This is a genomic window from Bacteroidota bacterium (assembly GCA_040388375.1).
Classification (GTDB): Bacteria; Bacteroidota; Bacteroidia; order UKL13-3; family UKL13-3; genus JAAFJM01.
In genome coordinates, this window is record JAZKBU010000002.1 from 1 (window position 1) to 57373 (window position 57373).

The window sequence follows — 57373 nt, forward strand, 5'->3', positions numbered from 1 at the left end:
AACCCAGGACCCCTACATTAAAAGTGTAATGCTCTACCAGCTGAGCTACGGAATCGTTTTGTTTGCCTTAGAGAAACAAGTGTCGGTTTTACCTAACAATTATTCCTTTTTAGCGGGTGCAAATATAGGTTTATTCTTATTCGATGCAACATATTTCTAAAATATTTTTCTGTTATTTTTTCACACGTAGCCCGTTTTTTTTCTATTCACTTAATTCTAGCCATTTTAACTCTTTTTCATCTATGGCATTATTGACTTCTATCAGTTCTTTGCCCCACTGTGCAATTGAGTCCGATTGATTGCTTGGCGCACTCAGCTTCGTTTCCAACTCGGTTTTTAACTGGTGCAAGTTTTTCAAATCGGTATCTAATTGTTCAAACTCTTTTTGTTCCTTAAAGCTTAATTTGCGTTTGGCAGGTTCTGTTTTTTGTACAGGCACAGATACTGTTTCTTGTTTGCTATTGGCTCTATTAGCCTCTTGCTTAGCTTCATAAATAGCAGCTTGTTTTTCTTCCTGCTCATTTAAATACTCTTGGTAGTTACCATTAAACGACCTTATTTCTCCATCGCCTTCAAACACAAACAAGCTGTCAACAATGGTATCCATAAAATACCTGTCATGCGTTACCACCATTATACAGCCTCCGTACTCTTCCAAAAACTCTTCTAATACATTTAAGGTTTCTATATCTAAATCATTGGTAGGCTCATCCAACACCAAAAAGTTAGGCTTACTCATTAATATAGTCAATAAATATAACCTGCGTTTTTCACCTCCGCTTAAAGCACTTACATAATTATGTTGTTTTTTAGGGTCGAATAAAAAGCGTGTTAACAATGTTTTAGCCGTTAACTTCTCGCCTTTGGTCATTTCTACATACTCGGCTATATCGGTTATTACTTCAATTACACGCTTGTCTTCTTTTAACTGCATGCCTGACTGGCTGTAATAACCAACCTTAACGGTATCGCCTAAACTAATTTTACCACCATCGGGTTTCTCTGTACCCAATAACATATTTAAAAAAGTAGTTTTCCCAACTCCATTTTTACCAATAATACCAATACGTTCGCCCGGTTTAAAAATATAAGTAAAGTTTTTGCAAATACACAATGAACCAAAGCTTTTTTCGAGCTGCTGTACTTCTAATATTTTAGAGCCCAAACGCTCCATTTTCATTTTTATTTCTACCTTACTATCATCACGCTTAAACGAAGCTTTTTCCGCTATTTCGTGAAAAGCCTCTATCCTGCTTTTTGATTTAGTAGTTCTGGCTTTGGGTTGCTTACGCATCCACTCCAACTCCTTGCGCATGTGTTTTCTGGCTGCTGCAGCCTCCTTATCTTGGTACTCTTCTCTTTGCGCTTTCTTTTCTAAAAAGTAAGCATAGTTACCTCTGTGGGTATATAACTTACCTTCAGCTAATTCTATTATTTCATTACATACTTTATCCAAAAAGTACCTGTCATGGCTTACGAGTAATAAAGTAATGTCATTTACCGTTAAATGCGTTTCCAGCCATTCTATCATTTGTATATCCAAATGATTGGTAGGTTCATCCAAAATAATAAAATCGGGTTGCTGAACCAATACACGGGCTATAGCCAAACGTTTTTTCTGACCACCGCTTAAACTATTAATGGTACTGTGTAAGTTATTGTGTAAATTAAGTTGTTGTAAAATGGTTTTAATTTTGGTTTCAATATCCCAGGCATTTAAATTATCCATGGCCTCCATGGCATATTGCAATTCGTTTTGCAATTGCACATTGGCATGGTCCTTATCCAAGCGTTCCAACACATCATCGTAAGTAGCTACGCATTGCAATAATTCATTGTCCGATTTATAAATAGCCGTCCAAACATCGTCCGTATCATAAAACTGTGGCTCCTGCTCTATATAAGCCCAACGTATATTTTTATCAATAATTACTTGTCCTTCGTCAGCGCTATCGCGCCCACTTAATATATTGAGTAAACTGGTTTTACCTGAGCCATTTTTGGCAATTAATGCAACCCGTTGTCCTTTTGTTACTGTAAGTGTTAAGTTATTGAATAAATGTCTTTCCCCATAATGTTTAGCGAGGTTTTCGGCACGTAAATAATTCATGGCGCAAGTTTAAGCTAATTTGCTAAGCTTAAATAACAATAAGTTTAACATTTAAATCAGTAACCTAAACCTGTAAAATTATGACTTAGTTAACAAGCAGTACTTTATAGCTAACAATCAAACAATTAAAACAATATAGCTATTTAACATTATTTATTATTTACCATATAACCAACCATTTGCCATAATAATCGTTATAGCTACTAAGACAAACTGCTTATGAAAAAAACCTCTTTACTAATTAAACTAATTATTGTTTTATTGCTTTCATCTGTTACGGTAGATGTATTTACCAATGCCACTAATCCACCTGCCGGTACTACCGGAGGTCCTTCGGAAGGAAGTTGTTCCACTTGCCACGGTAGCGGTAATATTACCTTAGGAGCCAACTGGTCGGCCATTACTTTAACAGGTATTATTGGTCCGGGATACATTGCAGGGAGTACTTATATTATAACGGTGGCGGGCAATGCTGCGGCTACCACTAAAAACGGGTTTGAAGTAACTGTTTTAAACAACTTAAACAATACAGCAGGTACCTTGGCCTCTGGAACGGGTAGTGGATTAATAACCAGTGGAGGAAGAACTTATGTACGACAAACGTCAGCATCGCAAAGCTCATGGAGCTTTACATGGACAGCTCCAAACCCTGCAGTAGGTGCTGTTACTTTCTATTTAGCTTATAATGCCACCAACAACAACAGCAGTGCCGATATTGGCGATAATGTTTATATAAAAGCATTTACGTTTACCGAAGCCAGCTCAAATTTACCAACGGCTGTTATCACCCCCTCTGCTACCACCATTTGTTTAGGCGATACTTTATTTTTAAGTGGCAGCGGACAAAATAATCCAACTACTTATAACTGGCAGTTTTTAGGTAATACACCTAATGCAGCCACCGGTAAAAATGTTTTTGTGGTTTATACCAGTACAGGTATTAAAACAGTACGCCTTACTACCTCCAACAACGATGGAAGCTCCTCGCCTACCAACCAGAATATTACGGTGGTGGCAAAACCTACTTCAACTATAACTGCCAGTAATAATGCCATTGTTTGCGATAACGATTCCGTTACCTTAACAGGGCCAACGGGAAGTGGGTTAACTTATTTATGGACACCCGGCAATTTTACCACTCCAAGCATTAAAGCAGGTAACGCAGGTGTTTACACACTGAAAGTTACCAATACAAGCAACAATTGTTTTAGCACCTCCACCAAAACAACTACCAAGCAAGCCAAACCACAAAGCACTTTAATTAATAATAAAGATTCTGTTTGCACTGGCGATACCATTTTATTTGATTTAACAGGCAGTGGATTTTCAGCCATTTACCATATAAACAACATAGCTCAGCCAAATACGGGTAATGGCTATCTATTAGGAGGCAATGCAGGTATATATAATGTACAACCCATTATATCGCAAAATGGATGCTCCACCACCATTCCAACAAAAACAGTAAAAATAATAGATCCTTTAACTGCTGTACAAAATGTTATTTGCACAGCCACACCCAATAAAATTGAGTTTGAATGGCCGGCTATAAATGGAGCAACAGGCTATCAGGTGAGCCTTAACAACGGGCAAAGCTGGATAAATGCCAATAATGGTTTATCGCATATTATAGATAGTTTAAACCCTAATACAAGTATTGGTTTAAAAATAAGAGGTATAAACGATGGGCCTTGCGCTGCGGGTATGGAAATAACCAAAACCTGCGTTAATTCACCTTGCCCAACTATTAACTTTAAAGTTTCTTTTGCACATCAGGCTTGTAGAAACAGCAATCAATTGAACGATTCGTCTATGGTAATAATAAACAATGTTGACATTGCTAATTATTTATTAAAGTGTGTAAGCGGTGCTGATAGTATTGATTACAGAAAACAAAACAGTTGGAAATTTGCCACCAAACCAGGAAGCAATAAAATAACATTGTATGTAAAAGACTCGGTAAACCCTACTTGCCCGGCCACTGTATTTGACAGTACTTTAATGGTTCATGCTAATCCAAGTATACCGGTATTAAACAACAGTGTATTAACTGCCGATGTTTGCGAAACCAATACATTCAATATAAATGTAGGCAATACCAACGCCAATAAATTTGCTTATTACCAAGTGGGCAATAGCAGTCCATTGTTGTTTTCAAATACTAAATCATTCCCATACCAAGCCAAATCGCAAGCCGCGACCGAACACTTTTATGTATTGGCTTTCGATTCTGTAACTGGATGTGCTGTACAAACTGACACGTTACATGTAAACACGCTTTTATATCCAAAAGCTAACTTTACATTTACCATTAATAAAGGAGACGTTCAATTTACCAATCAATCAATAGCTATTCCACCCCCTACTTATTTGTGGCAATTTGATGATGCAAACCATTCAAGCAGCACCAGTTTGTCTCCATCATTTACTTATACCCAAAACAATACGTATAATGTTAAACTGATAGCCAATAATAACAACTGTATCGATTCCATAACCAAACAAGTAACTATTGCTGGTTTAAGTATTCATAACATTACCAAAAACAACATAAGCATATATCCTAATCCGGTAACCGATAACTTGTATATTGACTTAAAAGGTTTATTGATAGCTGATAAATTACAAATACATGATTTAGCGGGTAAACTGGTAAAAGAAATAGCCCCTGAACAAAAAGATTTACTGCTTATTCCAATGGATGATTTAGTAAAAGGTGTTTATATTATAAAATTCAATATAAACGAACAAGCTTACCAACTCAAGGTAATAAAAGGATAACGAAGTAAACAGCTTATTGAATACTATAATAAAAAGGCTTACAAATATTTTGTAAGCCTTTTTTATACATGAATAATATGCTCTTTAAAACAACTTTTGTGCTGACTTGTCTATTCCATTATGAAAGAATATGTTTTATACAAGACCACAGTAATAAACAAACCTTTAATAGAAGTTTTCGAGTTTTTTAGCAAAGCAGAAAACTTAAATAAAATAACTCCTAACGAAGTACATTTTAAAATACTCACCCCTTTACCCATACCCATGGCAAAAGGTACACTCATTGATTATCAAATTAAAGTAAACGGTATTCCGTTTGTATGGAGAACCGAAATAAGTGAATGGAATCCACCTTTTAAGTTTGCCGACCAACAATTAACAGGCCCTTATAGCAAATGGTACCACGAACACTTTTTTGAAGAGAAAGATGGACAAACCATTATGACTGATAAAGTTACTTACCTCTCCAAAGGGTGGATTATTGCCCCACTACTCCACCGGCTTTTTGTAAACAAAAAAGTAAAACAAATATTTGAACACCGCGAAATTCAATTACAACAAATTTTTAAGTAAATTAGTAACCAAATAACAGGTTATATTATTAATGGTTAATGATAAAATAACTAATCAAAAAAAATGTGAACATTGTTCCAACTGGACAGATGGCGACAAAGCCTTTTGTAGCTATTGTGGCGAAATTTTAGACTTAAACTACCGGAAACAAATTGATGAATTAGCAAAAAACGAATCTGTTTTAATGAACTATTACAAAATAAAAAACTCCGATTCTAATTTCTTGCTTTGGCTTATTGAAAAATTGATACAGGGAGGCCAGATTATTGTAATGGCTATTATTGCTTTGGTTACTTTTGTGCTTGTTTTACTACCAACCTAATGACAGACTACATTAAACATACTTTAGCACTTTTAGTGCTTTTTATTGCTCATATGCTGCTTATTTATGGCAATATACACATTGCCATCATTGACAACTATTTAGACGATATTATACTGCTGCCTATAGTATTGGGAACAGCTCTTTTTGTACAACGAAAATGGATAGCCAAGCATAATCAATTTGTTTTTAATAGAATCATTATTATAGCAACCTGGTTATACTTTTGCATCATGTTTGAAGCTGTTATTCCTCCATTTAATAAAGGTTTTACTGCCGATTGGCTGGATTGTATAGCTTATGGTTTAGGTGCCTGCTATTTTTATGTTTTTATGAATAAAACCAGTCCTGTTAAACAACAAGCAACACTTTAATTAATCTTTAAAAAAGTATACCAATTTTTTAGTTTCAAAAAATTCCCCTTCAAAATAAGTACTTAAATCAGTGGTTTGCACATGTAGTTTGCTACTCAATAACTTCAATGCTTTTATCTCTTCTTTTAAATCTCCACCTTTTAATAGTAAATACCCATTCAGTTTAGCATTAAAACAATCTTCAGCTATATATTCTCTGGTCCATTTATACAATTGTTCCATAGGTGCTACAGCCCTGCTTACTATAAAATGAAATTCTTCTTTTAAATTTTCAACCCGTCCTACCACAAAATCAGTATTGGTTAAACCAATGGCAGTGGCTATTTCTTCGCCTACTTTTATTTTTTTAGCAATAGAATCGCAAAGTGTAAAAGTAGCTTCGGGAAACAATATAGCCAATGGAATACCCGGAAAACCACCACCTGTACCTATATCCAACACCCTAGTATCTTTTTCAAACTGAATAAATTTAGCTATAGCCAAACTATGTAAAATATGTTTTTCATATAATGACTCAATGTCCTTACGGGAAATCACATTTATTTTACTGTTCCAATCAAAATATAAAGCCTGTAAAGCCTCAAACTGTGTTTTTTGTTGATCTGATAAATTGGGGAAATGTTGTAGTATTAATTCGAAACTCACTTTTTAAACTTTAAATATGTTTTTACTGAATACTGCAAAGTAAAACTATTATTTAGCAATCACAATTTTATTGTAGCTGTATAACGCTTACCATTTATTTTTCCTCTTAAATAAATTACTTGCTTATTGTAAAGTTTAAAGTTTTTATTTGAAGCCATAAAATAGTTTCTATGTTACTACAAATAGACAATCTGAATAAGTCTTACGCCAAACATCAGGCACTTAAAAATGTGTCGATGCAAGTACCCAAACAAAGTATATTTGGTTTGCTTGGACCCAATGGAGCCGGTAAAACAAGCTTAATTCGTATTTTAACCCAAATAACCCAAGCTGACAGTGGAACCATTTTGTTTGATGGAGAAGCATTAAAAGAAAAACATATTTATGAAATGGGGTATTTACCCGAAGAAAGAGGCCTTTATAAAAAAATGCAGATTGGGGAACAACTGCTATATTTTGCTGAACTAAAAGGCTTAAAAAGCAGTGAAGCCAAGCAACGTGTAAAATATTGGGTTGATAAATTTGAAATTAAAGACTGGCTTGGCAAAAAAGTAGAAGAGTTATCCAAAGGAATGCAGCAAAAAGTACAGTTTATAGCTACTGTACTACATCAGCCTAAGTTAATTATTTTAGATGAACCTTTTAGTGGTTTTGATCCTCAAAATGCACAATTGCTAGTAGATGAAATATTAAGATTAAGAGACGAAGGCAGCACTATTATTTTTTCAACTCACCGTATGGATACTGTTGAGAAACTATGCGATGATATTGTATTAATACACAAAAGTGAAGTTGTGCTGAGTGGAACCAAAAACGACATTCGCAAACAATTCAGCCATGACGAATATGCCATTCAATTCAACGGTCAATTACAAAATGGCCAATATTTTAATATTATAGAACAAGACCAAAACGAAGCTTTAATAAAACTAACCGGAAGCAAAAAGGAAGCCATTAATGAACTTATTTCAACTATTGATTTAAATTCATTCAGCCCTAAAATAGCCAGTATGGAAGATATTTTTATTAAAATGGTTAAAAACGACTAGTCTAAGGCTTGTCTACTTTCTCACAATGGTAAAACAGTTTCTCATTTTGGGCATTTTGGGTAAAAAATAAATAATCATCCCCACCCTCTTTCAATTTAAATTGCTTATAAATTTCGGCTACTGTGGTTGGAAAATTACGTCTACTGATATTTACTTTTGTTAACTGTTTTTGTTTTAAGTAATCTTTAAAAGTTGATTTGGCAAAAGGCATACTATTTACTACCCTGAAACTGCGCCCCATAAAGTCATTGGGAACATTATCTCCAACAAAAAAATGAGAGTTTTCTGCCAGCATTTTTAAACCGCAATAGTTTGCATACACATTGCTTAATCCTGCTTTTATGATGGCTAAATTAGGCTCAAAAAAGTATTCGGTATGGTTACTCGAATTCACATTATTAGTAACAGAATCGTCTTTATAAATAAAGCTTTCAATTGTTTGCTTATCTATTAAATTAACCGCAATGGTTGAAGTAACAACACTTTCTTGGAAAGAAATCAATACCAAAACTTCCTTTACTTCATTCTGAACCGCGATTACATAAATAGTTTCAATATTGGAAAATTTTGTTTTGATATAACTCAAATCAACCAAAGGCGATAGCTTGAGTAATAATTTTGAACTGTATTGTTTAATAACAGGAAGCAACGCTATAATATTGGGCGTACAATCTTCTATAATAAATTTCTTGGCATTAGAGTCCGGCCGCCTGTCTGCATCAGCATAAATCAGGTCAAAATGAGTAGTATTGGCTGCCAAATAATCCTCGGCCGGCAAGCCTAAACGTTTAATATTATCTAAGCCAATTTTTTTAAAATTATGATTTACTATTTGATTTAATTCTTCATTAATATCAAGCGAAACAACATGGGCAAAAGTACTGGCAAATGCAATATCATCAACGCCTAAGCCTCCACATAAGTCCAATACATTAGTACCCTTTACTATACCAGATTTGTAAAAAGCAGTCAATTCACTACTTGCCTGTTCATAACTTTTAGCCGGAAGCCAGCAATAATTCAATGCCAGTGTCGGAACTTTGTGGCACGCTTTTCGATAATTAACAATTGTTTCAAATAACAAATTATAATTAACTTCCGTTTGATGTTTAGTCTTAATTTTAAGAATCAATTTATCTAAATCAGCCTTTGTAAACTGATTTATGACTAAATTCTTAAAATCAAATTCTAGTTGTTCGGAAAAAAGGTTATACTTTTGCAAAAGGAAATTTCTAGTTAAAAATAGTTAAACGACAAATAATTAAACAATTATGAAAAAGTTAGCACCAATAGTACTTTTTGCTTTAGTAATCATTTTGATGGTTTCGTGCAAAGGTTCTTGCCCAAAATTCTAGGTTTAAACACTTTTGTTTATCCTACCAATAAATTGTTTATCTAATTAAACAAATTGAAAGTTTATGTCTTGAACTAAGTCAGGATGTAAACTTTTAGCTACTGGGCAGTTAAGTCCAATGATTATTATTTTTTCCTTGTCCTCATCCGTTAAATTTCCTTTAGGTATTTTTACATCAATACTAATTTTTGCAACTCTACGCGGATCGGAAGCCATGTGTTTTTTTACAGTCAATTTCGAATTAATTAAATCAAAGCCCATTAAACGAGTCTGAATTGCAATGGTAGTCATTATACAGCTCCCTAACGACATGGCCATCAAATCAGTAGGAGAAAAGGCCTCACCTTTACCAAAATTATCAGTTGGCGCATCTGTTATAATTTTTGAGCCTGATTGTAAATGAGTAGCTTCACATCTAAACTCACCTAAATAAATTACTTCTGCAGTATCCATTTTTTGTTATTTTTGACAGCAATATTAAAAAGTATAATCGCATTGCAAAAACGTATTTTCATTTTAGCATTTATTTTGTTTGGTTTTATTAACTATAGCCAAGCTCAAAATACGCCTATTACCGATGGGGAAATAATTTTGTATAAAGATTATAACATTGGCTTTAATTTAAACTCTTTAGGTGGAGGTGGCGCTTATTACCGCCATGGCTGGCATAAAACCGGTAGCATCAAAAATTTTGTTGAATCAGAATTAGCCTACGTTCGTCACCCAAAAGAAATATGGCGTTACGGATACCAGGACAATCCAAATACATATACCTATGGCCGATTAAACTATGTTTTCTTTTGGCGAAATAGTTTTGGGCAAAAAATTGAATTAACAGAACGAAGCTATAAAAATGCATTGGGCTTAAATTTTATTTACAATATTGGTATCACACTAGCTCTTTTAAAACCTGCTTATATTGATTATTTTGTTTCAAACCCTAATGGTAGTGCTACTTTGGTTACTGAACGATATGACCCCAATAAACATGTGGATGAATACCGTATTTATGGCAATGGCCCCATACTAAATGGTTTTGGAGAAATAAGTGCCAAAGCAGGTTTATTTGGTCGCGCAGGCCTTTCTATTGATTACGGACAATACCCTGATGAATACAAATCGTTGGAAGCAGGTGTGACTTTAGATGTATTTAACGAGCCACTTCCCATGGTAGCTAAAGCCGAAAACAAACAAATATTTCCAGGATTTTATATAGCTTTCAACTTCGGTTGGAAAAATTAATTTAACATATCAAACGCTGATATAACATACAATGATTGAATTACCGGTATTAAACGAAGCAAGAGTAAAAAAACCAAGTTGGTTAAAAGTAAAATTACCTACAGGCGAAAACTACAGAAAAGTACGCCAATTGGTTGATGAATATAAACTGCATACGATTTGTGAAAGTGGAAATTGTCCGAATATGGGTGAGTGTTGGGGAGCAGGCACGGCTACCTTCATGATTTTAGGAAACATTTGCACACGTAGCTGTTCTTTTTGTGCAGTAGCGACAGGCAGAGCCAAAACATATGATTTGGAAGAGCCTATGCGTGTAGCAGAAGCCATTAAATTAATGAATGTAAAACATGCTGTTTTAACTTCGGTAAACAGAGACGAATTACCTGATAAAGGAGCTAAAGTTTGGGCTGATACCATACGTTTGGTAAAAGAACTAAATCCAACCACTACTATTGAAACTTTAATTCCTGACTTTTTACGTAAATGGGATTTATTATACCAGGTAATTGATGAAAAACCGGAAGTAGTAAGCCATAACATGGAAACTGTTCCGAGATTATACCGCAAAGTACGCCCTCAGGCTAAATACGAACGCAGTTTGGAGCAAATAAAACTAACCAAAGAGCGCGGACGCAGAACCAAAAGTGGTGTGATGTTGGGATTAGGTGAAACAGAAAATGAGGTTTTTGAAATTATGGACGATTTAGTGGCTCATGGATGTGATGTTTTAACACTTGGCCAGTATTTACAACCAACCAAAATGCACTTAGCCGTTGAAGAGTTTATTACACCTGAACAATTTGATTATTACAAACAAGTAGGTTTAGCTAAAGGATTTAACTATGTAGAAAGTGGTGCTTTGGTTCGCTCAAGCTATCATGCTGAAAAACATATTTAATCATTTAACCACCCCTTTTTCATATTTACAAAATGCTACAAAACATAATAGAACAAGCATGGGAAAACCGTGACTTGATAAAAGAAACTAAAACCCAAAATGCCATTAGAGAAGTAATAGAATTACTTGATAAAGGAAAGTTAAGAACTGCCGAACCTACTGCTAACGGATGGCAGGTAAATGATTGGGTAAAAAAAGCGGTAATCATGTATTTCCCAATTCAAAAAATGGAAACCATTGAAGTAGGCCCATTTGAATTTCATGATAAAATGTTACTTAAACACAATTATGCTGATTTAGGCGTAAGAGTAGTGCCTCATGCAGTAGCTCGTTATGGTTCATTTTTAGCAAAAGGTGTTATACTCATGCCAAGCTATGTAAACATTGGCGCTTTTGTAGATGAAGGAACCATGGTTGATACCTGGGCTACTGTGGGCAGTTGCGCCCAAATAGGTAAAAATGTGCATTTAAGTGGTGGTGTTGGTATTGGTGGCGTTTTAGAACCTGTTCAGGCAGCTCCGGTTATTATTGAAGACAATTGCTTTATTGGTTCACGTTGTATAGTAGTAGAAGGTGTGAAAGTGGAAACTGAAGCCGTATTAGGTGCCGGTGTTACTATTACCATGAGTACAAAAATTATTGATGTAACAGGACCGGAACCTATTGAATATAAAGGTGTAGTTCCTGCCCGTTCGGTTGTTATTCCCGGTTCTTATACTAAAAAGTTTCCTGCAGGTGAGTTTCAGGTACCTTGTGCTATTATTATTGGTAAACGCAAAGAAAGTACCGATAAAAAAACCAGCTTAAACGATGCTTTACGCGATAATAATGTAGCTGTTTAATCGGCTTACAATTTAAGTAGTAATACATGAAAATTGGATTTGATGCTAAACGTGCTTTTAATAACTCAACAGGTTTGGGTAATTATGCACGTTTACTGATTAAATCGTTGGTTGCAAATTTCCCTGAAAACAAGTACTATCTTTTTACGCCTAAAATAGACGAAAAGTTTGCCAATGAATTTAGTGAATTCAGGCAAGTTGAAATTATAAAACCTGAAAATTTTATTGATAAACAGTTTTCAGCGGCTTGGCGAAGTTATAGTATTGGCGATATTGTAAATAATCTTGAACTGGATATTTTTCATGGCTTAAGCAATGAGTTACCAAAAGGCATTAACCAGTTAAAAACGAAGTGTGTAGTAACTATTCACGATTTAATTTTTCTGCGTTATCCCAATTACTACAACAATATTGATGCTTATATTTATAAAAAGAAATTCAGAAATGCGTGTAACTATGCTGACTTAATTTTAGCTACAAGTATTCAAACCCAAAACGATATTATTGATTTTTTTAAAACTGAAAAGGAAAAGATTCAAGTAACCTACCAGGCTTGTGATGATGCATTTTCGGTCGCATATACCAATGAAACAAAAGATTTAATTCGGGAAAAATACAATTTACCCAAACAGTTTATATTAAGTGTTGGTACCATTGAAAAGCGTAAAAATCAACTGACCATTTTACAAGCTTTAAATGAGTTGGATAATAACTGGGAATTGGTTTTAATTGGCAAAAAAACAAGCTATGCTGATGACATTATAAGCTATGCTAAACAGCACGACTTAACTAACCGCCTGCATATTTTCGAAAATATTCCATTCAGCGATTTGCCCGTTATATATCAATGTAGTGATTTGTTTGTTTACATTTCGGAGTTTGAAGGCTTTGGAATACCTGTTTTAGAGGCTATGCAAAGCAATATTCTCGCTGTTACCTCCAATGTATCATCGTTGCCTGAAGTAATAGGAAATGAGTTACTAACTATCAATCCTTTTGAAAGTTCAGCATTGGTGCACTTTATTAAAATCAATTTTAGCCAGCCCGATCTTATCAAAGACTATATAACTACCGCAAAACAAAGAGCTCAATTGTTTGATAAGGATTATTTAGCCAAAGCATTAATGGATAAATACCTTGCTCTTTTAGCATAAAAAAACACAACATAAACTTACGTTTATATTGTGTTCCGTTATTTAATTAAATACTGTTATTATTTTATTCGGTAAAAGCTCCCATTGCACTGAATTTTTCAATACGGGTTCTAATTAACTCATCCGATTTTTGCTTACCTAGTTCCGTCAGCATTTTATCGATTTCTGTTTTCATTATCTCATAAGTTTCTGTAGGATTTTCATGGGCACCTCCAAGCGGTTCCGCAATAATACCATCAATTAGTTTATTACCTAACATATCGTTAGCCGTTAGTTTTAATGCATCGGCTGCTTTTTCCTTATGTTCCCAACTACGCCATAAAATAGATGAACAACTTTCCGGAGAAATTACCGAATACCAAGTATTTTCCATCATCATTACTCTATCGCCCACTCCAATACCTAAAGCTCCACCGCTGGCTCCCTCTCCTATTATAATACAAATTACGGGTACTTTCAGTACGCTCATTTCTAATAAATTTTTAGCAATGGCCTCTCCTTGTCCTCTTTCTTCTGCTTCTAATCCTGGTGATGCACCGGGAGTATCAATAAAAGTAATAATAGGTTTATTTAGCTTCTCCGCCAGTTTCATTAATCGAAGTGCCTTGCGGTACCCTTCCGGGTTTGGCATACCGAAATTGCGGTATTGGCGTTGTTTGGTATTGCGTCCTTTTTGATGCCCAACAATCATTACCGTTTTACCATTAATGGAAGCAAAACCACCAATCATCGCTTTATCGTCTTTTACATTTCTATCGCCATGCATTTCTACAAAATTTTCAAAGCAATTTTCAATATAATCAAGTGTATAAGGTCTATCAGGGTGACGGCTAATTTGAACGCGTTGCCATCCGTTTAAGTTTTTGTATAATTCTCTTTTGGTGCTATCAATTTTTTGTTCAAGCTCCTTCATGGAAGCGCTAACATCAATCTTTCCTTTTTCAGAAACTTCTCTAACCTTTCTTAATTGGTCTTCTAAGTCTTGTATTGGTTTTTCAAAATCAAAATGTGCCATGCTGCAATAATACAAAGGCTTCTTTAAGTTTTAATAATAAAATTATATTTGGTTGGGTATAAGCTATGTTTTCATAAAATGTAAAATATTTTTAGCATAGTACTTGACAAAACAAATGATAAGCCTATATTTGCACTCCTTTTAAGAACGAAAATGCTTAAAAGTAAGTTCTAAAATTTTGGTGTGGTAGTTCAGTTGGTTAGAATACCTGCCTGTCACGCAGGGGGTCGCGGGTTCGAGTCCCGTCCGCACCGCATTAGAAATGGTTTCGTAGCTCAATTGAATAGAGCATCTCACTACGGATGAGAAGGTTCAAGGTTTGAATCCTTGCGAGACCACAAACCAGTATCTTAAGAACATTAGAAATAAAAAAAGCCTTGATTTTTCAAGGCTTTTTTTTTGCACTAAAAACACCTCCCCCCACCCACCAAGGGACTTTGGAGGGGACTTTTTTAATATACGAAAAGGGACTTTGTGGCATTATAGTTGTTAACAGGTTTTTCACAACCTAAAAACAATTTTACCATGGACTACCACCTCTATCTATCGAAAAAGCGCACTAATGCACAAAAATTAACCCCTATTTACATTAAAATAACTATTGATAACAATATATATGAACGTTCAACGGGCGTATTTATTGATATTGACCAATGGAATAAGATTTACAAACGAGTAAAGCCATCATATACAGGAGCTGAACAGTTAAACAAAAAACTTAATGATGTTGAAACCAAGCTGCAAGATTTAAAATCAAACAACGCCAATATTAGCGAGGTAGATAATAAGCTAAAGGAGAAAAAAACAAAGCCAAAGCAACCAGTAATTAAAATAGAAACTGTTATCAATGATTATTTAACAAGGCAATCGGAATTAATTGGCCTCAAAGCAGGTATTACAAAAAGCACTTACAGGGGCTATAAAGCTAAGGTTGATAACCTGCGAGAGTTTCTAAAAAACATTAAACGTGTTAATGCATTAATTACCGAACTTGATTATAAATTTGCCGACTTATACCGTACCTGGCTTTATTGCAAAGAGTTTAGTACCGGGCATGTAAACAAGTGCGTTAAATTTGTTAAAACGCTCGTGCGTTTCGCTCAATTTGAATACTCAATAAAAGCAACAAACATATTTTTATTAACACTTAAGGAAGATGCACCTAAACCAATAGTATATTTAACAGGAACAGAATTAAAAGCAATACAAAAACGTGTCTATCACAATCCGCTACATCAAAAAACAGTTGATTTATTTTTACTTCAATGCTTTACCGGGATGGGCTACAGCGATGTAATAAAACTTAACGTTGAAAAATTTATCAGTTTTGATGGTAGGTGGTTTATTGGTTACCAAAGAGTAAAAACAAGTGTAAAAGCTTTAATACCTGTGTTACCAAAAGTAATAAGCATTTTAAATTGTTATGGGGGCAAAGCTCCAGTGCTATCAAATGAAGTTTACAACCGTGTTTTAAAAGAGATTGCAGCCCTTAATAACATAAACAAACGCCTTACCAGCCACGTAGGAAGAAAAACATTTGCATGTATGCTTGTAAGCCGAGGCGCAAGCATGGAAACTACAACAAAAATGCTGGCCAAAACTAATGTAAGAGAAACAGAGAGAATTTATGCAGAAGTTCAATTTGAAAGGGTTTTAAAAGAATTTCCTAAAATTGGGTAAACAAAAAAGCACCGCCAAAATTGGCGGTGCTTCAGTATTAATCATTACCAAAAAGAAAAATTAACTCTTGTTTCACCTTTTCATTTTCAGGATAAATAAGCCGTTCATTTTCGTTAAAAGGCGGTAAGCCGGTTTTATCTTCTCCCATTTGAAAACTTTCATAGTTGAGCCAACTCATAATTACTTTACCGGTGTTTAATGAAATAGCCCTAAATGGTTGCCTTTCTCTATAATCAACCTTATGTAATCCCATCCAAATATCAAGCAATGTGCCTGACCACTTTTTATTTTGTGTTAAAGATTCATCAATCAAAAACGTTTGCCCAACTAGGTATATATAATGGCTTGGCATCCGTTCAAGCAATAACTCAACTCTTAACCTGGTTCCCATCCGGGTATGGCTATATTTCAACTCTAAATCTATCATAATGGCAATAATAAACAAAAAAGCACCGCCAAAATTGGCGATGCTTCAGTATTAGTAAAACTAAGCTTTTTATTGAACTTTATTTGCAGTAAAAATAAATACATTAACAACAGAATTAACAGTTGTTTGATAGCCAAAACTTAACTCTTTTACATCATTTAAATACAGCCCATTATATTTAATACCTCCTAAAGTAGCTGCATTATATCCTGTCATTGTAGAACCGCTTATAACTTGCTCCTGAACATCAAAAACAAAGCCGTTGTTTCCGGCAGCTAGCTTACTGCCAACAACAATAACATTTCCACCTTCTTTAGCAGTAAATGTATTGTTATCTGTTTTTGTAACTATAAAAGTACCTGAATAATCAGCCTTTCCTGATGGTGTTAGGTTGCCCTGGCCATCAGCAGTGTAATACTTAACTTTAAAATCAAATGTTCCAATTACCTGGTCCCGAATGTCGGTTACGGCTTTTGTTGTTTCGTCTTTGCTGCAACTTGTAACGCCAAAAACGGAAGTGCTGGCCAAGGCAATAATTAAATAAATTTTTTTCATGGGGGTGTTTTTTTAGGTTGTGCAATAATAAGAATGGTTTTACTTAAAAACCATGCCACGATTAAATAAAAAAACCGCAATATCACTACTGCGGTTTTTACCATGAACCAACCTAAGTCGGCCCCTGTTAGGGCTACCACACCTTAACAGGCTTCAAATATAGTCTATTTACCTAAATAACTAATCCTGGTATTATCAGTGCTATTTGTTTTTTGAAGCTGCAAAGCCTCCATAACCGTTAACCGTCTTTCAAAATCAAAATTAATTGTATTTTGCTTTTCTATATGGCTAGAAACGATTGTTTTTATTTCGATAAGGTTTTTATTTGCTTGCTCCATTTCTTGCCTTATAAGGGCTATATCTTTGCTGTTAACGGTATTTTGTTTTTCAACATAAGTTACAGCACTAACAATTAATACAATTACCGTAATAACCGTGTTAAATATGGATAAATAGTTTTTGTTTTGCATAGCTTTTAGTAATCAGCAGTTTCAATATTTTCAAAAAATGGATAAAGCAACCCCTCGAAATCATAAACATTTTGCAGGTTAATTTTCGCCATTTTAGCAAAGTCAATAGTATCAAAAGTAACACCCACCTCCATATTTAACAATTCATTATGTTCAATGGTAAAATCTTGTGGAGCTTTTGCCGAAATAGTTTTTTTATCTTTTCCCTTACCTGTTGTTTGCCAAAAACCCAACAAACGACCATTTACAGTAGCTCCGTGTTTTTTAAGCAATACAGCCTTATCTTCTGAATAATCCTCATAGTGCGCAAGTAGTTTTTTAGCTATTTTTTGTATGCGAAACATAGTTCCTGATGAAATATTTTCTTTTTCAAGACCATACAACTTACCACCTCCATTTACTACTACTTGTACGGTTTCCAGATCAAAGCCTTTAAACTGGCGATACACCTCAATTACTTCTGAATATTTTAATTTAACTTCCATTGTGTTTAATTATTTATTTGTTACCCGGCTTTATAAGCCAATATTTTAATTGCATTCCCGTCTTTATCTAATCCGGGCATGGTACAATTGCTAGTTAGTGCTTCCATCGTTACGTTATCCGCAAACTGTATTTTTGCCTGAACGGTACCAAAAGCATCATCAGCAGGTGTTCTAACTTGAACAATTGCGCTGTTAGCTTTCATCATAACCGTTGGTGCTGTTACAGAGCCTAGCAGTAAGTTTTTGGCAATATTTACATTTCCACTATTATCAACACGTAACCGGGAAGTAGCGTTTGTCGTTAAGTCAACACCGGAAGCGGTTAATACTATACCTGCACGTAAAGAACCTGCACCGCTTTGAATTAAGAAAGTATTGTTGGCTGCATTGGTAAATGAGGTATTACCGCCAATCAATGATAATATGGTTGCAGAACCGCCCTCTGTTATAGTTAATACTCTGCCATTAACATCAACAGAAACAAAGTTGCTTCCATCTAATTTTTCAGCCCGAAAAGCATCACCAGCAGCAGAAGCTCTCACATGCAACGCAGCCAATGCAGCTACGTTGGCATTAATAACCAATTTGTCCGTAAATTTATTTTGTCCGCTAAATGTATTAGCTCCTGTCATGGCATTATTACCAGCAAGCGTTGCATAGGCACTTAATAAGCTGGCATCTGCCTTTAAAGCTAATTGAGTATTTACATAGCTAGTTGTAGCCCTGGTTGCAATTTGACCATCAACATAAACAATACTTGCTTTGTCGGCCAAAGCACCATCAACATAGGTAGTACTTGCTTTTGTACCTACCAGATTGGTTAAATTGGTAACAATATTTTCATCATTATTTATTGCAGCTGCCAACTCTGCAATGCTATCTAATGCACCGGGAGGCGCACCGCCATATATTTCAGCTTTCAATGCTGCAAGTGCAGCTGTCATTTGCCCGGTGGTACTATAACTAAGCAATGCAGCTGATATTTGCGAGTTTGTATAAATTTGTGTAGCATAGCCGGTTAAGGCGTTGCTAATGGATGTATCAACATTATCAATTGTGCTGTATGGCTGCAATGCTAAACCAATGGTATCAACCATTGATGTGTTGGTAACATAATTAACGCTTAAGTCGTCAGCAATAAAATTATTTAGGTAGCTGGTAAATCCGGTTTCAATTAAATCATTAACATCGTTTAGGTCTAATCCGTCACCGGTTTGTGGGCCAACAACCCATTTAGAGCCATCCCAAACCATTACATCACCTACGTTGGCCGTTTTAGCCAGTAACCGTTTTTTATATTTACTTGGCAGTTCTTCGCACATTTTTAACTCCTTTCTTTTTAGAAACTTTTTTTGCAGTTTTATTTTTTGATCTAGCAACGCCACTTAAAGAGGTGTTTGCCGGTACTTTTTTTCGTTTAGATATATTGAATTTGGGGCCGATTGCTCCAAATCTGTTTTTGCTTGAATAAGCATAATTATTTACAAACGTATCATCAACTTTGGCAACGTGTAAGTTAACGTAACTATCAAACACAGGCTTATTACCTCCTCTTATCTCACCACTAGTGGTACGCTGAAACAAGCCTAAATATTTTTTTGTGGGATTTGATTTGAAAAGTTTTGTAAACTGAAACTGGTCATAGTCTTGTAGATTGGTGCAGCTGTCAATTAATGCAAAATCATAATCATTGGCTTCGTCACTTATTTTCTGCATTGTTGTTTCAGTGCTATCATCAATTGGAATCTTTTTTTGATTTTCCGGACTAATGTATTCAGTCTTTAGATACTCAATAAATGATGAAGTTTTAAGCATTTCCGTGCAATAAATCTTAACCCTAAAACCTTTATTTGCCATTGCGTTGGCAATAATCCAGGCTAATTGTGTTTTACCTCCGCCCTGGTCACCATCAAGCGTAATAGCACATTCGTGGTTTCCTAGGTCGCCAAGTAAATCACCGATGTCGCCATCCAAACGAAATGTACCACCACTTACGACCTGGTCAAGTGTTTGTACATTATCTGAAGCAACGCCTTTTTGAGTGTCGCTGGCCATGGTAGAAGCAGGTATTTTATCAATATATGTCTTAGCATTTGTAACTGCTAAATCAAATGTTGCAAACGGACTGCCTTTTATTGCCCCAAAGTATTTACCATCTTTATAAATAGACCAACCAAAGGTATTTCTTAGTGTATTATGATGTGCGGTTATCTCATAGCCTTTATATGAAACTTGCTTATTTGTTTTGCGTGCTAAAGGAGGCGTGTCCCTTAATTCAGTAACGCTATCATTGGCGTTGCTGCCAGGTTCTAAACCTGAAAGGTTAGTTTGTTTGTTTAAAATAAAGTCAGCTGCCTTTTGAGCATAATTGGCAGCTTTAAAAAAGTATGTTTTATCATTACCAATGAACTTAACCAATCCATTAGCCCAGCCTTTAGCATAAGCGGCTGAATGTTGAACGGTTTTGTGTAAGATACCGGCTTCACCACACAAATAACATGCTCCAAGCTCTGCAACCAATTCTTCCCAGCTGTATTGTTTATCGGCAAAACGCTGACTGTTTTTTCTAAAGCTATCAGTACCGCAACGTTTATCGTTTTTGGTACTATGTACAAGCTCATGAAAAAAGGTTGAATAATACCGGTCTTTAACCTTAAAGTTTTCTATTTTTGGCATTTTAACAATGTCCTGTGATGGAGAGTAAGAAGCTTCATTGCCACCAAATTTAATTTTTGGTTTTTGGGGCATGTTGTTTATTATGGCCTCTGCACTTTCAATACGGTCAACTGGTTTGGCTGGCTTGTTATCAGGTTTATTATATTCTATACCGTCCGTATCAGCCACATTGTAAACACCGTATAGTTTTAAAAAACTGATTAGTTTTTCTTCTGTTTCCGGCTCTTTAGATTCTTTACCTGGCTGAACATCGGTTGTTATGAATTTACCGTAATACGTAACATAATAAGGCTTTGCACCTTTTATTAAAGTACCGCCTTTTTCCGTTATTTGTTTGCTGGTTAAAAAATATGGGATGCTGTGGTTTCTTTCGTCCATTTCAGCTAATAAGCTCCAAAAATTAACACCTCTGTAAGCTCTTTTACTACCGAAATTTTGAGGCATTACGGCACTACCTTTGTCCATGCTCCAAGGTTGTTCCCAGGGAATAACACCTTTGTTAATTTGCTTTATAATGATTCGATTGATAACATCGTAAGGGTTCTTTGCTTTGCCCTCTATACCGGCTAAGTTATTACCCGTACTATCAATAATACCTAAAGATTTGGCTTCTGCTAAAGTGTATTGTTCAACACCACATAATAGGCCATCTAAGCTAGTTGGTTTATCTTTTTTTTTTACTGTTGGCTTACCTAATTTACCAAGTGTAACTGATTTAACCTTTGGCGCTTTTACAACAGCATTCAGTTTGTTGAATAACTCTTTGTTTATTTGAAAATTTTTAATTTGAATAGTGTTACTGCCATCAAGCTTGAATATACCCAAACTTAGCTTTGCCTCCATTTCTTTGAGCAACTGGAAGTGTTGGTTTTTATTACCACGTTTAACCAGGGCGGTTATTTTATTGAGGTAATAATTTAATTGGCTTGTTTTAACAAATTTACCTTGTAAAGAATGAAGTCCTTTTATCAACGTTAATTCAGGAGTAATAACCGTTTTAATTCTTCCGGCTTTTGACTTTCTGACAACTGTTTTAGTAACGGTTTTAACTACTTTTTTGATTTTAGTTTTAGGGCGTAATGCCTTTTTTATACCGGCTTCAAAAGCTTCATTGGCAGCTGCTCTTTCTTGTTCGCTATATTCTTCAGTATCGCTCATATTGGCGTTGTTTGGTTTTTCTTTGTATGCCTCGTTGTTAAAATCAGTAGCTTCATAATAGTATTCAGTTAATCCATTTGGGTAACCGCTTACCAAGAAATTAATATCGTCAATGATTTGGCTTTCGTCTTTGTTTTCATAGCCCTGTACATGGCCTTGCACTTCTAAGGCCAACTGGTCAACCTTTGTTCCGTTGGTTTTTATCCATCTTAAGTTAAAAGCTTGTGAACCTCTTTTGCGTAGGTTACTATCGAAAAACCTGTCAAAGCTTTCAGGGCTAAACTTCACACCATCTAAATACAAAGCCAAATGGTCCAGGTTTGTAACCGGTACAAAATTTTTGCGTATTTCTTTGGCTTCTTTTGTTGCAAAACCAATTGTTCCGCCCTTACCTAATGCTATATTATGTGGTGCTTTCCGTGTCATTATCCTAGTATTTCATATCGTCAAAAATGCCTTTGTTATCTTCCGCAACCGTTGCGGCCTTTTGACTATGCTCAACTATTTGCGCTTTCATTGCCTGCCATTGCTCCGGGCTATAAATGCGTTCCAGTTCAGCTTCTAATTTGTTTTTTAACTCGTTTAGAACGGTAATTTTTGGTGCTTGAATATTAACACCGCCTAAAACACCGCTATACAAGCCAACTAATTGGCTTAAATCTTCATCGTTATTGATGGTTACTTGTATGTTTATTTGTCCTTTCATGAGTATATAGTTGTTAGTTGTTGGAAACATGCATCGCTGCAAGCAATTTTATTTGTGTTAAGCTCTTTTTTGCGCATATGTACTTTTTCATTACACCAAGCACATTTTCCTTTTATTATAGGGTTGGTTTTTGCCTCTTGAATTTCGTAATGAATAGTTATAGCTAATTGGCTGGCTCTATTGTATAATTCATATATGAAAAATATAAATCTCATTACATGAACATATAAAAGAACCAAATATTGAACACTACTATGGCTATTATAATTGCCAGGCAGCGTTTCATATATGGCAATGTTACTTGTGCGTAAATAGCCTTTTCATTCTCGGTAAGGTGGTAATTTTCTTTAATGAATAAATAGTTGCTTCCAAGATTTGAAAGCCTCTTAAATGCCAAAAAAAACATTACCGCACTTACTACTAATTCTATTATAAAAATGGTTAGCATCTGTTTATTTTTTATCGTTTAAAGCTCCATCAATGGCAGATGCTATTACTACACCAACTAAAATGTTAGCCGCATCGTTTTTAGTGTCTAACATTTTACCGGCATAATAACCAAGTGTTGCACCTACCATAATGGTTAAAAATCTATCCATCACTTTATTTTAAAATATATGCTTCCTGATATGCTAGGCTGTGGTAACAGTAAATTGCTACTAATGCCTATAATGTATTTATTCTTCCGGTTGTACATAATGCCCGGTGCAAATGTTTGTGTACCTATAGCAGCACCTACAAAAAAGGCGTTGCCCGCAGGCTCTTTTAATACTGTAGTTTCTTTAATAATACTATCAGCTCTTAAAATCTTATACGTTATATGGCGCCCTTTAATTTGATTTTGCTCTATGGTATCAGCTATTAACAAAAACAATTCATTATTTAGTGTGCTACTGTCAATAGCTATATAACCGGTAAACCACTGTTTAATGATGGCTTGCGTATCAATATAAATTGGAATAATAACCGGGTAACTATCTACCCTGGTAACCGGGTAAGGTCTGTCAATGTATTTTGGCACTGAATCATATTGCAATTCAATAGATTTGGTGTGGCTAAGAGTATCGCTCGTATTGGCGTTACTACTATTGGCCAGTTTATACCCTGCCAAATAACCACCGGCAATACTAAAAAGTAAAAGCAATAAAATAAGTATGCCTGAATGTGTGTTTTTGTTATTTTCCGCCATTGTAGTAGTTATTATCATTATTTTTAGCATCAGCACTTTTAAGAAATCCAATAGCCGTTAAAACACCAACTATTAGCACTATGAATGCACCAGCCTGTTCAATATTTATTTTTCCTGTTAAAAACATTATCAATGCAGCTACTATGAACAGTAGTATTAAGTAGCCAATAATGTTAGTACGCCAGTTTCTTTTGCTTTTCATCATTGTTGGTATTGATTAAATATATTGTAAAAAAAAAAGCAGCAAGACCAACTACGCTTACACCGGTTTTAACTGCTACATCTTTAAAATCTAGTTTTTTTAACCTGGATAGCCAGCTTGTTAAAAATTGTGCTTGGTTTGCAACTGTAGCAGCTCTTTTTCTGTAATGAGCTTCCCTGGCTGCATTATACAAATCGAAAAACTTTTTCGGGTCAACACTATTAAGGTTGTTTAGTGTTACAAGGCCAAAGGTTCCGGTTATTGGCATCTTTGAACCAAACCCAAAATCATTGGCCAGTATCTTTTGAACAAGCTTGGTTGCATCATTAGTGTCAACACCTAAAGCATGGTCATAAATAGTAGTAGCCACGCTTTCATTTTTAATACTTTCGGCTTTAACCGGTACATAAAAATTGGCAAAGTAAAAGTCCTTTATTAATACTTCTAAAGCAGCACTTGGTACTTTTTCATTGTTTTTAAGTGGGCGGTTTACCTGTTTTTTATAGGCGTCAATGATTGCCCAGCCTTGCCATTTTGGCCACCAAACACGGGAAATACCCCTGTAGGTTTCACCGCCTGTATCTCCCGGAGTATTGGCGTAGTTACCCTCATTGCCTTTTGCAAAGGTGGTTATTCGTTCAAAACGTGCCGTGCTCATATTATGCTACTCTTACTGTAAATCGTGGCTCGTATTTGTCAACCTCCAGCGCTTTTAATGCCGGTATTGAAGATTTTAATATATCAGGTTCACGCACCCAGTATTCAGCTTTATTGCTTAAAAGGGCTATCTTAAATAGTTGAACGCTAAATGGCTTGCCTCCATTAATGTAGGTATGCAATACAGAATCTAAGAAAACAACCGGTGCCAGGTTAGCACCTTTTGAAAACCGAATATCATTTTTGCCGGTTCCATAATTAAGGCGGTCTTTAAGGCCAAAAACGTCATTATTGGCGTTGTTGATTTTTATTTGAGTTACACCTTTTACCAATCCTTTAGGTGCCGCTACTGGTTGCTGCACACTCGTTTTGTTGTTATTTTGTTGGCGGGCTTTAACATTCAGGTTAATTAAAAACTGTTCAAATTGGGATGGAAATAAAATGCCCCGTATATCTTCTTCCAAATTGTCGCCTTTATTCAGCAGTGAATAAGCATCAACCACTTTTTTCCAGTCGGTTACTGTTTTGGCTAGTTCCAATATTTTATCACGTTGAGGAAATCCAAACCACTTGTCACCTATAAGAGCCTTAAACTGGCTTGCAAGTCGTGTGTTATCATCACCCTGAATATTACCGGCTGCATCTTGGGCGCTTTTTTCTTGTTTATTTTTGGTATAAAAATAATAACTACCGCCTGCTACTGCTATAATAACCGCAAATAACAACGGGCTAAAGCCTCCGCTTTTGGTATTTGCTCCGGGTGTTTGCAATACAATTGTTTTTGTTTCCATAATTAAAACCCAATCATCTTTTTTAAACTGAAACCTTCGCCACCGAATGCACCCTCTATCAGGGCTTTGCTATCCATTACTTTGGCGTTAAAATCTTTTACCTTTTCGGGTGTATCTGCTTTGCTGGCTATGCCTGCAAACAGTTCTAAAACATTATCATCCATAACGTCTGATATTGTTTGTAATTTCTTTTGCTTTATTTCGGCTAAAACGCCTAAGCTTTTGCCTGTTTCTATTTCAACTTTCATATTATGCCGGTTGTGCTTGTTTGCGTTCTAAATGTTTTTTCATGATGTCAAGTGCAGCTGCTAATGAGCCAGGCACTTTTAAAATTAAAACCAACAATTCGTGTATGTTAACAAGTTCACTTTCTGGAAGTGCTGCAAACATTTGATACGCTTCATTTATTGATTGGTTATACTCCGGGTTGGCTAATAATGGGTGTGTGGCTATTGCTGGTGCGCCAGTGTTATTACCCGGAGCTGCACCACCTAAAAGAGGGCCTATCATTCCTTCAATAGGAACATCAAACTTTTTAGCCAGTGCAAGGCCAATAAGCATACCTATTTTATCGTTTTTCAGGGCCTTGTCTGCAATTTCTCCGGCTTTGTCAAAAAAGCCATTTAATCCACTTTTTTGAGTAAGAGAATGTTCTTTTGTCAACATTTCTTTCTCGTACATATGCTTTGTTTCAACGGTTTTATGGTCTATTTGCAATAACCCATAATCTTTGTTTAGTTTGACAAATTCCAAATCCAACGCATCATACTTTTTTTTGAGTTCGGCTTTATCTGCCTCTAAATCTGCAATTCTCTTATTTAAGTAGGTTAACTCATGTGAATTGGCCGTTTGTGGATAGCCCCATTGTGGCGTTGGTTGATCTCTATGGTTTGGAATTGTGCCAGGAAACAACGTTGGTTGTGGCGCTACTTCAGTTCCGATACCGGCCAATGATAATCCTTGCATTTCTGCATAAGCCTGGCATACATCATTAACAAACCTTTTGTTGATGTGCATGATAGAAGCAATTTCATTTTGTGACTTATAGCCTTTAAAATGAAGCTCTATAATTTTTTCCTTTTGTTCTTTAGTTAGTGCCATTGCAGTTACATTTACATTCCAAATAGTTGGGGTTTGGAACAATGAGTGTTTTAACAATTCTTAACATCATGGTAGTATCTGATGTCTGTTCATCAAATGTTACGGGTAAAAATTGGTCATCTAAAAAAGGCAAGTCGCAGCCTGATGAAATACAACAGTCTTCGTCAGAATCCTTTAGCTTATCAGTATCGCCAATAACAACAGGTGTAGGTGTAAGCAATACCGCATTAATTCGCAGTACATGCTTAAGCGGTATTTTATCATTTTTGGTAACGACCAAAGTTTCACGCCTTACGCCAATAAATTCACGGGTATTACTATTACAACCACACATGTTATTTTCTGTATTTAAAAACTACTTGAACTTTTATTGGGTTAGCAGCCACGGCTACGGTTGGTGTTAGGTACACTTTGCTTTTCTTTGTGCCTGGAACAACAAATTCAATAGGCAAAAACCTATTGTCTAATGGTGTTTGTTCTGTTGTTGCTAAAAATTTCTTGCTAACACTGTCAATAGTTGATGTGCCTAATTCGGCTTCCAGCTTAAAATTCCAATGCTTATCGTCTTGATTGGCTGTTTCTACCAAGCCCATAGCAAATACACGTAAGCCGTCTTCCGATTCGTGTTCAAAATCAAAAGAAATTGCTACTCCTGAAGGAGCATTAGCAGGGATTGTAAAATCCATTGCTTTCATTAATGGTAATGTTGCCATCTGTTAATTGATTAAAGGTTTAACAAAAAGGGCTGCACATAGCAGCCCTTTAAAGTTCTATGTTATTTGTTTACGGATTAATTAGTTATTAGTTATTCTCAATAACCAAAGTGTAACCGATGTAGGTAAACTCTGTAGCATAAGCCACAGCATTAGCACCGGCAGCGGTATTAGGAAGCGTAACGCCATTTGGCAAGTAAAGAATAGGTTTTAAAGCCTTTCCTTTTTTTACCAATATTAAGCCGTTAGGAACCGGTATTGAATCAGCTGCACTGGCTTCGATGCTGTCTTTACGGTTATTGGACTGGAAGTAGTTTTTATAACCAAAACTGAATTGACGGTTTTCGTTAATTTTTAACTCGTATTCAGCACTAGTAACTTCACTTGGTGTTACTAAAGTTTGGGCAGCTCCTGGAGCTTGTAACAAATTGGTATATTCTGCTACTTTTAATTTTGTAGTGCTACGTAAATCAGTTACACCTGGTGTAGTGTTTGGCATTGGGATTACTGCAACTCTTGAACGAGTGGCAACCATGACAAAATCATCCGCTAACTTCATACCTTTTTCAAGGTTGGTTACACCGTATTCTTTCTCTACGTTAACATCATACGCTCCGACACCAGTATCGGCACCTGTATTGGCCAAATATGCTCTATGATACTTTTCATCATATATAGCGTTTAATTGGCCTGATTTTGCCGCAGCTCTTTGTTCTGAAGTTAAAATTCCACTTCCACCGGCTGCTAAACTTTTGTTGTCGGCTGCTATAATTCTAGCTAATACTTCCGACCCTGATAAAATTGCTGTGTTCATTTTTATTTATTGATTAAATTTTTGACTTTTTGAATTGGGTTTTTATAAAGCTTCTACCAAAAAAAATTAAGCTACTTTTACATTATCGGAGTAACCGGCTACGGTTACACGCTCATTTTCCAGTTGTCCATAAGAACCATAATCACCTACTCCAACGGTTTCGTATGTTTGTTCGATTGCAGCGCCTAAATCAGCGTTATGGTCGTAAACATCCATACCGTTCATATTCCATGCTATTGGTTCAGGTTCGCCCATATCGCCCAGGTTAGGGAAAATGTTACGCAATACTTTTTGCGCTCCCTCTGGCAACTGAAATGCTGCCAAGCCACTGGTTCCAATTACAGGCACTTGTGAGAAAAGAGAATTGGCCAATTTGTTAATGCCATATACAGCGCTACCGATTGACAAATTTTTAACGTGTTCGTTTTGTACTTTCACAAAAGTGATGGCACTGATTAAAATAAGTGCAAGGCTGGCCATTGCTCCTTTTAACCCGGTTGTCCAATCTTTTGGAGCTACTCTTGTGAATACTTGATGTCCGGCTACAAAGCCGGTTGTTGCTTCTAAGGCTAAAAGCCCTACTTTTTTAAGGGAGGCAGCATTGATGCCGCTCATCATCCCTTTTGTGTTTGCTACTGCTGTTGTCATGATGTTTGATTTATTGATTTTTAAATTTCGAATTTTGCTATTGTTTTGCCTTTTGATGGCTTGTTTAGGCCCTGTAAATTGGCTGGCTTTTGCGGCTTATTGCCGGAGCTTGCAATTGCCAATCCACCTAAAACTAATACAGCTACAGCTGCAACCACTATCATTGTGGTGTTGTTCTCTTTGGAGTAGCTTACCGTTGGAACTGGCGTTGCTGGGTTATTATTTGGCGCTGGTGTAACTGTACCCGGTGGGTAAGTTGTTCCAGGGCCAACTTGTGGCGTGTTGTTAGATGGTGGTAAAAATGGTGCAGTTATTTTTTTTACATCATCAACTCCATCGCTTACCTTTTTAACCGTGTCGGTTACTTTAGTAATGGCATCGGTTACTTTTACAATTATTGGTGTAGCAGTGGCTAGTAATGTAGCAGCTGTAATAGCTTCACCCAAACTACCCATAGACATAACCGCTGATTTTGTAATACTTGGAATTGCCTGTTTTACTGTTGTTGGCCCAGCATTTACAGCCGGTTTCATTTGGGTTTGTTTTGTTCCGGTAGGTTCTTCGCCAACGATTTTTTTAACCGTTACTTTAGCACCTCCGGCAGGATTAACAACTGTCTTAACAATAACTTCTTTCATTACCCACGCTGGCATTAACTCCAGTTTTGGCGTTGGGTTGTGGTCTTTGTTATATTGGGTTGCATCTGCATTGTACTTGTTAACCCTTGCAGCTGCATTTTCTTGGCTTACCACTTTTAATAAAGCTTCTGTTGGTTTAACCGGTGGCGGTGGTGGTGCAGATATGGTTTCAACTGCTGGCGAAGCCGGTGCATCAGTGGTGGTTACTTTATTTCTGCCACTACCGGTGTTGATGGATGCAAGCAGGTCGCCCCAATCGCCACCAACAAAAGTACCTGTCCAAACATCTTTAATTTTATTGTCTTCGCCACGGTCACGCATTCCCTGCATGTCAGATGCCCAACCACGGAAATTAATGGCTACAAGGCCACGAAAAGCACTACGGGCTGCAATCATTATGGGGTTATACTTTTGCAGCATGCCTACTGTCCATACAGCTGCATTTTTCAAGCCTTCGCCAATAGCACGGCCAGCATCGCCAATTACGCTGATGCTTTTATCAACAGCATCAACGGTGAAACCGTAAGCATTTTTGGCTATATCACCAACGCTTTTAGCCAAATCACCAGCTGTATCACCTAACCAATCGGTAAAATCAGAACCAAACCAACCTAAACTTCCTAACCTAACACTGTTGTTAGTAGGCCAGCTTTGAGTAATATCAACGTAACCGGAAATGCCACTTAAAGCCGCATTTCTCGCACGTACATTCATAGCTTGTGTATTTTCAATTTTACCTTTGTACTTAGCTAAAACCGCTTTAAACGATACAGGATTATTCCAACCGGCAAGCAATTCTTTTATAAAGTTTTTATACGTTTCTACATTGTAAATGCTGGCAATAGTTTCAGGTTGCGTTTCTGCTACCTTTAAGTTTTCAACTAGCATTAAACGTATTGGCTCAATAACCACCCTGGTCATTGCGTTTAATTCAGCTGCGTTATACGGGCGTATTTGCTTTTTAGGCTTACCTCCGGTTTGTGGGCTTAATTTAACAGGTGGGCTGTCAACCTTGCGAACTGGTGGAGCGCAGTTTGTGCAAGGTTGGTTTATGACAGCCGATTTTGTTACTATGGGAGGAACAAATGTTGTGGATGGTTGGTTTGATACTGGTTGTGTATCAACTTTAGTTAAATAGTTTGAGGGAACAAATACGGTTCCTATAGGTTTTTTTACCAATATACCTGAAACTACTTTTCCCTTGTCAGTTGTGCTTTCAATACGGCCCGTTATAATTTCACCGTTCTTTACAACAGCTTTACCAGTGGTTTTATCGCCTAAATCAAGCCCGGTATATTTGTATGTTAACACAGGTTGAATTGTTGTAACCGGTTGGTTAACCGGTTTAGCTACTGGTGTAACCACTACAGCCGATTTTGTAACCGCTGGCATAACCACCGCTGTAGTTGTTTTAGCCGGTACTATCATTGGAAGTACAGGAGCTTGACCAACTAACTTTTTAGCAGCATTGGTAATAACATTATTTAACACCGTTTGAGCTGGCATTACTGGTTGGCCTTTTTGTATCTGTACACTAACATTGTTAACAGCTGCCAATACTTCGCCTAATAATCCATCAAGTGGAATATGCATACTATTGTTTGCGGTTAAAGGCTCAATGCCATTTAAATATATTGTATTTCCGGCCATGTTATGGAATTTGTTTAATTAATTGATTGGTTAGACTAAAAGGCTCTGTATTGTATTGGTGTAAACAGGCATCAATAACCAGGTAGCCTTTACGGTCTGATTTAGATGGTACGATTACGTAAATATGGCAAAGGGCTTTATCAGGGCGGTTACTTACCAGTTTGATAGCACAAGGAATGCCCATATTTTTAAGGATGGAAACGACAAACTTGCTAAAGCAATCGCAGTCTATACCCTCTTTTCTTTTGTCCCAGCTCGAAGCCGGAGAGTTCAATATTTCATCACGCAAAGCCAATGGCTTCATGTGGTCATCATAATTGTATTGTATATGGTCATGTAAGAACCTATACACATTGTAAACGCTTTGTTCAACTGTTGGAGCTTTCCAGCGTTCGGCAATTTTTTTTGTTTGATATAATTCGCCTGGTACCTGTGAAACTATTATATCAGCTGTTTTGGTTGGCTCTGTACCTATTGCTACCATTTGACTGGTACCTGATGGCTTTGGGAAATACTGGTCAAACTCTTTACCGTCTTTAATTTGGCGGTGGTGTGCAGAAAGGCTGTCAATACCTAAATCGCCAACCTTGCCCAAAATTGTCTGAAGCAACGCCTTTAATGGCGCAAACATGCTTTTTGCATTAATCAGGAACTCTTGTTGAGGTATTTCAATCCCGGCAGCTTCAAAACGTACTATAGCTTTTAAATTGCTATCAAGCGCACCGGTAAATAATTGGTAAACGGTATAGGCGGTTAAGTAACTTGCTGTTAACGGTACACTGTTTATATTGGTTATTGTGTTTTTTAAGATGGTTACACTGGTAACCGGCTTAACCATGTAAAACATATCATTCCAAACCGGACTTGTAACCGAAGCTGAATTGTATTGCAGTGTTACATAAATATTGCCAATTCTTATATCAAAGGTGCTTTGATTTATAATTTGAACAGGAAAGTTTACATTGATACCATTTTGTAAATTGAAGTCATTGGGAATACCTGGAACGACTTTGAATTTACCTAGTAAATTTTGTGCTTTGGAGGCTGTGGAAGCTAAAAGAAAGGCAGCTGTGGCAATGCCTCCTATAATTAAATAATTTCTTCCTGAATTTTGGCTCATTTGCTAAACTTTTAAACTGTAACCGCTGTGGTTACTTTCGTTTAGCAAAGTTTAATCAAGTGATAGATGGTTGGTACTGGTACCGATTAGAATGATATCAAATGATATAATTTGATATATAATGATATCATTTGATAAGGCTAATTTTTAGCATTTAGGGCAGAAATTGCATCATTTATACTTATACCGGTAGCTTTACAATAGGCCGATAATGATAAATATTGCCCTTTTTCTATCTTAAGTTGGGTTTTTAACCGGCTTAATTCACGTTGTGAGGCAGGGTAACTTTTGCCTGTTATTTTAGCTATATCCTTTATGTAAACAACTGCTTTGGTACTCATTTTTTTGCAAGTTTTGTTGTATAATCGTTCAATATAACCACCTGGTTATTTTCAATTTTTAAGTGAATCCAAAATTTAATCATAGTAAGCTCTTCACCGACATTACTGCAAAACATAGTAAGTCCGACAGTTTCCAATAAAATATAATCATCTAAAATATTTTTAAAATTAAAACGGACTTTATAATAACCGGCTTCATGAAACAATACACTAACATTGGTTAAAATATCTTGCCCGGTTATTGGATTAAAATCATACTGGTTAAATTGAATAGCGTGTATTTGAGCCGTTTTTTCGTTAAGCCAATCTGTTAATATTTGAGGGTATTCAATAACTGTTTTCATATAGAATTAGCTTTTAAAATAGGCCACTAATAAAGCAATGCAAGCTATTGCTATGCCTAGCAATAATTGATTTATAAAGTATGGCCTTTTGCGTTTTAGCATGGTGTTATTTTGTGTAACCGGTTAATTCTTTAATATCGTTTGCTGTCATGGCTAACTTAGCTGCTTGCTTACCTTTACATTCAGGGTCAGACTTTAAAGCCTCCATTGTTTGATAGAAATCAATCAATATTTTTTCTATTCCGTAATTTTTTTCAGGTTCTTGCATGGTGTAAATTTAGTTGTTGATTATTATAATTTTATCCGATTTTATTAACACCGGTTACTATAGCGGTTATTTATTCTTAGTAACCGGTGGTAAGAAAAACTTCCTAAATTTTACCATCGCTCTTTTATCAATAGTAAATGTAGTTTGACCCATTGGTATAACTCTAACAAACTCCGGAGCATAGAACCTAGTATAGCCCGTTGTTGTTTTTGTAATTTTATCCTTCATTGAGTAAACAGCTTCCGTGAATATTTCAGAATCGGTGCTACCATAAAGCAGATAGACATTTGCATCATCTATTTTATGAGGTAATTCAAAGGCAAACATTTTTTCTTTTTTTTCAAATTGACATTCTATAGAACCAACATATTTTACAGGATATAAAAATTGGTCAGTTCTAATTGTACCATTCTCTTTTCCGTTACCAATTTGATTTACAAACTCACCAACTTTTAACCCAAAAAAATCATCATTTCCAAAAAGTAAATTTTTTCCGGATAAACCAAGATGCTTATCAACTATTATAATTCTTTCTTTCATATATTTTTGTTAGTATCTAAATGGTGTCCAGTGATGGCAATTGAGGCTTTTAATTATTTTGAATGGTACTTTTAAATTGCCTTGTTTTTTTCTATGTTCTTTTATCCAGTAATAAATAAAAGCTGAAAGTGAAACAAAGCCATCATTAATACAAAACTCCGTAATTTTTTCGGGTGTGAGTTTTTTACCATCAACACATATTTTTATGGCGTTTCCTGTATCATGAAACACACATATTTTTATCCATACTTTTTGCGTTCCATCTAGTTTTTTTTTGTTGGTAATAAGCTTACAATCGGGTGTTTTCAATCCTCTATACATATGTAACCTTTCACCATCCTTAGGCTTACGCTTGTGCTTGCGTAAGGTGTGTATTTTGGTTCCCCTTAGTATTGGGTTTTCAAATTGTTTGTTAAATCCTAGTAGCATAGTTTATTCATTAATTTCTATTTTATTATTTACTGGTTACCATAACCGGTTACGTTTTTGTTTTTTTTTGTTAATTTCTAAAAGGTCACCAACTGCCTTTTCTGTTGTGGGTTCAAGCATTACTTTTAAATCATTTCTTATATAAAAAATTGTGTATAGCTCCACAGGAGTTAGCTTGAAATTAAAACCGTTATAACATGGCCTTGCGCTTAACATTACCGCTCTATTGTGCAAATTGAAAACCACAGCTTGCAAAGCTTTATCCTGGTTGGTTGGTTCTTCAAAATTTATTTCTTCAAAAAAGGTATTGAAAGCACTTTGTAGAATTAACAAATCTGATAGAGAAAGCCTTTTTTTTGTTGGTTTCTTATGGTGCTTTTTCATATTTTTGATTTTATATTAATCATGGCAACCGCCACTTTCACAACTTTTTAAACCTTGATTTATCATTTCAGGAATCCAATATTTAGAATTGGCAATGATTTCAGCGTAAGTAATACGACTATCCAACCAAGTACCTTTACCTAATGTTTCCTTTAAAGAAAACCAGTTCATCTTTGCAGGAGCAACTTGGCTCATAATGCTTAGCGTTTCGGGCTTCTTATGAAAACAGCCAATACAATTACTAATTGGTGGAAAATATATTTGATGGCTATTTTGGTTAAATAAATTAGGTGTTAAATATCCATTGTTAGCCCAATAGTCTTTGACTATTTTTTCTGTAATTCCATTTTTTACTAATGGAAATTGACAAAATCTCCAATTAAAATCACTATGTTTTTGTTGTCTTTTACCTTGTAAACTGCATGAAGTTGCTATTTTAAAATTACTTGGGTCTGAATTATTAAAAAAGCGTTCCATTCTATCAAACTCATCAAATCTAAAACCTATACGCATATTTACTTTTTCGCCTACGTTGTTAAACCACCACTTAAATATTGGAACTAACTTCATTTCATCAGTGCAATACCTCCTTGCCCAACTTGGCAAGCGATTAGGAGTGCCGCCATGAGTATTACTACTGGTTAGTATATTATCAAAGCTCTTACCTCTTACCCAAATTATTTCACGGCCTAAGAGTTGCTCCAAATCCATCATTGCTAAAAGTGTTTCGTCTAATTCGGCAGTGGCTATAAAATCGCCATATTCGGGTATATACTTAGCAAGCTTTTTGTTTGCATAATCTATTAGAGCCTTGTCCGTTGGCGCACATGTTTTATCGTCAATACATACTACACTAAATACTTCGTAGTCGGCTGGATAATGAACTGCTATGTAAGCGCTAGTTTTTCCACCACTTATACTGTTTACTGTTTTCACTTTGCTCATAGCTTACTTTAAAAGTTGTTTAAAATTGAATCAATAACCATATTTCGCCTAAGCTCCGGCATGTCTTTTAATTGGGCAATGGTGCGGTCAATTAATTTTTTGTTGTTCCATCGCTCCCGGTAATCAGCACCATAAAATTTATAATCGTGCAGCTTGGTAGGTACTGGATAATTTATGTACATCATACATTCTTTTCTGCCAGCTCTTGTTTGGTCGTTAAATGGATGCTTAGTAAAACCGTTGTTTAAAAGTATGTTATCGTACAGCTCACATTCATAGTGAGTAATCATGGTGTAAACCGGTAACTTTCTAACTTTATTAAGTAGCCTTTCGTGTTGCTCCAAAGTTTTAAATTCGTGCGGGTATAGGTCAATAGTGCTTTGCCTGGTTTCTTCTAAATAGGGAGGGTCTAAAAACAAAAATGTTTTACCAAATTCAACCGGGTTTATCCAATGTAAATTTTCAAGAAAGTTGCCATTAACCAGGTGCATTTTTGTTTCTTGTTTATTCCACTTATCAATAACGGTTTTATCCATATCTATACCAACCATTCGTTTAGCCGGTTTGATGTGTTTAGATAAAGCGCAATGCCCTAAAAAACCGCTTACAATAGTTTCAACCGGTGGTACATGGTTTATAAGAAATTGAAATACACCGGAGGCAAAAATGCCTCCGGTGTAAGTATCATTGATACTTGGCTCTTTGGCTTGTTTTGGTATCTCCTTTTTGGGCGTTGTTGCAGTGGGTTGTTTCATTGCATTGATACGCTCTATTTGTGCATCAATTTTACTTTCATTTTTAACCGGCTGCGCTATACCTGGCAGCATGTCCATTTTAGGCGTTGTTACCGGAGTCTTTACAATTTTGGTTTGTGGTATGTTATCAGCCAATATTTCATTTAAGATTCTTAATACATCACCTGGCTTTAATTCAAAATCTCCTTTATTGGGTGTATTTTTTTTACTTGCCCAAGAGCTAACGTTAGTGAAATATTTCACTTTTAACCCTTTTAACTCAACAAATCCATTTCTTACAGATGAACCGCCACCATCTCCAAAATCAATTACTTCTTTTAGTTCAGCAATTGTTTTGAAGCCATTAGTGACAAAGTTATTAAGTTCATATCGGCTCCCTCTAACTAAACTAAAAACCAATTCATGCTCAATTGAACCAATATATTTATGTGTTAAAACAATTGGCTTTTTATAGCCTTGTAGCATATCTACATAACTAATTGTATTTGCATAATAAAATTCACTTTGGCAGCAGTATATTTTTAATTCATTGGGGCTTTTAAAAACAAAATATGCAGTATCATAACTTCCATTTCCTGTGAATTTTTCACCACATCCATCACAGCAAAATGGCATTTTGTTAACGGGGAAATTTGTAAAACAATGAAAAGGATAAAACAAATGGTGTTCAGTATTAGTAAATAATTCTTTATGGTCAACCCATTCTTCAGCTGTAGCCTTGTTAACTATGTTTATTTTTTCAGCGAATGAAACTGGTAAAGCTTGTTCATTTTCAATAACCGGTTCAACCTTGGTCAGCACTTCCATTTTTGGCGTTGCTGAAGCCTGATATGTAAATGTGCTGTGTTTGGTTTTATCTAAATAAAACTGTTCGTTGCCAACACCAATAGGCATTTCAGAATAGGTATGCTTACCATCTGCATTTGATAACTCTTGCTTATACCTGTAGAATTTATCAGCGCAGTTGGTGCCTACAAAAACTAAATAGTCGGCATCAAAAAAACCATTATAGTTATTGTTTTTAGGCAATAACTTTTTGTTGCACACACAACATACTATCTGACCAACCAACGATTCATTTGGCGTTGCTTCAGTTTCGTGAGCTTGTAAAATATCTTTTTGGGTTTCTTCTTCAATGCTGTTTGGTAGCAAATACCCTGCTAACATTAAACCTTTTTCAAACTGCTGTAAATTTTCTTCCACATCTGCCAACGGTTCAACTGGCGTTGCTTCAGCTACTAAGCTAAAAGTGGTTATATAAATAGTATTGCCATCACTATCATATTTATAAAATTCTACTCCGCTAGAAGTTCTACTAAAAAAATAAATTTTATTAACCTCCTTGTAACCGGGTATTTTCTTTTTATCAATAAAGCTTTGCAGTTTGGCTTGAAAATCATCTAGGTTATCAAGATGTAAAAGCGTTTCAGCTTTTAACATTATATTTTTTATTAAGGCGGTTTTAGGAGTTGTTATTTTGCTGTATTCAATTTTTGGCGTTGCTGGATCACTTTCGGTATCATTTTGCACGCTTTTACCCTTTTTTTGTACGTTTCCGTTAACTTCCGGTACACCTTTAGCGTTTATTAGCTTAAAATTTGTAGGGTCAATTGTTTTAGCTCCTTTATTTATTTTAGATATAATAAGCCACGCGTTAAATGGCGGTACAATTTTTTCGTTGAACAGATTGGCAAAAACAGATTTATTCTTTTTTTCATAATGTGCTTTATAACAATATTCATTAGCACTTTTGTAGTGTACAAATACACGTACATCATTATCAAAAAAGCCGTTTAATAAATTGCCGTTGGCTTCTAATTTGGCTTGTTCGCCACACTCGTTACACCAAATTCCAAAATCGGTATTAACTGCTTTATTTGTGTTCTTTGTCATGGCTAGTAATCGTTTAAAAAATCGTTAATGGTTGTTGATGGGTTTATGTAACCGGTTATTTCTAAATTGGGTATTACCGGTTTAAATGTTGCGTTACGGTCAATTAAATCGTAATGCTTAAGTACAGTTACACAATGCTCCAGTATCACTTCTTTAACCGTTGCGTTAAATTCAAGGTTATTGGTTGGAAGTATGGAACTAAGTAATAAAAAACAGTCAGTAGGATTGAAAGTATATTGGCACGTATAAAACTTCTGTTTAAGTTTGTTTTCAGCATTGTTATACATCATATCCAAACTGAAATATTTTAAGTACGCTTCGCTTATTAGGCTTAAATATTTGGTGTTTTGGTACGCTTCAATACTGTATAGTTTACGGTAGTATTCTTTGGCTTCAAACAAAATATTTTTGTAAGCTTCTAGCTGCTTTTTTTCAATGGTTAACAGCCGACAATTTTTTACAGGGTGGTTATTCATGGTAGTAGTGGTTAAAGGATTTGTCTACTGAAATGATTTGGCTTTTCTTTTATTGCTTTGAAATCAATTAATGGGTAGTTATTGTGTATAGATAAAATGGCCTTTTTATAGCGGTTATAGTTTGTTTCAGAAACTACCTTATAACCCTCAATTGAAGTGTTTTTTGTCCTTTCTTTAATAAACTCTTTTTCTGATTTAGCATGGTGACCGAAACATGTATCAGTAAATTTTTCCCACTCAAAATCGCAACTATGGCTTTTGGTAGTGTCTTTATGGGCAAATAATTTAATGCGCTCGATAAGCATTAATTCATCTTGTTTATCACCTTTATAATTAGTGTAATTGGGGTTTATTGTCCAAGCTTCAATTTCAGTTTCGTTGAAGATTCGCTTTACTCCGGTTTGGTTTTTAGCAATAAATATTATTCTCATAATCGTAGTTAGTTAAATGATTTTTCGAACTGTTTATCTTGTTGCATTCCAAAGCGTTCAACGGCTCCAGTTTGTTCGTATGCAAAACCTTTTTTTATGGTTTGGTTTACTTCGTTGGCGGTTGGGAACTCGTCAAACTCTTTAAACTTTGCGCTCCAATGTTTAGGGCGTGAAATGAAAGCAACTGATACTTTAAACTGCTTTAAATCTTCTGTTGCATCAATAATAATTCTGATGGGAATTTTGTAAAATGATGGTTGGTTCATGGTTTTGGTTTTATTTGTTAATGGTTAATTTTTTGTGTGAGCTGATAACTGCTTTATTGGTGGTGTGGGGTGTTTGGTCTAAATCCAACATTTATATTGTTGACAGCCTTAAACAATACGTTGTTATAGTCTTTATGTATGGTAGTTTCAATGCCATTGAACACTAATACTTTTGTTACCTGGCCGTAAACGGTATTGTCGTACACCTCCATTTTTAAAGTAGTGGCTACATTCTCATTAAACTTGGTTACAATGGCAGCTAGAACGGTTGGCGGTTTCTTACCAGCACGCAGCAATGTTTCAAATAGCTGCATACCTTTAAGCACATAAGTTGGTTTGCCATTGGTGCTGTTGAGCCACCATAATTTGATGCAATACCGGTCCATTTCTTTTTCTTCAGCATTCCTATTTACGTTTAGTATTAGCTCATAATCGTATGGCTTAGTAGCTGTAATGCTTGTAGGTGTTGGTTTCCGTGCTTTTCGTGCAGTCATTTCGGTCATGGATAGTTTTAGTTTTTTCGGTTTTTTAGTGGCTTATTTTCATGAATATTCATGAAGAATGTATGATTACAGGGATATAAGATTATATGAATATTTTTCATTAACTTGATATGCCAAATAGGTAATACACAATTTTTAAAATTAGGGGTTTAGCCCACGTGCGCCAAGGGTTTCAGCGCATCTGGTAAGTACCAAATTGGCTTGTTAATAACTTTATCATAACCGTTATAATAGTATTCAGAATTTGGTCTACATTTGCCATTAGAGGCAAATACTTGGTTCGAAATACTACACAATTCGGGCAATGAAATTTTGCGTTTTAAGTAGGCTATACGCTCGAAAGTTGCCCGGATATGTTTACCGTTCTTTCGTGTGTTAATCATTGCTTTAACGCTTCGGTATGGGCAGCTTTGCACACTGTGAAGCAACTTGTAATCAACCGCTGACAAATCAGCATTAATAAAACTATTCTTTTGCCACTCAAACAAAGCATCAACAGGATGTTGGCTTGGTTCAATTTTTGGCAAAAGCATCTTTACTAACTCCTTATTTTGGTTGATGGCTCTAATTGCTCCGGCACGTGTGAAGTGCTGCTGTTCCGTTTCTTCTGCAAGCTCTATGAGGTATTGGCAGGGTACAGGGGTTTTATTTTCAAATTCATAATTGACAAATTTTATTTCTTCTTTTTTAAGTGGTATATCCAATATTTTCATACATTCAACCCAGCTGCATAACTGAATTGATTTAGCTTTCCAGTCAACCTTAAGCAAGCCAAAACGCTCACATTTCCGTAATCTTTCCAATACTGATGAATAACTATTAAGGCCGGTTACAGCGTAAATTTGCTGCATTTGTTTTGGGTAATCGAATATTGTACCACTGGTTGTGATGGCCTTGCAAGCAAAGAAAAAACCAAAGGTGCGTGTAGCCTGGTTAGTAGCATAAGCTTTGCCGGTAGTAACATAATTACCACGTTTGCGAAGCTTAGAAACAAGCAAGCTGCTTGCACGTAAAGGAATTTTGATGTTTATTTTGGCCAGTAACTCCATTTATGCCGTTGCTTGTTTTGTAACCGGTGTAGCGTGAAGTATTATTTGGCTTTGTATTTCGGATTGCAGCTCGCACAATTGCTTTAATTGGGCTTCCATTGATTGTTTTACAACAGGGTCAAAATTTGTATTGTTTGCATTATCTGCAAGCCATTTAGATAAGCCTTGAATACCGGCTCCAAACTCTTTAACAAGTGTTATAACTTCTTTGTCAACCAACAACAAAAAAGTTGTTTTTTTACCAGCAGCTATAGCGTTTAACGTATCCATGTAATTTTGAATAAATGGAACTCCCTCTTTTTCTTTTTGCTCTGCCATACTAGGATTGCTTATAAATTATTTGATTAATTTTGTTAGGGTTTCTATTGACAATGGGCTTTTCATCATCAAACGAAACGTTGTAATTAATACCGTTACACTTAGGGCATACTTCTGAAAAACCAAACACGCTTTCAGCTGCTTCTAACTGTTTTGGCTCACCTACGTAGCCACATTCAAAACATTCTATACTCATACTATTTTTCGTTATAAGAGTTGGCTAGTTTGATGGCTACGCTATCGGTTAATTTGTTTATCTCTTGCCATGATGGATGAAACTTGCGTTTGCAGTCTGCAAAACCTTTTGCATGGCCTTTACCGTGTCCAAATAAGTAAGCTATTGGTATCAATGCTATAAGCAATGAAATAACCAGGTATAAAAAATTATCGCTCATGGCTTTTAGGAGTTATGTTTAATACTACTTTTAACGAATTACAATCTGTTGACAATTGGGCTATTTTACTTTCTTTAAAGTATTGATTGGCGTTGCTGAAATCTTGCTTTTCCAACAATTTTTGAAAGGTTCTTTCACAGGTAAAAAGTTTTTTATCCAATTCAGATAACATGGCTTGTAGCTTTTCTTCTGTGTAACCGGATTCTATTAACAATGCGTAACCAAACAGGTTATTGCATTCGTATTCAACAGCTGCAACGGGAATTTTCATTTCTTTACAGAAAGAAATTTTTTCATTGGCTAAAGCCCGAATATTTGCTACTGATAGCATGTTGTTTATTGTTGTGGTGGTGGTTTGGTTCATGGTATTTAGTTTTATGTACAAGCGGCTACACTTTTTGTAACCGCCTGTACAGGGTGGTTACATTAAGATATAGCCTCCGTTATCATCGGAAACGACTTTTACGTGTGGCACAAACACCATGTTGTCGGTGGTCTGCGAAAATGTTCCAAAAAGGTTTTTTATGTGTTGAGCGTCCTTATCCTGAATATCGAAAAAATGCAGGTATGATTCAACCTTGCTAGTATCAATTAGCGTTTTGGTAATTGTTGATTTTACAAGCGCACCGGAAGCGGTATTCATTGCACTAGTTACAGTTTCAAGTCCGTTTGCGTGGTCAATGGTGTGGCTTAAGGTTAAGAATAAATCAGGGGTGCCGGCCACAGTAATAATACCTTTAGGACGTTCTTTTGAAGCTTCGGTTTCGTTTTCCAATGTTGCTGCGGTTTCATCCTTTGCCGGTGTGTCCGTGTCATTTCCCACTGTTGCAGCTGTGGTTTCTGTTTTGTCTACTCCTGGTGTAGTGGTTGCCGGTGTCGGTGTTTCGCCTCCTGGCGTTGCTGAAGCTGTTGTTGTTTCATTTGCTCCAGTGTTTTCTTTGTTCTTTGTTGCTTTTGACATATTATTATTTTGATTAAGGGTGTCTTGGTATAGGTTTAAAGCTTCTAATTGTTGCTTTAAAGTATTTATAACCCCTTGTGCTTGTGCAGGGGTAATGCCAACGGGTGTAAATCCACTGCTGTTATCAGGTAGCACATGGATGTAGCCTTGAAGAATTTTATTAAATAAAACGGTACCTGGTTCCGTAACCGGCCTTTTTATTGAAAGTGCTTTTGTGTTTTTTACTCCATCAAGAGGGCGCCATTTGTTTAAGGTTTGGCAAATTGTTTTTGCTACTTGTGTGGCTTTTGTTTTTGAAAGGCTTTCAACTGGCCCGAATAATGTAGTTGATACTTCATAGTCAGGGGCGGTGCGGTTGAAAAAGTTGCGCTGGTAAACAACAACTGATTTTTCGTGTATATGATAGTAATACAGGTTTAATTTTGGCATGGTAAACGGGGTGGTTACACCAGCGAAATAATAAATTTAAAACAAAAGTGCCAAATAAAATACACTAAAATGCGTTTTATAAATATATAAAATTGATTTACAACGAATTAATTTAATACTATATATATCTAAAATACATTTTAATGCGTTTTTATTTGCTTTATTTGTTTTTAAAAAGCATTTTTGTTGCAAATAATCTATCAAAAACTATGGATGCGAAACAAAAACGTTTAAATCTGGTAATTTTGATGCTTAATTTAAGCAGGAATGAAATTGCCGAAAAAACTAACTACACAGCCAGTCAGATTTCACGAATTACAACAGGTCAGGAGCCAACAAATAAATTTATTAATGTGTTTTGTTTAGCATTTCCTAAAGCTAATAAAAAATACATCTTAGATAATGATGGAGAGCCTTTAATTGGTGTGGATTGTTCTGATATTGGCTTTAAAAGTATTGGCAAGGAAAAACAAGAAATTAGTTTTTTAAAGCAACAAATAGCCAAAATGGACACTCAAATAACATATTTACAAAATATGTTAGAAAAAGCTTTGAGCCTACAACCGGATTTAGCGGGAAAGCTTAATTACCCAATTGCAAAGTATGGTAAACAGGACAGTAATTACACACTGAACCTATTTACACAATTAGGGACTACACAAGGGGCTTTTAAAAATTAAAGCCTCAAGATACTGGAAAAATGGGCAAGGTTTGAATCCTTGCGAGACCACAACAGCTAAAAAAGATTAAAGCCTTGATTCGTCAAGGCTTTTTTTGTTTATAGCTACTCCATAATTACTTAACTCGTCCGGCCTAAATTTAATTTTTAACTTTATAATTTATCCTATTATTGTTTCATGAATAAACTTGTTCGGGGACTTAGTTTAACACAGGCTACTTCCCTTAATATGATTGATATGGTTGGTATTGGTCCTTTTGTAACCATTCCCTTTATCATTCAAATAATGGGCGGTCCGCAATGTATTTTAGCCTGGTTACTGGGTGCCTTATTATCGTTTATGGATGCTTTTGTTTGGGCCGAATTAGGTGCCAAATGGCCACAAGCCGGTGGTTCGTATGTATTCTTACAAAAATTATATGGCAAAAAATATGGTCGTTTGCTTTCCTTTTTATTTGTATGGCAAACCAGTATTCAAGCCCCATTGGTAGTTGCTTCAGGCGCTATTGGTTTTGCTCAGTATTTATCGTTTCTATTGCCTTTAAGTGATGTAGCTCAAAAAATGGTTTCGGGCTCATTGGTATTGTTATTGGTTTGGTTGCTATACCGCAATATTCAAAGTATAGGCAAGTTATCGGTTATTATGTGGGCAGTAGTTGGCTCAACTATTCTTTGGCTTATATTTTCTGCATTTACTCATTTTGATGCCAATCTGGCTTTTACTTTTCCTGCAGATGCTTTTGATTTAAAACCCATGTTTTTTGTAGCTTTAGGACAGGCCTCTGTTAAAAGTATTTACTCTTACCTCGGTTATTATAATGTTTGCCATTTAGGTGCTGAAATTATTCAACCACAGAAAAATATTCCTAAAAGCATTTTTATTTCTATTACAGGAATAGCTATTTTATACATCAGTATGCAAATTGGTATTTTAGGTGTTATTCCATGGCAGGAAGCACAAAACTCTACTTTTATTGTCAGCACCTTTTTTGAAAAGCTTTATGGACACTTAGCGGCACAAATAGCTACTAGTTTAATTTTATTTATAGCCGTGTCTTCCCTATTTGCCGTAATGCTCGGTTATTCGCGCGTACCTTATGCAGCCGCTAAAGATGGAAACTTTTTTAAAGTATTTGCCAAGCTCCATCCTACCAAACATTTTCCTCATATTTCGTTATTGGTATTAGGTGGATTGGCTTTTTGCTTTAGTTTATTGTTTAAATTAAAAGATGTGATAACGGCAATTATTATCATGCGCATACTCATTCAGTTTATAAGCCAATCAGCCGGGTTAATTGCTTTACATTACAGAAGTAAAAAATTGCGCTTACCTTATAAAATGCCTTTTTTCCCTATTCCTGCCATAGCCGGTATTGCTGTTTGGCTGTTTGTTTTTTTAAGCAGCGATAGTGTTTATATTATAGGTGCATTGGGTATTATTGTTTCTGGTTGTTTGTTATACTATGTAAAGGAATACTTTGGCAATAAAGAAATTTCTTTAAAACAATTTAACGAGAGCTCAATTTAAGTTACGTGTATTTTAGTTGTGGTATTTAAATACCTATTTTTCATCTTTCTTTTTCCTTAGATGAAAAAGAAACAAAAAATCAAGGCAAAAAAATGCTTCTCCGCGCAGGGCATGATGCGCGGCCCGCTTTTTTGCCGGGCTTACGCACACCTGCTATTTGGATTACATAGTAATTTGTATGCTTCAATGACTCTTAAGCCTGCACAGTCTCGAGTTACTTATTAATATTTTACCACTTTGGTCTGGTAGTTTCCGTGTTTTATAAAATAGATATCTGTTTTTAAATCTGCCAGATTGATAGTGATATTTTTGTCGCTACCTATAACATTTCTTGTCATTACCAACTGGCCTATATGGTTAAATATTTGAATGGGTTCGGTTGATTCTGTAGCGGATAAATCAAGTGTAATTTCATCGGTAAATGGATTGGGATAAACTGACATACTTGATGTGGTAATATCAGCAATTGACGTGTTGTTGGCACACATCACTTCATTCAATTTATTCCATATCATGGTGTCTATTTGAATAGGTACATCATTTTCATTGTTATTGCCATCTTCACCCATACGTATTACCACTAAGTTTTTGGAAGGCACTACGTATATTTTTTGATCGTTTTTACCCAAAGCGGCAATCATATCCGAAGGTGCGGTAGGTATTATACCGCCTGCAAAAACAAAACTGGTTCCGGGTAACATAAAACTTTGCTTGCCATTGAGCCACCACAAATACCCGTACGATTGATTCAGGTTTTGCGAAGTATTGGTCATGCTGGTAAAGTAGCTCCTGTCTTTTAACAAGGTATCGGTTCCCCATATACCTTTGTTTAAAATTAACAAGCCAAAGCGGGCCATATTCCTGGGTTTTGATACAAATGTTTCGTTTACCCATAAGCCATACATACCTGTTCTGGCACTTACGTTTTGATTGGTAAATTGCTGAAAAGTAATGCCACTTGCATTGGCTACTACTGTTTGTAATAGTTTATACGGTGCGTTGTGATAATACCATCTTGTTCCTGCATCGGATTTATAATTTAAACAAGAGGGTGTGGTACAATCTAAATCGGGCACTTTTTCATCCAGGCCGGTTGTCATGGTTAGCTGGTGCTTAATTTTAATCAATCCTTCCTTTTCAGGAGGACATGAAGTAAAACCCTGTCCTAAATATTTTGAGCTGGAATCTTCAATACTTAACAATCCTTTTTCCTGTGCTTGACCTACCATAAAACCCACCAGCGATTTACCAGCCGAAGCCCAATACCACGATGAATCAATGGTAAAAGTACCGAAGTATTTTTCCATGACTATTTTACCGTCTTTTAATACAATAAAGGCTTTTGTCTTTTTCTCTTCCAACATATTGTATAAATCTGGTATTTTATTGGTACACCAACCCAAGCTTTGCGGGCTTATAGTATCCCAAGTAGAAGCATTATTAATGGGCGGAAAGTACATTTGCGCTTTACCTACAAATGCTGAAAGTAAAAATAATAAGGATAGTATTTTTTTCATCATGCCTTTATGATTATACCAAAGGTAAATAGTTTAACCGCTTGTTTTATTTAAATTTTTCCTTCAAGCCATCAACCACTTTAGCCACTGCAGGGCATACAGTTGTATTTAAATGAGTAATTTTTAGCTTTTGCAACACATTGCGTTGCTGGGTATGTGGAAACTCCCTGCAGGCATTTGGCCTGTCACTATAAACACTGCAATATTTATCGCTGCCTAAAAATGGGCAGGGCATTTGTTTGAAAACATAATCCTTGTCTTCATCTATACGTAAATAATTTTCGGTAAAAACACTTGGTTTTAGTCGTAGGTTTTTAGCCAGCCTGTCTATGTCTTTATTTAAAAGTAAAGGGCCAGTAGTTGCACAACAATTGGCGCATTGCAAACAATCAATTGTTTCAAAAGCTTCATCGTGTAATTGGTTGGTGATTACATCTAAGTTTTTAGGTGCTTGTTTTTTTAACTTGTCTAAAAACTTTTTGTTCTCGGCCTTTTGCAGTTTTGCCTTCTCAATAATTTTTATGTATTCGGCAATCATGGCTTATATCAGGGTTGAATTTGAGCCAATACTACTTTATTCTTCCGCCTTCTGTCGGCATCAATAAACCAACCCCATTTACCAAAATAATAAAAAGCAGATTGTATATGGTAGCTTAATAATTTTGTGCTTTTATAAGAGCCTTTTTCGTAATTGTGAATAATGCTAATGCTGGGATAATAAATAGCTTGAAACTGACTGCTTATTCTGCGACTTAAATCGGTATCTTCTAAATACATAAAAAAATGCTCATCGAAAGCTCCTGTTTTTTGCAATGCTTCGTGGCTCATTAACATAAAACAACCTGACAGATTATTTAAAACCATGGGTTTGTTATAGTCTTTACTCTCCAATTCGTAACGGCCTAAACTTGCTTTAAAAAGAGGACTTAAAAATGCAGGCACAAATCGCCTGAACATTAAATCAAAAGGAGTTGGCAATAACTTACACAAGCGTTGTATTTCTCCATCTGGATACAATACTTTGGGCATTAACAATCCAACATTTTTGTTTGCATTTAAATAAGCCAACCCATCTTCAATACAGTTTTTATTAATGACTACATCGGGATTAACTACCAAATGATAGGGTGCTAAAAGCTTACCATAATTGATAGCCACATTATGTGCTTTTCCGTAACCTAAATTGGCATTGTTAAAAATATATTCTGCGTCATAACTTTCAAACAGTTCTTTTAACAGTGGCTCGGTAGAATTATCGCTGACAATTAATTTTATGGGTACTGTTATTTGCTTTATACTATTTAATAAAGGCAATAATACGGCAGGCTTACTGTTGTAAACCACCAGCGATATGCTTAATTGATATGGAAATGAATTACTCAACTGAAAGTTTATAGTTGGGCTAATAAATTATTGGAACCTACAGGGCGTTTAACGGTAAAACCTTCTCCATACGTAGTATTGATTAAGCGACCAAACTCACGGGCTCTGCCCTCTATATAATGCATAAAGTCGAGCGATGAAATAGGTGTTTGTGGCTCTTTGCTGTTGGGGTCGTAAAACTGACTGCTAAAAGCTTGTATCGCTGCTATCTTATCATCGTAATAGGGTGTTATGTCAACTATTATATCTGGCTTTGTTAACCTGTCTTGTATGTAATGGTATATTTGTTTTGGTCGCCAAGGTTTTTGAATGCTACCATTAACAGTTGTTTCTATTTTAACCAATCCGCTTAAAAAAGCCGCTTCATGTACCAGGTCGGCCGCTTTTCCATGGTCTATATGCCTGTCACTTTCTGCATTACACAAAATAATATCGGGCTGGTATTGGCGTATTTTCTCTATAATTAATAACAGCGATTCTTTATTTTTCTGGAAAAAGCCATCTGCTAACTTTAAATTTTCGCGTACGCTCACGCCTAGTATTTTGCTGGCGTTGGCTGCTTCTATTTTTCTTAATTCGGCTGAACCTCTTGTGCCTAGTTCGCCTTGCGTAATATCAATAATACCAACTGTATAGCCTTGTTTTATATGACTCAATACTGTTCCGCTACATGCCAATTCTACATCATCAGGATGTGCAGCAAAACAAAGTATATCTAGCTTTTCCATGGGGGCGAAAATACTCATATTTTTTAATTTGGGGATTCTAAAATGCGTAACTCAATATATTTAGGTTTAAAACGGACTGTTTAAAAGTCAATTGCCTATAAATAAAGCAATTTTGCATTTGTGTATTTCCTGTTAGTTTCTTGTATCGGGCACTTACTATTTTGCCTTTTTATTTTAAACTCAAAAAGCATGCTTACATCCTTAACTATACTTAACTCAAAAGTATATGGCAAAGCCGAAATCCGTTTTAACGACTGTGATAGTTTACAGTTGGTAGGACCTAATAATATTGGTAAATCAACTTTAATATATGCCCTTAATTTTTTGTTCATTATTGATGGCAATAAAATGACTTTTAGTGGAAACAGACGTGGTGATAAAGACACTATTCACCATTATTTTCCTAACCCCAACCAAAGTTATATTGTGTTTGAGGTTTTTAAAAAATCGTATTACTGTATTTTATTAAAACGCGATAGTGAAGGCAATTTGGAATACTACAAGTATGCCAGCAATTACATGGAGCAGCACTATGTAGATAAAGACAAACGCTTAATGAAGTTTGACGAAGTGCAAGCACAATTAGCCTCTGAAGGTATAGAGCTGGAAGCCTTTAAGGACAAACGTGAGGTGTTTAACTTTGTGTACCAGCGTGGCCGTAGAAACAACGGTGTAGTTTGGTTGGACGACAATGTAAAAAGTGATGGCTTAAGTAATAACTTTTCTAAAATATACCGATACTTAATCAACACTAAATTAATTACTAATAAAAATTTGAAAGAGGCTTTAATTATAGCTGATAACAGGGAAAATGAGGTTTTAAATTTTAGTCAGAAAAACAAAAAGGATATTCACGATTTACGTAAAATAAACAACGAAATCAGGAACCTGAGATCAGTTAAAAATGAGTTTGACGAGTTTAGGGAAGTGGTAAGTCAGTACAGTGCCAAGGCTAAAATTATAAGTCAATTGTACTCTGCCTTTACACAAAACTACGAACACACTTTGCCAAGCTTACAAGCTTTATTGGTGGAGAAAACACAAAACAGGGCCAAAATCCATACAGAAATAAACGAAGATTTAAATCCGAAGAAATCGGATTTGGATAGAAAAATTGGTGGTAAGGATGCGGAAATACAAAACGAAGCGCAAAAACTGAACGAAAAAGAAGTAGAGTTAAAAACCATTAACAGTTTTGAACCGGAGAAAATATTAAACGAAAGCTTACTCAATCTTGATAAAAAAAGAAAAGAATTGGAAAGCCGTTTAACCATGGTTGAAATTCAAAAACTAAGCTCTAAACAAATTGAATTCCGAGTAGCAGGTTTAGAAGACCAGGTAAGCCGTTACGAAAACCAGATAAAAAATTACAGCAATTTATTAATTAATAAAATAAGCGGTAATAAGGATAACAGAAAACTGTTGAATGCTTTGTTAAGCGAGCAGGTAAAAGCATTACCGGGCGAGCAGGTAAAAAAGGCTATTCATAAAATAAGTGATACTTTAAAAATATTTGATGGGGAAATAGATATTTCGAAAAACATTACGCAAAAGGACTTTGAAAGTGTTGAAGAAATAAAAGAAAAGTTAAGTGCTGTAAAAGCTGATTTAAAAAGCCAGCAACAATTACTGGAAACGGTTAAAGATTTAGAAAAATCGCAAACGGAACTACAACAAATATTAAGCGATATTGATAGCATTAAACAAAAGCTTCAAAAAATAAAAACCAAACCTGCTTTAACCAAAGCCATTGAAAAACTAAAGGCTGAAATAACGGAGTTAAATACACAAAAGGAAAAATTTGAAAGCGAGCAAAAAGCCATCAGCAAACAAATTGCCAAGCGTAGTAACGAGCTAAACGATATCAATGAAGATATTAAAAAACGGGAAGAGCGTATTGGACAAATTCAGGATTTTAAACGGGAACTGGAAACTTATGGGTTTGTAGCGGAGGAGCATGAAAGCAGCGAAGATTTAGACTTGTTGTACAATAAAATTAAACTGAACCAAGCAGACAGAAATACCTTAAAAATAAACAAGGATAATTTATTTGAAAAACTACGCGACAAGTTACAATCAACCTTTGCCGATGAGCAAGATTTTATACGCTATGTAGAAGAAGAAATTGCGTTGATTGATGACAAGGAACGTTCTATTTCGTCATTATTAGAAAGTATAAGCACGCAGTTTGCCAACCCTGCTTATACCCTATTGAAACGTTATGATGAATTTAAAGAATTTATAAACAATAAGTTTAACCACAAACTATCGCAAAGCCGTATTTCAGATATTGAAAGCTTAACCATAGAGTTGGTTGACAATAAAAAACTGGTAGAAGAGGTTAAAAAAATCAGCCAGATTCAACAGGTAAAAGGACAACTAATGTTTGAGTTTGACCACTCGGAAAACTTAAAAGTATTAGATGCTTACTTAGACTCAGGTAAAAAAATAGAGTTTGATGATTTGTTTGATATTACCTTACACTTAACACGTAAAGGAACGACCAAACCTGTTGATTTGAACGAGCAAATTGAAAGTGACGGAACGGATAAAATGATCCGTTTAATGATTGTAATGAACATCATTAATCGTTTAGCCATTGCCGATGATGAAAACCGTATTGTATTGTTTATTGATGAGGTAGCTACTATTGATAAACAAAACAGACCTGAGTTAGTACGTTTCTGTCGCGAGCATTATTTCATTCCAATATTTGCCGCGCCTGATGCCGTAGCCGGTTTTGGTAAATACTATTTCATTTACCCAAATGCAGGTAAAATTAATATCAACGAAAAAATTAATGCCATGTATGGCGAAAGCAATGCAGCTATGTAATGCCTATAAAGCATTACACACTGTAAAAAGTTAACAGCCAAAATAACACAAGCATGATTAAAGCAGAACCAAAAACAATACTCAATTTTTTAGCCAATCATTTTGATAGCTTAAAAGATTTGTTTGATGCCCAAGTAGAAAATGGCATCATTCACCAGGAGGTATTGGCTCAAATAATGACCGAGCGCGATGACCAAATTCAATCGCAGCTCATTGAATACAAAATATTGCGTAAGCTGGGCGATGATTTTGAGTTCAGAGATACATATTTTAAACTATTTGAATTTATTTTAAATGAGTTCAGACCGCTATTGCCCGAAACCATTCAAAAGTATGAGCAATCAATAGGTGCACTATTCAAAAAAATACGCGAAGGCATAAATGGCGATACATTGATTCTGAAAAACAGGATTGATGATTTGAACAATGAAATAAAAGAGTTTAGCGAAGCAGTAGAAAAAAATACCATTCGTTTATTAGCCGAAACTCGCGAGCTGAAATCAAACGTTGATAAGCTGGATTACAAAGAAAAAGTACGCAAGGCCAGCTTCTGGATTGATTATTATATATTGCCATTGAACAATATTTTAGATATAAACCATGGCGATAGTATTACCAATAAGCTGTTTGATATATCGGAATACGTAAACGTACGCAGGCTTAATTTCAGTGATGAAAATATACGTTTGCAGTTTGAAAAAGTATATACCTTTTTAATTCAGACCAACGATGATTTATTGCGCCAGTCAAAACTATTAACCAATGAGTTATTGCCATTGATTGAACGCATCAGAACGGAATCAATTATATTAACGGGTTGGATGGAGTTTTTAAAACAACCTTATAAATCGCCCGTACCAAAAGTATTTAAAGGCGAGCGCAACTATCCGTACAATAACGATATGTATTTAAATGCCAAAGAATACATTGAACAGTTTGCGGCTGATGAAACCATTATTTTAGAAGAGCCTATTGCCAACAGCGATAAATGGGTATTTAACAAAGACCTTTATAAAGGTAAAATGATGAGCCAGTTGCCGCTTGACAGCTTTTTTGACTGGTGTGGTTTAACACTAAGAGGCGAATACAAAGAGATAGAAACAGATAAATTTTTTGCCTTAACGGGTTTATTGTTTGAAGACGGCATTGTGCTGGAATTAGACGAATCGTCAAAGGACAGAAAATTAATCAAGACCAACCAAATGACATTGAGAGTACCAAAAATTAAAGTAATAAAACATGGAATTTCCTAGATACCACAAAGACATAGTAAGTGATTTAATGGCCGGTAAATTTATATTGGCCAGCGATCCTAAATTTATATCGCTTAAAGAAAGCGAAGATTTTTATACCAAATTTTTTAAAGAAAGTTTTGCTTATGAGCTGGAAATGAAAACCGATTTTGGTTTTATACTTTCGTACGAAACAGGCGAGCAACTAAGCAGGGATATTTGTTTGTTTTTTGCGGTACTTAGTTTTGAGCTGGATAAAGACGGCAAAAACTTTTTGGAAGAAATACAGTATGCCGAATTTGAAACCGAAAAACTGGATGAATATTTTGATAACTCATCGTATGCGGAACTGATTAATAATAACAACCAGTTAAAGGATAGCTTTAGCCGCAAACAGTTTTTAGCTACTTTAAACAGGCGTAATATTATAGAGAAAACAAGCGAAAATAAATTTACGTTTACCCAAGCATACAAAGTATTTATTGACTTTGCCATTGATTTTGCCAAAGGTAAATTGAACGCTGCCAATAATGAGGCTTAGAAAATTTCTATTTAATAGAATGAGAGTATTAATAAAAAAGAACGACCTATATCATAAGGTAGCTTGGATTAAAAGGCATTCGGATGGTTCTATATTAGGATGGAATTCGAGTCCTCATTATTACATCAAAAACTTCCCTAAGAACATAGATTTTTTTGATATACACTACTTTTACCCTAAAAAAGGACAATTTCATTTTTCATATAAATACTCTATCGACAAGTTGACATATCATGTAAGAGCTTATCCGAAAGAGTTAAGTATTAAAATACTTGGTGGTATTGAAAATATTAGGACAAAGAATATTTTGCTACCAAAAATTGAGAAATTCAATGAGTTTATATTCTTGGACAACTCAGCAAATATCGACTATAATGACCCTAAGTTATTCAGATCACTAATGGCAACAAGCTTTAATATATGGACAGACAATATTCTCCAAGATGTTAAAAAGTTTGGAAAGAAAATCACTCCAAAAGAAACCGATATTGTCTTAGACATAGACGAATTAGGAAAGTCTTCTATAACTTATTATCCAATTATTTATAATAACACACCCAGAGTAAATCTTGATTACTTTAACTCCCCTGGTTTCATTCGTTTAGCCGACAAAACTCAAAATCCAATTATAGAGTTAATTGTAAACGTTAGTAGAAAAGAACAGTAAATTTAAGTCTATAATAGCTCATTTAGGCTGTATTGGTTAACTCTGTTACTTAGTACTTTTTCGCCCTTGTCGGTGTTCTTCACCAACAATACCAAAATTGCTTTTATACTCCTTTAGTTTCTAACATGCCATAAATAAAGTGCTTTTATACTCCTTCCGTTTTGAACATGGCATTAATTAAATGCTTTTATGCATGTTCAATTCTCAACATGCCATAAATGAAGTGCTTTTATGCTCCTTCAGTTTTCAACATGCCATTAATTAAATGCTTTTATATATGTTCAATTTTGAACATGTCATCATTGAATTACTTTTATACTCCTTCAATTTCTAACATGCCATAAATGAAATGCTTTTATACATGTTCAATTTCTAACATGTCATCAATGAAGTGCTTTTATATAGGTGCAGTTTCTAAGGAGTACTAAAAGCCTATTTATATTTTCGCCCTTGTTGGTGCGCTTCACCAACAAACACATTAACAAAAACGCTTTATTAACATCATTTCCATGCGCTTGCTCCTCCATTTCCAATTGCATTAATTGTGCTTATTATTGCAGGCCAATTTTTTACGCAATAAAATATTGTTTTCACCGCTGACACCTTAAAATCAGCACTATTTTTAGTTATTAATTTTTTATCTGCAAAACAAAATGAATAGAATCAGTTACACAATAATTGTAGGACTTTTCTTCCTTACATCATGCAAAAATGAATGCAGAGTTGTTCAAGAGTATTATGATAACTCAAAAGAAAAAAAAGTTTTCATTTATCCCGACTGCAACGACAAAACATACTACAAACAGCTTAACTTTTACGATAATGGACAAGAGTCAAGTGAAGGTTATGAAAAGAATGGTGAAATGGTTGGTAAATTTAAGAGTTGGGCTGAGAATGGGAACCAAACTGCTGAATGGGAAATTCTTGACGGAGAAGAGCATGGATTTATTCAATGTTGGTATGACAATGGAATAAAAAAAAGAGAAACAACTTTAGACAGAGGTATAAAAAATGGAAAGTTTAAAGAATGGTATGAAAACGGAAAACCAATATGCGAAGGAGATTATATAAAGGAAAAAAAGGTTGGAACTTGGAAATATTGGGACAAAAATGGATCATGGAAAATAAGAAATTATAAGAATGATATACTGCAGGGACCTACTCTGGAACATGTAATTGATTCCATATCAATAAAACTGGTAAGTGGTCAATATCTTAACGGAAAAGAAGCTGGACTATGGAAATGGTTTGATAAAGACAGCGTTTTGTCTCAAACCGCAATAATGACTGACGGAAAATACGCAGGAGAATTTGTCAGATATTACAAAGACGGGAAAGTAAAAGAAAAAGGAAATCTAGTTGACGGATACTATGAAGGTGATTTAACACATTATGACGAGAAAGGAAACATTACCAAAACAGAACACTATAAAAATGGAATGTTACAACACAACAGAAAAAAGTAAATTAGTAATTGTATTACTTTAGTTTTGAGCATGGCATCAATGAAGTGCTTTTATATAGCTGCAGTTTCCAAGGAGTACTAAAAGCCTATTTATATTTTCGCCCTTGTTGTTGCTCTTCACCAACAATACCAAAAGAGTTTTCATACTAAAAATGTTGTTTCTCCGCTTGCATTTATTTAATATATAATGGAGTATTGTAAGAGGTAAAGCAGATTGAACGGTTTATATTAACCGTTTACAAAGATTTTTATAAATAAAAGGCTATAAGTATCGGCTAAAAACATTTGCCATTTTACAAAATAAAAGCAACCTTATGACAATTAAACAATTCATAATTATTATTTTACAATTATTTATAGTTGGTTCGAGTACCTTATTTGGACAGATTCGTGACATTGAAGATGCCCCCTTTAATTATTCTTTTTATTCTAAAAGAAATGCCGACAGCTTGATTAATTTGGGAATCTACTATCAATTTGGAAGAGGTAATGAGGATTTTCGAACACTGATATGTTTAGACTCACTTTCAAAAAAATACAACTTCAAATTTATGGCATCTTATGCAGGTGGTTGTTTAATGGAGTTTTGGACAAGGAGCATTGATTCAATGCCATGGTTTGACGAATATATGGGAGAACATCTTACAAAAATAAACGGTCCCGATTGGAAGAACAAATTTGAGAATGAAGTTAAAGAATGTGCTAACACAATCTGTGGAACTAAATCTCAAATTGACTCTTTCTATTATAATTCTCAATTTGGTGGAGGTATAATGTTTGAAATAAACGACTCTAAGTTAAACGATATTTCAAAATGTATACTTGATTTTCAGTTGTTACAAATCTTAAAAAAATATCCTAGTTTGAAATTCGAAATTGGTGGCTACATGACAGTTGATGAGAATAATACATCTGTGTCGTTACAAAGAGCCATTAATATTCAAAAGTATTTCATTTCCAAGGGTATTTCGAAAAATAGATTGACTGTAAAAAACTACAAATTTGGTACTAATTACAAACCATCTGTTAAAATGGATTGTATAAGACAAAACAGAATTGTGAAATTCCGTGTTATAGGTACATAATGCAGTTACTAGCGCACGCTAAAAATCAATTTAAATCCTATTTTTCATGCTCGTGCTCCCCTATTTCCAATTGCATTAATTGTGCTTATCTTATCGTGCATAAATCCTTATTATTGCAGGCGAATTTTTTAACACAATGAATTTTATAGCAGAATTAAAATGGCGTGGCATGTTGCAGGATGTAATGCCGGGCACAGAGGAGTTACTAAGCAAACAGGTAACCCGCGGATATATTGGTTTTGACCCAACGGCTGATAGTTTACACGTTGGGCATTTAACCCAAATAATGACTTTGATTCATTTTCAAAGAGCAGGCCATCAACCGGTGGCTTTGGTGGGTGGCGCAACAGGTATGGTAGGCGATCCTTCCGGTAAAAGCGATGAACGCAACTTACTTTCGGAAGAAGTATTGCGCCACAACGAAGACTGTTTGAAAAAACAATTGAGTCATTTCCTTGACTTTAATGCAGGCGAAAACGGAGCTATTTTAGTAAACAATTACGATTGGTTTAAAGGTATTTCGTTCCTTGATTTTATACGCGATATTGGTAAACATATTACCGTGAATTATATGATGGCCAAAGACTCGGTAAAAAAACGTTTGGAAGGCGATACAGGCATGAGTTTTACGGAGTTTACTTACCAATTGGTACAGGGCTACGATTTTTACTACTTATGGAAAAACCTGAACTGCCAGGTACAAATGGGCGGTAGCGACCAATGGGGAAATATAGTAACAGGTACAGAGCTGATACGCAGAAAAGATGCGGGCGAAGCTTTTGCCATGACTACGCAACTGATAAAAAAAGCCGATGGTACTAAATTTGGTAAAACAGAAAGTGGTGCTGTTTGGTTGGATAGAAAACGTACATCACCTTACAAATTTTACCAGTTTTGGTTAAATGCCAGCGATAGCGATGCGGCCAACTGGATTTATATTTTTACCC

Annotated in this window: 67 protein-coding genes and 2 tRNA genes (1 of these 69 cut by a window edge); 21 read left to right on the forward strand and 48 right to left on the reverse strand. The window is 35.4% G+C overall.

The window, feature by feature from the left end; genetic code table 11:
• Positions 1–202: 202 nt before the first annotated feature.
• The gene (locus V4538_02220) at positions 203–2110 is read right to left on the reverse strand and encodes an ABC-F family ATP-binding cassette domain-containing protein (GenBank protein MES2379828.1); all 1908 of its coding nucleotides are present in this window, start codon (positions 2108–2110) and stop codon (positions 203–205) included.
• A 219-nt stretch (positions 2111–2329) separates the two neighbouring features.
• On the opposite strand from V4538_02220, the gene V4538_02225 reads away from it, so the two are divergent.
• From V4538_02225 to V4538_02240, 4 genes are all read left to right on the forward strand, one after another.
• Complete coding sequence (locus tag V4538_02225) at positions 2330–4891, forward strand: choice-of-anchor V domain-containing protein (protein ID MES2379829.1); 2562 nt, start codon at positions 2330–2332, stop codon at positions 4889–4891.
• Positions 4892–5011: 120 nt separating this feature from the next.
• A complete protein-coding gene (locus tag V4538_02230; protein ID MES2379830.1) occupies positions 5012–5464 on the forward strand; it encodes an SRPBCC family protein in 453 nt (150 codons plus the stop codon).
• Positions 5465–5495: 31 nt separating this feature from the next.
• On the forward strand, positions 5496–5786 hold the full coding sequence (locus V4538_02235) for a hypothetical protein (protein MES2379831.1): 291 nt from the start codon (positions 5496–5498) through the stop codon (positions 5784–5786).
• The gene (locus tag V4538_02240) at positions 5786–6160 is read left to right on the forward strand and encodes a magnesium citrate secondary transporter (GenBank protein ID MES2379832.1); all 375 of its coding nucleotides are present in this window, start codon (positions 5786–5788) and stop codon (positions 6158–6160) included. Before V4538_02235 ends, V4538_02240 begins: the two co-directional genes overlap by 1 nt.
• Here the strand turns inward: V4538_02240 and rsmG are convergent, their stop codons facing one another.
• Positions 6161–6805, reverse strand: a complete 645-nt coding sequence (rsmG, locus tag V4538_02245; protein ID MES2379833.1) for a 16S rRNA (guanine(527)-N(7))-methyltransferase RsmG — start codon at positions 6803–6805, stop codon at positions 6161–6163.
• Between the two features lie 170 nt (positions 6806–6975).
• On the opposite strand from rsmG, the gene V4538_02250 reads away from it, so the two are divergent.
• Positions 6976–7854 carry an ATP-binding cassette domain-containing protein gene (locus V4538_02250; protein ID MES2379834.1) on the forward strand — a complete coding sequence of 293 codons (879 nt, stop codon included), beginning with the start codon at positions 6976–6978 and terminating at the stop codon, positions 7852–7854.
• A gap of 1 nt (position 7855) precedes the next feature.
• Here V4538_02250 and V4538_02255 read toward each other — a convergent pair whose 3' ends face one another.
• The gene (locus V4538_02255; GenBank protein MES2379835.1) at positions 7856–9076 is read right to left on the reverse strand and encodes a class I SAM-dependent methyltransferase; all 1221 of its coding nucleotides are present in this window, start codon (positions 9074–9076) and stop codon (positions 7856–7858) included.
• 177 nt (positions 9077–9253) lie between these two features.
• Entirely contained in the window at positions 9254–9661 is a 408-nt protein-coding gene (locus V4538_02260) for an OsmC family protein (protein MES2379836.1), read from the reverse strand.
• Positions 9662–9673: 12 nt separating this feature from the next.
• On the opposite strand from V4538_02260, the gene V4538_02265 reads away from it, so the two are divergent.
• The 4 genes from V4538_02265 to V4538_02280 are packed head-to-tail and all read left to right on the forward strand — an operon-like array spanning position 9674 to position 13344.
• On the forward strand, positions 9674–10450 hold the full coding sequence (locus V4538_02265; GenBank protein ID MES2379837.1) for a hypothetical protein: 777 nt from the start codon (positions 9674–9676) through the stop codon (positions 10448–10450).
• 31 nt (positions 10451–10481) lie between these two features.
• A complete protein-coding gene (lipA, locus tag V4538_02270) occupies positions 10482–11348 on the forward strand; it encodes a lipoyl synthase (GenBank protein MES2379838.1) in 867 nt (288 codons plus the stop codon).
• 32 nt (positions 11349–11380) lie between these two features.
• Positions 11381–12190, forward strand: a complete 810-nt coding sequence (locus tag V4538_02275; GenBank protein MES2379839.1) for a 2,3,4,5-tetrahydropyridine-2,6-dicarboxylate N-succinyltransferase — start codon at positions 11381–11383, stop codon at positions 12188–12190.
• 26 nt (positions 12191–12216) lie between these two features.
• A complete protein-coding gene (locus V4538_02280; GenBank protein ID MES2379840.1) occupies positions 12217–13344 on the forward strand; it encodes a glycosyltransferase family 1 protein in 1128 nt (375 codons plus the stop codon).
• Positions 13345–13408: 64 nt separating this feature from the next.
• On the opposite strand, the gene V4538_02285 is transcribed toward V4538_02280, so the two are convergent.
• Positions 13409–14359: an acetyl-CoA carboxylase carboxyltransferase subunit alpha gene (locus V4538_02285; protein MES2379841.1), complete on the reverse strand. Its 951-nt coding sequence runs from the start codon at positions 14357–14359 to the stop codon at positions 13409–13411.
• Positions 14360–14539: 180 nt separating this feature from the next.
• Between V4538_02285 and V4538_02290 the strand changes: the two genes are divergently transcribed.
• The 3 genes from V4538_02290 to V4538_02300 all read left to right on the forward strand — a co-directional run bounded on the left by V4538_02290 (position 14540) and on the right by V4538_02300 (position 16039).
• A tRNA-Asp gene (locus tag V4538_02290) sits at positions 14540–14613 on the forward strand.
• A 10-nt stretch (positions 14614–14623) separates the two neighbouring features.
• A tRNA-Arg gene (locus tag V4538_02295) sits at positions 14624–14697 on the forward strand.
• A gap of 187 nt (positions 14698–14884) precedes the next feature.
• Entirely contained in the window at positions 14885–16039 is a 1155-nt protein-coding gene (locus V4538_02300; protein ID MES2379842.1) for a site-specific integrase, read from the forward strand.
• A 37-nt stretch (positions 16040–16076) separates the two neighbouring features.
• Here V4538_02300 and V4538_02305 read toward each other — a convergent pair whose 3' ends face one another.
• From V4538_02305 to V4538_02495, 39 genes are all read right to left on the reverse strand, one after another.
• Positions 16077–16466, reverse strand: coding sequence for a hypothetical protein (locus V4538_02305; protein MES2379843.1), 390 nt, complete (start codon positions 16464–16466; stop codon positions 16077–16079).
• A 69-nt stretch (positions 16467–16535) separates the two neighbouring features.
• Positions 16536–17021 (reverse strand): hypothetical protein, encoded by a 486-nt coding sequence (locus tag V4538_02310; GenBank protein ID MES2379844.1) that lies wholly within the window; start codon positions 17019–17021, stop codon positions 16536–16538.
• 164 nt (positions 17022–17185) lie between these two features.
• Entirely contained in the window at positions 17186–17491 is a 306-nt protein-coding gene (locus tag V4538_02315) for a hypothetical protein (GenBank protein ID MES2379845.1), read from the reverse strand.
• 5 nt (positions 17492–17496) lie between these two features.
• Positions 17497–17976, reverse strand: a complete 480-nt coding sequence (locus V4538_02320) for a hypothetical protein (GenBank protein ID MES2379846.1) — start codon at positions 17974–17976, stop codon at positions 17497–17499.
• 20 nt (positions 17977–17996) lie between these two features.
• Entirely contained in the window at positions 17997–19298 is a 1302-nt protein-coding gene (locus V4538_02325) for a hypothetical protein (GenBank protein MES2379847.1), read from the reverse strand.
• Positions 19276–22236, reverse strand: coding sequence for a zincin-like metallopeptidase domain-containing protein (locus V4538_02330; protein MES2379848.1), 2961 nt, complete (start codon positions 22234–22236; stop codon positions 19276–19278). The genes V4538_02325 and V4538_02330 overlap by 23 nt, the downstream gene beginning before the upstream one ends.
• A 4-nt stretch (positions 22237–22240) precedes the next feature.
• A complete protein-coding gene (locus V4538_02335; protein ID MES2379849.1) occupies positions 22241–22516 on the reverse strand; it encodes a hypothetical protein in 276 nt (91 codons plus the stop codon).
• 214 nt (positions 22517–22730) lie between these two features.
• The gene (locus V4538_02340) at positions 22731–22964 is read right to left on the reverse strand and encodes a hypothetical protein (GenBank protein MES2379850.1); all 234 of its coding nucleotides are present in this window, start codon (positions 22962–22964) and stop codon (positions 22731–22733) included.
• Positions 22965–22968: 4 nt separating this feature from the next.
• Positions 22969–23115 (reverse strand): hypothetical protein, encoded by a 147-nt coding sequence (locus tag V4538_02345; protein ID MES2379851.1) that lies wholly within the window; start codon positions 23113–23115, stop codon positions 22969–22971.
• Positions 23115–23705, reverse strand: coding sequence for a hypothetical protein (locus V4538_02350; GenBank protein MES2379852.1), 591 nt, complete (start codon positions 23703–23705; stop codon positions 23115–23117). The genes V4538_02345 and V4538_02350 overlap by 1 nt, the downstream gene beginning before the upstream one ends.
• Positions 23692–23910: a hypothetical protein gene (locus V4538_02355; protein ID MES2379853.1), complete on the reverse strand. Its 219-nt coding sequence runs from the start codon at positions 23908–23910 to the stop codon at positions 23692–23694. Before V4538_02355 ends, V4538_02350 begins: the two co-directional genes overlap by 14 nt.
• Positions 23879–24565: a glycosyl hydrolase 108 family protein gene (locus tag V4538_02360; GenBank protein MES2379854.1), complete on the reverse strand. Its 687-nt coding sequence runs from the start codon at positions 24563–24565 to the stop codon at positions 23879–23881. Before V4538_02360 ends, V4538_02355 begins: the two co-directional genes overlap by 32 nt.
• A 1-nt stretch (position 24566) precedes the next feature.
• Positions 24567–25355, reverse strand: a complete 789-nt coding sequence (locus V4538_02365) for a hypothetical protein (protein ID MES2379855.1) — start codon at positions 25353–25355, stop codon at positions 24567–24569.
• 2 nt (positions 25356–25357) lie between these two features.
• Positions 25358–25603, reverse strand: coding sequence for a hypothetical protein (locus tag V4538_02370; GenBank protein ID MES2379856.1), 246 nt, complete (start codon positions 25601–25603; stop codon positions 25358–25360).
• A gap of 1 nt (position 25604) precedes the next feature.
• A complete protein-coding gene (locus tag V4538_02375) occupies positions 25605–26456 on the reverse strand; it encodes a hypothetical protein (GenBank protein MES2379857.1) in 852 nt (283 codons plus the stop codon).
• On the reverse strand, positions 26443–26790 hold the full coding sequence (locus V4538_02380; GenBank protein MES2379858.1) for a hypothetical protein: 348 nt from the start codon (positions 26788–26790) through the stop codon (positions 26443–26445). The genes V4538_02375 and V4538_02380 overlap by 14 nt, the downstream gene beginning before the upstream one ends.
• Before the next feature lies 1 nt (position 26791).
• Positions 26792–27169 (reverse strand): hypothetical protein, encoded by a 378-nt coding sequence (locus V4538_02385; GenBank protein ID MES2379859.1) that lies wholly within the window; start codon positions 27167–27169, stop codon positions 26792–26794.
• Between the two features lie 88 nt (positions 27170–27257).
• The gene (locus V4538_02390) at positions 27258–27983 is read right to left on the reverse strand and encodes a hypothetical protein (protein MES2379860.1); all 726 of its coding nucleotides are present in this window, start codon (positions 27981–27983) and stop codon (positions 27258–27260) included.
• 66 nt (positions 27984–28049) lie between these two features.
• Positions 28050–28631, reverse strand: coding sequence for a hypothetical protein (locus V4538_02395; GenBank protein MES2379861.1), 582 nt, complete (start codon positions 28629–28631; stop codon positions 28050–28052).
• A 20-nt stretch (positions 28632–28651) separates the two neighbouring features.
• The gene (locus tag V4538_02400) at positions 28652–30919 is read right to left on the reverse strand and encodes a hypothetical protein (GenBank protein ID MES2379862.1); all 2268 of its coding nucleotides are present in this window, start codon (positions 30917–30919) and stop codon (positions 28652–28654) included.
• 1 nt (position 30920) lies between these two features.
• The gene (locus V4538_02405; GenBank protein MES2379863.1) at positions 30921–32039 is read right to left on the reverse strand and encodes a hypothetical protein; all 1119 of its coding nucleotides are present in this window, start codon (positions 32037–32039) and stop codon (positions 30921–30923) included.
• Between the two features lie 140 nt (positions 32040–32179).
• Positions 32180–32380, reverse strand: coding sequence for a hypothetical protein (locus tag V4538_02410; protein MES2379864.1), 201 nt, complete (start codon positions 32378–32380; stop codon positions 32180–32182).
• On the reverse strand, positions 32377–32724 hold the full coding sequence (locus tag V4538_02415) for a hypothetical protein (GenBank protein ID MES2379865.1): 348 nt from the start codon (positions 32722–32724) through the stop codon (positions 32377–32379). The genes V4538_02410 and V4538_02415 overlap by 4 nt, the downstream gene beginning before the upstream one ends.
• Positions 32725–32830: 106 nt before the next feature.
• Positions 32831–32992: a hypothetical protein gene (locus V4538_02420; protein ID MES2379866.1), complete on the reverse strand. Its 162-nt coding sequence runs from the start codon at positions 32990–32992 to the stop codon at positions 32831–32833.
• Between the two features lie 66 nt (positions 32993–33058).
• Positions 33059–33532 (reverse strand): hypothetical protein, encoded by a 474-nt coding sequence (locus tag V4538_02425; GenBank protein MES2379867.1) that lies wholly within the window; start codon positions 33530–33532, stop codon positions 33059–33061.
• A 9-nt stretch (positions 33533–33541) separates the two neighbouring features.
• Positions 33542–33961: an ASCH domain-containing protein gene (locus V4538_02430; protein MES2379868.1), complete on the reverse strand. Its 420-nt coding sequence runs from the start codon at positions 33959–33961 to the stop codon at positions 33542–33544.
• Positions 33962–33997: 36 nt separating this feature from the next.
• Positions 33998–34345, reverse strand: coding sequence for a hypothetical protein (locus V4538_02435; GenBank protein ID MES2379869.1), 348 nt, complete (start codon positions 34343–34345; stop codon positions 33998–34000).
• A 15-nt stretch (positions 34346–34360) separates the two neighbouring features.
• Positions 34361–35290 carry a hypothetical protein gene (locus V4538_02440; protein MES2379870.1) on the reverse strand — a complete coding sequence of 310 codons (930 nt, stop codon included), beginning with the start codon at positions 35288–35290 and terminating at the stop codon, positions 34361–34363.
• Between the two features lie 8 nt (positions 35291–35298).
• Positions 35299–37938 (reverse strand): hypothetical protein, encoded by a 2640-nt coding sequence (locus V4538_02445; protein ID MES2379871.1) that lies wholly within the window; start codon positions 37936–37938, stop codon positions 35299–35301.
• Positions 37939–37940: 2 nt separating this feature from the next.
• On the reverse strand, positions 37941–38414 hold the full coding sequence (locus V4538_02450) for a hypothetical protein (protein MES2379872.1): 474 nt from the start codon (positions 38412–38414) through the stop codon (positions 37941–37943).
• An 11-nt stretch (positions 38415–38425) separates the two neighbouring features.
• Positions 38426–38845 carry a hypothetical protein gene (locus V4538_02455; protein MES2379873.1) on the reverse strand — a complete coding sequence of 140 codons (420 nt, stop codon included), beginning with the start codon at positions 38843–38845 and terminating at the stop codon, positions 38426–38428.
• 8 nt (positions 38846–38853) lie between these two features.
• Positions 38854–39111 (reverse strand): hypothetical protein, encoded by a 258-nt coding sequence (locus V4538_02460; GenBank protein MES2379874.1) that lies wholly within the window; start codon positions 39109–39111, stop codon positions 38854–38856.
• A gap of 53 nt (positions 39112–39164) precedes the next feature.
• Positions 39165–39614 carry a hypothetical protein gene (locus tag V4538_02465; protein MES2379875.1) on the reverse strand — a complete coding sequence of 150 codons (450 nt, stop codon included), beginning with the start codon at positions 39612–39614 and terminating at the stop codon, positions 39165–39167.
• A gap of 149 nt (positions 39615–39763) precedes the next feature.
• On the reverse strand, positions 39764–40663 hold the full coding sequence (locus V4538_02470; protein ID MES2379876.1) for a hypothetical protein: 900 nt from the start codon (positions 40661–40663) through the stop codon (positions 39764–39766).
• A complete protein-coding gene (locus V4538_02475; GenBank protein ID MES2379877.1) occupies positions 40664–40981 on the reverse strand; it encodes a hypothetical protein in 318 nt (105 codons plus the stop codon).
• A gap of 1 nt (position 40982) precedes the next feature.
• Complete coding sequence (locus V4538_02480; GenBank protein ID MES2379878.1) at positions 40983–41177, reverse strand: hypothetical protein; 195 nt, start codon at positions 41175–41177, stop codon at positions 40983–40985.
• Position 41178: 1 nt separating this feature from the next.
• Positions 41179–41376 carry a hypothetical protein gene (locus V4538_02485; protein ID MES2379879.1) on the reverse strand — a complete coding sequence of 66 codons (198 nt, stop codon included), beginning with the start codon at positions 41374–41376 and terminating at the stop codon, positions 41179–41181.
• Positions 41366–41740, reverse strand: a complete 375-nt coding sequence (locus V4538_02490) for a hypothetical protein (protein MES2379880.1) — start codon at positions 41738–41740, stop codon at positions 41366–41368. Before V4538_02490 ends, V4538_02485 begins: the two co-directional genes overlap by 11 nt.
• A 57-nt stretch (positions 41741–41797) precedes the next feature.
• Positions 41798–42766 carry a hypothetical protein gene (locus V4538_02495; GenBank protein ID MES2379881.1) on the reverse strand — a complete coding sequence of 323 codons (969 nt, stop codon included), beginning with the start codon at positions 42764–42766 and terminating at the stop codon, positions 41798–41800.
• Positions 42767–42930: 164 nt separating this feature from the next.
• On the opposite strand from V4538_02495, the gene V4538_02500 reads away from it, so the two are divergent.
• Positions 42931–43446, forward strand: a complete 516-nt coding sequence (locus tag V4538_02500; protein MES2379882.1) for a hypothetical protein — start codon at positions 42931–42933, stop codon at positions 43444–43446.
• A gap of 177 nt (positions 43447–43623) precedes the next feature.
• Entirely contained in the window at positions 43624–44973 is a 1350-nt protein-coding gene (locus V4538_02505; GenBank protein MES2379883.1) for an APC family permease, read from the forward strand.
• 221 nt (positions 44974–45194) lie between these two features.
• On the opposite strand, the gene V4538_02510 is transcribed toward V4538_02505, so the two are convergent.
• Genes V4538_02510 through bshB1 form a run of 4 tightly spaced genes read right to left on the reverse strand, consistent with a single transcriptional unit; the run spans position 45195 to position 48601 of the window.
• On the reverse strand, positions 45195–46493 hold the full coding sequence (locus tag V4538_02510; protein MES2379884.1) for a serine hydrolase: 1299 nt from the start codon (positions 46491–46493) through the stop codon (positions 45195–45197).
• A gap of 43 nt (positions 46494–46536) precedes the next feature.
• Positions 46537–47028, reverse strand: a complete 492-nt coding sequence (locus tag V4538_02515) for a YkgJ family cysteine cluster protein (protein MES2379885.1) — start codon at positions 47026–47028, stop codon at positions 46537–46539.
• Between the two features lie 8 nt (positions 47029–47036).
• Positions 47037–47873, reverse strand: a complete 837-nt coding sequence (locus tag V4538_02520) for a glycosyltransferase family 2 protein (GenBank protein ID MES2379886.1) — start codon at positions 47871–47873, stop codon at positions 47037–47039.
• Positions 47874–47881: 8 nt separating this feature from the next.
• Positions 47882–48601 carry a bacillithiol biosynthesis deacetylase BshB1 gene (gene bshB1 / locus V4538_02525; GenBank protein MES2379887.1) on the reverse strand — a complete coding sequence of 240 codons (720 nt, stop codon included), beginning with the start codon at positions 48599–48601 and terminating at the stop codon, positions 47882–47884.
• Positions 48602–48790: 189 nt separating this feature from the next.
• Here bshB1 and V4538_02530 point away from each other — a divergent pair, with 189 nt between their 5' ends.
• From V4538_02530 to tyrS, 7 genes are all read left to right on the forward strand, one after another.
• Positions 48791–51436 carry a hypothetical protein gene (locus V4538_02530; GenBank protein MES2379888.1) on the forward strand — a complete coding sequence of 882 codons (2646 nt, stop codon included), beginning with the start codon at positions 48791–48793 and terminating at the stop codon, positions 51434–51436.
• A gap of 53 nt (positions 51437–51489) precedes the next feature.
• Positions 51490–52689, forward strand: a complete 1200-nt coding sequence (locus V4538_02535; GenBank protein MES2379889.1) for a hypothetical protein — start codon at positions 51490–51492, stop codon at positions 52687–52689.
• A complete protein-coding gene (locus V4538_02540; protein ID MES2379890.1) occupies positions 52676–53209 on the forward strand; it encodes a hypothetical protein in 534 nt (177 codons plus the stop codon). The genes V4538_02535 and V4538_02540 overlap by 14 nt, the downstream gene beginning before the upstream one ends.
• Before the next feature lie 19 nt (positions 53210–53228).
• Positions 53229–53876, forward strand: a complete 648-nt coding sequence (locus V4538_02545) for a hypothetical protein (protein MES2379891.1) — start codon at positions 53229–53231, stop codon at positions 53874–53876.
• Between the two features lie 653 nt (positions 53877–54529).
• Positions 54530–55342 (forward strand): hypothetical protein, encoded by an 813-nt coding sequence (locus V4538_02550; protein MES2379892.1) that lies wholly within the window; start codon positions 54530–54532, stop codon positions 55340–55342.
• Between the two features lie 313 nt (positions 55343–55655).
• Entirely contained in the window at positions 55656–56426 is a 771-nt protein-coding gene (locus V4538_02555; protein ID MES2379893.1) for an OmpA family protein, read from the forward strand.
• A gap of 136 nt (positions 56427–56562) precedes the next feature.
• On the forward strand, positions 56563–57373 hold the 5' portion of the coding sequence (tyrS, locus tag V4538_02560) for a tyrosine--tRNA ligase (protein ID MES2379894.1). 473 nt of this gene lie beyond the right edge of the window; only the first 811 of its 1284 coding nucleotides appear in the window; it begins with the start codon at positions 56563–56565; its stop codon lies beyond the right edge, outside the window.

Bases quoted from the DNA above. Each gene is read 5' to 3' on its own strand.
- V4538_02220 (MES2379828.1), bottom strand. From the start codon at position 2,110: ATGAATTATTTACGTGCCGAAAACCTCGCTAAACATTATGGGGAAAGA.
- V4538_02225 (MES2379829.1), top strand. From the start codon at position 2,330: ATGAAAAAAACCTCTTTACTAATTAAACTAATTATTGTTTTATTGCTT.
- V4538_02230 (MES2379830.1), top strand. From the start codon at position 5,012: ATGAAAGAATATGTTTTATACAAGACCACAGTAATAAACAAACCTTTA.
- V4538_02235 (MES2379831.1), top strand. From the start codon at position 5,496: ATGGTTAATGATAAAATAACTAATCAAAAAAAATGTGAACATTGTTCC.
- V4538_02240 (MES2379832.1), top strand. From the start codon at position 5,786: ATGACAGACTACATTAAACATACTTTAGCACTTTTAGTGCTTTTTATT.
- V4538_02250 (MES2379834.1), top strand. From the start codon at position 6,976: ATGTTACTACAAATAGACAATCTGAATAAGTCTTACGCCAAACATCAG.
- V4538_02260 (MES2379836.1), bottom strand. From the start codon at position 9,661: ATGGATACTGCAGAAGTAATTTATTTAGGTGAGTTTAGATGTGAAGCT.
- lipA (MES2379838.1), top strand. From the start codon at position 10,482: ATGATTGAATTACCGGTATTAAACGAAGCAAGAGTAAAAAAACCAAGT.
- V4538_02275 (MES2379839.1), top strand. From the start codon at position 11,381: ATGCTACAAAACATAATAGAACAAGCATGGGAAAACCGTGACTTGATA.
- V4538_02280 (MES2379840.1), top strand. From the start codon at position 12,217: ATGAAAATTGGATTTGATGCTAAACGTGCTTTTAATAACTCAACAGGT.
- V4538_02285 (MES2379841.1), bottom strand. From the start codon at position 14,359: ATGGCACATTTTGATTTTGAAAAACCAATACAAGACTTAGAAGACCAA.
- V4538_02300 (MES2379842.1), top strand. From the start codon at position 14,885: ATGGACTACCACCTCTATCTATCGAAAAAGCGCACTAATGCACAAAAA.
- V4538_02305 (MES2379843.1), bottom strand. From the start codon at position 16,466: ATGATAGATTTAGAGTTGAAATATAGCCATACCCGGATGGGAACCAGG.
- V4538_02310 (MES2379844.1), bottom strand. From the start codon at position 17,021: ATGAAAAAAATTTATTTAATTATTGCCTTGGCCAGCACTTCCGTTTTT.
- V4538_02315 (MES2379845.1), bottom strand. From the start codon at position 17,491: ATGCAAAACAAAAACTATTTATCCATATTTAACACGGTTATTACGGTA.
- V4538_02320 (MES2379846.1), bottom strand. From the start codon at position 17,976: ATGGAAGTTAAATTAAAATATTCAGAAGTAATTGAGGTGTATCGCCAG.
- V4538_02325 (MES2379847.1), bottom strand. From the start codon at position 19,298: ATGTGCGAAGAACTGCCAAGTAAATATAAAAAACGGTTACTGGCTAAA.
- V4538_02330 (MES2379848.1), bottom strand. From the start codon at position 22,236: ATGACACGGAAAGCACCACATAATATAGCATTAGGTAAGGGCGGAACA.
- V4538_02335 (MES2379849.1), bottom strand. From the start codon at position 22,516: ATGAAAGGACAAATAAACATACAAGTAACCATCAATAACGATGAAGAT.
- V4538_02340 (MES2379850.1), bottom strand. From the start codon at position 22,964: ATGCTAACCATTTTTATAATAGAATTAGTAGTAAGTGCGGTAATGTTT.
- V4538_02345 (MES2379851.1), bottom strand. From the start codon at position 23,115: ATGGATAGATTTTTAACCATTATGGTAGGTGCAACACTTGGTTATTAT.
- V4538_02350 (MES2379852.1), bottom strand. From the start codon at position 23,705: ATGGCGGAAAATAACAAAAACACACATTCAGGCATACTTATTTTATTG.
- V4538_02355 (MES2379853.1), bottom strand. From the start codon at position 23,910: ATGATGAAAAGCAAAAGAAACTGGCGTACTAACATTATTGGCTACTTA.
- V4538_02360 (MES2379854.1), bottom strand. From the start codon at position 24,565: ATGAGCACGGCACGTTTTGAACGAATAACCACCTTTGCAAAAGGCAAT.
- V4538_02365 (MES2379855.1), bottom strand. From the start codon at position 25,355: ATGGAAACAAAAACAATTGTATTGCAAACACCCGGAGCAAATACCAAA.
- V4538_02370 (MES2379856.1), bottom strand. From the start codon at position 25,603: ATGAAAGTTGAAATAGAAACAGGCAAAAGCTTAGGCGTTTTAGCCGAA.
- V4538_02375 (MES2379857.1), bottom strand. From the start codon at position 26,456: ATGGCACTAACTAAAGAACAAAAGGAAAAAATTATAGAGCTTCATTTT.
- V4538_02380 (MES2379858.1), bottom strand. From the start codon at position 26,790: ATGTGTGGTTGTAATAGTAATACCCGTGAATTTATTGGCGTAAGGCGT.
- V4538_02385 (MES2379859.1), bottom strand. From the start codon at position 27,169: ATGGCAACATTACCATTAATGAAAGCAATGGATTTTACAATCCCTGCT.
- V4538_02390 (MES2379860.1), bottom strand. From the start codon at position 27,983: ATGAACACAGCAATTTTATCAGGGTCGGAAGTATTAGCTAGAATTATA.
- V4538_02395 (MES2379861.1), bottom strand. From the start codon at position 28,631: ATGACAACAGCAGTAGCAAACACAAAAGGGATGATGAGCGGCATCAAT.
- V4538_02400 (MES2379862.1), bottom strand. From the start codon at position 30,919: ATGGCCGGAAATACAATATATTTAAATGGCATTGAGCCTTTAACCGCA.
- V4538_02405 (MES2379863.1), bottom strand. From the start codon at position 32,039: ATGAGCCAAAATTCAGGAAGAAATTATTTAATTATAGGAGGCATTGCC.
- V4538_02410 (MES2379864.1), bottom strand. From the start codon at position 32,380: ATGAGTACCAAAGCAGTTGTTTACATAAAGGATATAGCTAAAATAACA.
- V4538_02415 (MES2379865.1), bottom strand. From the start codon at position 32,724: ATGAAAACAGTTATTGAATACCCTCAAATATTAACAGATTGGCTTAAC.
- V4538_02420 (MES2379866.1), bottom strand. From the start codon at position 32,992: ATGCAAGAACCTGAAAAAAATTACGGAATAGAAAAAATATTGATTGAT.
- V4538_02425 (MES2379867.1), bottom strand. From the start codon at position 33,532: ATGAAAGAAAGAATTATAATAGTTGATAAGCATCTTGGTTTATCCGGA.
- V4538_02430 (MES2379868.1), bottom strand. From the start codon at position 33,961: ATGCTACTAGGATTTAACAAACAATTTGAAAACCCAATACTAAGGGGA.
- V4538_02435 (MES2379869.1), bottom strand. From the start codon at position 34,345: ATGAAAAAGCACCATAAGAAACCAACAAAAAAAAGGCTTTCTCTATCA.
- V4538_02440 (MES2379870.1), bottom strand. From the start codon at position 35,290: ATGAGCAAAGTGAAAACAGTAAACAGTATAAGTGGTGGAAAAACTAGC.
- V4538_02445 (MES2379871.1), bottom strand. From the start codon at position 37,938: ATGACAAAGAACACAAATAAAGCAGTTAATACCGATTTTGGAATTTGG.
- V4538_02450 (MES2379872.1), bottom strand. From the start codon at position 38,414: ATGAATAACCACCCTGTAAAAAATTGTCGGCTGTTAACCATTGAAAAA.
- V4538_02455 (MES2379873.1), bottom strand. From the start codon at position 38,845: ATGAGAATAATATTTATTGCTAAAAACCAAACCGGAGTAAAGCGAATC.
- V4538_02460 (MES2379874.1), bottom strand. From the start codon at position 39,111: ATGAACCAACCATCATTTTACAAAATTCCCATCAGAATTATTATTGAT.
- V4538_02465 (MES2379875.1), bottom strand. From the start codon at position 39,614: ATGACCGAAATGACTGCACGAAAAGCACGGAAACCAACACCTACAAGC.
- V4538_02470 (MES2379876.1), bottom strand. From the start codon at position 40,663: ATGGAGTTACTGGCCAAAATAAACATCAAAATTCCTTTACGTGCAAGC.
- V4538_02475 (MES2379877.1), bottom strand. From the start codon at position 40,981: ATGGCAGAGCAAAAAGAAAAAGAGGGAGTTCCATTTATTCAAAATTAC.
- V4538_02480 (MES2379878.1), bottom strand. From the start codon at position 41,177: ATGAGTATAGAATGTTTTGAATGTGGCTACGTAGGTGAGCCAAAACAG.
- V4538_02485 (MES2379879.1), bottom strand. From the start codon at position 41,376: ATGAGCGATAATTTTTTATACCTGGTTATTTCATTGCTTATAGCATTG.
- V4538_02490 (MES2379880.1), bottom strand. From the start codon at position 41,740: ATGAACCAAACCACCACCACAACAATAAACAACATGCTATCAGTAGCA.
- V4538_02495 (MES2379881.1), bottom strand. From the start codon at position 42,766: ATGCCAAAATTAAACCTGTATTACTATCATATACACGAAAAATCAGTT.
- V4538_02505 (MES2379883.1), top strand. From the start codon at position 43,624: ATGAATAAACTTGTTCGGGGACTTAGTTTAACACAGGCTACTTCCCTT.
- V4538_02510 (MES2379884.1), bottom strand. From the start codon at position 46,493: ATGATGAAAAAAATACTATCCTTATTATTTTTACTTTCAGCATTTGTA.
- V4538_02515 (MES2379885.1), bottom strand. From the start codon at position 47,028: ATGATTGCCGAATACATAAAAATTATTGAGAAGGCAAAACTGCAAAAG.
- bshB1 (MES2379887.1), bottom strand. From the start codon at position 48,601: ATGGAAAAGCTAGATATACTTTGTTTTGCTGCACATCCTGATGATGTA.
- V4538_02530 (MES2379888.1), top strand. From the start codon at position 48,791: ATGCTTACATCCTTAACTATACTTAACTCAAAAGTATATGGCAAAGCC.
- V4538_02535 (MES2379889.1), top strand. From the start codon at position 51,490: ATGATTAAAGCAGAACCAAAAACAATACTCAATTTTTTAGCCAATCAT.
- V4538_02540 (MES2379890.1), top strand. From the start codon at position 52,676: ATGGAATTTCCTAGATACCACAAAGACATAGTAAGTGATTTAATGGCC.
- V4538_02545 (MES2379891.1), top strand. From the start codon at position 53,229: ATGAGAGTATTAATAAAAAAGAACGACCTATATCATAAGGTAGCTTGG.
- V4538_02550 (MES2379892.1), top strand. From the start codon at position 54,530: ATGAATAGAATCAGTTACACAATAATTGTAGGACTTTTCTTCCTTACA.
- V4538_02555 (MES2379893.1), top strand. From the start codon at position 55,656: ATGACAATTAAACAATTCATAATTATTATTTTACAATTATTTATAGTT.